Origin of the sequence: Rhodosalinus sp. FB01, assembly GCF_041365715.1 — a bacterium.
Classification (GTDB): domain Bacteria; phylum Pseudomonadota; class Alphaproteobacteria; order Rhodobacterales; family Rhodobacteraceae; genus Rhodosalinus.
In genome coordinates this window covers 1666-57091 of sequence record NZ_JBGFSH010000007.1, presented here as the reverse complement: position 1 = coordinate 57091, position 55426 = coordinate 1666, and the positions used below count along the sequence as shown (strand labels likewise).

Below are 55426 nucleotides of genomic sequence, written 5' to 3'. Positions count from 1 at the left end.
CGACGACATGTCGCGCCTGGCCTCCTGCGCGGTGGCGGCGCTGCACCACGCGCGCATCACCGGCAAGACGGCGGAGGACGCGGAATGACGACCCATGCGCTGACGGTCAACGCGGGGTCGTCCTCGCTCAAGTTCGCGCTTTTCGCGCTGGATGGCCTGTCCTGCCGCGCGACCGGCCTCGTGGACCGGATCGGCGGCGACGCGACGCTGGAGCTGTCTGACGACACGGGCGCCGTCCTCGCCCAGAGGGATCTGGGCGGGCGGGGTGCCGATCACGCCGAGGCGCTTCGCGCGGCCATCGACGCGGTGCGCGAGGCCTTCGCCGATGCGGAGGTCGCCGTGGTGGGCCATCGCATCGTTCACGGCGGCACGGACCACGACCGTCCGGTGCGGCTCGACGACGACGTGATCGCGGGGTTGAAGGCGCTCGAACCCTTCGCGCCCCTGCATCAGCCGCACAACCTGGCCGGGGTGCGCGGCGCGCGCGCGGCCTTTCCCGAGGCGGTGCAGGTGGCGTGCTTCGACACCGCGTTCCACCGCCGCCACCCCTTCGTCAACGACGTGTTCGGCCTGCCGCGCGAGTATTACGAGAAAGGCGTGCGCCGCTACGGCTTTCACGGGCTGAGCTACGAGTTCATCGCGAGCGAACTCGCCCGCACGGCGCCCGACCTGCACGCGGGCCGCGTTGCCGTGGCGCATCTCGGAAACGGCGCGTCCATGTGCGGCATCGTGGGCGGGCGGTCCGTGGCCTCGACGATGGGCTTCACCGCGCTCGACGGGCTGCCGATGGGGACGCGGTGCGGCCAGCTGGACCCGGGCGTCGTGCTTTACCTGATGGAGGAAGAGGGGCTCGACGCCGCCGCGATCTCCGACATGCTCTACCGGCGCTCGGGGCTGCTGGGGCTTTCCGGGATCAGCAACGACATGCGCGCGCTCGAGGCGTCGGAGGATCCGCGCGCCGACGAGGCCATCGCCTATTTCACCTTCCGCATCCGGCGCGAGCTCGGAGGGCTGGCCGCGGCCATGGAAGGTCTCGACGCGGTCGTCTTCACCGGCGGGATCGGAGAGAACTCCGACCGCATCCGCCGCGAGGTCTGCGCGCCGATGGGCTGGCTCGGGATCGATCTCGACGAGGGGGCCAACGCAGCGCATGACCGCGTGGTGAGCGCGGGCGACGCGCGCGTGACGGTCATGGTCATTCCCACGAACGAGGAACGCGTGATCGCCCGCGCGGCGGCGGACGCGATCAAGGGCGGGGGCTGAGCGCCGAGCCGTCCTGCCGGTCGAAACCTGTCGCGCAAATGGGCCACGCGCGCCCCGGACCGAACCGCTCAGTCGTCCTGGAGGGGCGGCATCCCGACGAACTTGCGCAGAAGCCGGATGAACTGGCGACGTTCCCGCGCGGTCAGGTGGTCCAGTTGGCGGTCGTCGTGGGCATAAAGCTCGGGCGTGGCCTTTGCGACGAAGGCGTGCCCCTCGGGCGTGGTGTAGAAAAGGACGGAGCGGCGATCCTCCGGCGGCTGGTGCCGCTCGATCAGGCGCTCCGCTTCCAGCGCGTTGAGAAGCTTCGTCATGTGCGCGAGCTTCACCCGCAGCGCCGCGGCCAGAAGCCCGTGCCGGATACCCGGGTTGCGGTCGATCAGCACAAGCGCCGAGAACATGCCCGGGCGGAGCGACCGCGGCGCGAAATCCCTGAAATAGGCGTCGAAGATCTGGATTTGCGCCAGCCGGAGCAGGAAGCCCGCCTGGCGGTCAAGCCGGTCGTAGTCCAGCATGTCCGGATCACGCGCGGGTTCGCACGTGGTGTCGATACCTCGAGCCGATCCCAACCCTGACACCCCAAGATTTTTAACGTCACACCATAGATTAGTTAACGCTATAACCAGAGGTTGGATGTTACAACCTTGATATCGACCAAAATGAGATTATTGCGCGATATCCGGCGCAAATTGGAACATATGTTCGCACAGTCGCCCCGGCGCCGATGAACCGTTCCAGCTTGCCGGTGCCGTTCGCGCCTGCAAGGCGTCGAAAAAAGCGTGCTCCGCGGCCGCGTTCACGCGTCGGGCGCGGCGTCCTGTCCGGAAGCGGGCTGGCCGGTTTCGGTCTGGCGCGTCATTCGCGCCGTGCCGGCCTCATGGCTTACCCGGTGCCGTCCGCAGCCCGAGCGTGCGGCGCCAATATGCGGTACGGACACCGCGCGGGTCTGGCGCGCCCATCAGGGGCAAGCGGGTCGTTTCAAGACGCTCAAGAATTGGGCGGACGCCGGAAAATTCGCCTCGGGCGAAGCAGGGGCGCGCCGCGAGCCCATCGCGGATCGGCCAAGGCCCGCAGGGCTGCGGAGCGGCCATCGCCTTGTACAGGCCGTGCGCCGGACAAATCGGGCCAGACCGGCCATCGCGGAAAACCGGTTGGCAATCGCGCGCAAGAAGACCTATCTCTCGCGCTCAGCGGAAGCACGCCTCGAAGACGGTGCGGGACAGGCGAGGGTCATTCGATGCCGATCGGTAACCTGGTGAAGGACTGTGGTCCCGGCGCTTTGTCGAGCGCCCTGCGGGCGCGGGCCAAGGTCGCCGGGGCAAAATCCTGATGGCCGGGAACGAGACCTCGGGAAAACCGGCCGGGAACGGCGCGGCGGGCGTGTTGCCGACCCTGCTGGCCGCCGGCCTCTTCGCCGTCTTCATGTCGACCGTGCCGGAGGTGGCGCGGGGCGAGGTCCTTCGCTGGCAACTCGACTGGGTGCCTTCGCTGGGCATCTCCTTGGGCATCCTGCTGGACGGGCTGGCGCTGACCTTCGCGCTGTTGATCTCCGGGATCGGCACGCTGGTGCTGCTCTATTCCAACACCTACCTGGCCGGGCACGCGCAATACGACCGGTTCGCGCTCTACCTGACGTCCTTCATGCTCTCCATGCTGGGGCTCGTGCTGGCGGACGACCTGATCACGCTGTTCGTGTTCTGGGAACTGACCACGCTCACCTCCTACCTGCTGATCGGCTTCTCGCACGAGCAGGAGGGCGCGCGCCGCAACGCGCTGCAGGCGCTGCTGGTCACGGGCGCGGGCGGGCTTGCCTTTCTCGCCGGCCTGATCCTGCTGGGCTTTGCTGCCGGCACCACCTCGCTGGCCCAGATCGTGACGCAGGGCGAGGACCTGAAGGCCCATGCGCTCTACCTGCCGATCCTGGTGCTGATCCTGATCGGCGCCTTCACCAAATCGGCGCAGGTGCCGTTCCACTTCTGGCTGCCCAACGCGATGGCGGCGCCCACGCCGGTCAGCGCCTTCCTGCACTCGGCCACGATGGTCAAGGCGGGCGTATACGTCATGGCGCGGCTGCACCCGCCGCTTTCGGGCACCGATGTCTGGCTCTGGACACTGACGATCTTCGGCGCCGTCACGGCGGTCTATGCCAGCATCCTTGCGCTGCGGCAGACCGACCTCAAGCAGGCGTTGGCCTATACCACGCTGATGGCGCTCGGCACGCTCACGCTCTTCCTGGGGCAGGAGTCGGGCTATGCGATGACGGCGTTCGCCACCTTCCTCGTCGTTCACTCGCTCTACAAGGCCGCGCTCTTCCTGGTGGTGGGCTGCATGGACAAGGCGACCGGCACGCGTGAGGCGGACCTGCTTGGCGGCCTCGGCCGTGCGATGCCGGTGACGGCCGTGGCCGCGGCGGTGGCGGCGATGTCGATGGCAGGCTTCCCGCCGCTTCTGGGCTTCATCTCGAAGGAGCTGAAATACGCGGGCGCGCTCGCCGTGGCCTCCGAGCCGGTGCTCGTGGCGGGGTCCATGCTGCTGTCGAACGCGCTGATGATGGCGGTGGCCGGTGTCGTCGCGCTTCGCCCGTTCTGGAGCCGGTCGGGCGAGATGCCGCGCACCCCCCGCGAGGCGCCCTGGCAGATGCTGGCGGGGCCCGTGATCCTCGCAGCGCTCGGAGCGCTTTTCGGGTTGCAGCCCGATCTGCTGCAACAGGCGCTCGTTCAGCCCACGGTCGTCTCGCTCACCGGGGAGGTCGGCGAAGTGAAGCCGCTACAGCTTTGGGCCGGTATCAACATGCCGCTCATCCTGAGCATCGCCACCTTCGCGCTCGGGATCGCGCTCTATCTCGCGCACCGGCCGCTGCGCCGGGGGCTCGCGGCGGTCTTCGGCAGACTGCCCAGCCTCGACGCGGGCTGGGACCGCCTGCTCGACGGCCTGAAGGCGCTGGCGGGCTGGCAGACCGGCATCATCCAGAACGGGCAACTGGGCACCTATCTGGCCGCCACCTTCGCCACCATTCTGGCGGGGCTCGTGGGCACGATGCTGTGGGCCGGGCTGCCCGAGATCGCGCCCGCCCCGGCCCCCCCCACATGGCAGCAGGCAGCCATCGCCGCGCTGATCCTCGCCGGCGCCGCGCTCGCCATGGTCACCAACTCGCGCATCGCGGCCATAGCAGGGCTGGGCGCCGTCGGCATCGGCGTGGCGCTGGTCTTCATCCTTTACGGGGCGCCCGACGTGGCCATCACGCAGCTTCTGGTCGAAACGCTGGTCGTGGTTCTGCTGGCAGTTGTGATGCTGCGCCTGCCGGCGCTGACACCCGACCGGTTCCGCGCGGGCCACGCGGCGCTTGCGGCGGGGCTGGGCGCGTCGGTCACGTTGATCGTGCTCGCCGTGCTCACCGTGCCCTTCGACCGGCGTCTTACCGAGTACTTCGAGGCGGCGAGCTGGCCCGAGGCGTTCGGACGCAACATCGTCAACGTCATCCTCGTCGATTTCCGCGCGCTCGACACTTTCGGCGAGATCGCGGTGGTGGTGATCGCGGCCCTCTCTGCCTATGCGCTGCTGCGCCAGTCGGGAAAGGGAGCCGAGAAATGAACTCCATCCTGTTGCGGGCGGGCACCCGCTATCTGGCCGCGCTGCTGATGCTCTTTTCGATCTACATGCTGCTCAGGGGGCACAACGAGCCGGGCGGCGGCTTCATCGGCGGGTTGATCGGCGCCACGGGCTTCGTGCTCTACGCCATTGCCGTGGGCACGCAGGACGCGCGCGCCGCGCTGCGGCTGGAGCCGCAGGGCATCGCCATGGCGGGGCTCGGGATCGCGCTTGCCGCGGGGCTTGCCGCGGCGCTTTTCGGCGACGTGTTCTTCACCGGGCAGTGGCTGTTTCTCGGTGCCACTGAGGATGACAAGGGCCTGCCGCTTTCGACGGTTCTGGTCTTCGACATCGGGGTCTATCTGGTCGTCTTCGGCTCGGTCCTGACGCTGGTCTTCGCGATCGAAGAGGAGGTCTGATGGAGCTTCTGCTCGCCATCGTCTGCGGTGCGCTGGTCGCCGCGGCCGTCTACCTGATGCTGGCGGGCGACATGCTGCGCTTCGTCTTCGGCCTGCTTCTGATGTCGAACGCCGCGAACCTGGTGATCTTCACCGGAGGCCGGCTGACCGAAGGCGCGCCCGCGCTGATCGCCGAGGGCGCCGACGCGCCCGCGAGCCTGGTCGCGAACGCCCTGCCGCAAGCGCTGGTGCTGACCGCCATCGTGATCGGTTTCGGGCTTTTCGCCTTCGCGGTCGTGCTTCTTCTGCGCGCATGGACCGAGCTCGGGACGCTCCGGGGCGACGAGATGCGTCTGGCCGAGCCCGAGGAGGACGGGCGGTGAGCTGGCTTCTCGTCCTTCCCATCGCGATCCCCTTCGTCACGGCGGTCGCGGCCTTCCTGTTGCGGGCGGATGCGGCTGGGCGCTGGATATCGGTCGGGGGATCGGCCGCCGCGCTGCTGGCGGCCGTCGCGCTCATGCAGGAGGTGCTGGCAGAGGGCGTGCTCTCGGCCCAGATGGGCAGCTGGCCCGCGCCCTTCGGCATCACGCTGGTCGCGGACCTCCTGGCGGCGGTCATGGTGCTGATCACCGCGATCGTCGGCCTCGCGGTCGCGGTCTATGCGCTGGCCGACATCGAGCCCAGACTCGAGCGGCTGGGCTTTCACGCGCTCTACCAGGTCTTGCTGGCGGGGGTGACGGGCGCCTTCCTGACCGGCGACCTCTTCAACCTCTACGTCTGGTTCGAGGTCATGCTGATTTCGTCCTTCGGCCTTCTGGTGCTGGGCGGGCGGCCCGAGCAGATCGACGGCGGCGTGAAATACGTGGCGCTCAACCTCGTCTCGACACTGTTGTTCCTGACCGCCATCGGCGTGATCTACGGGGTCACGGGCACGCTCAACATGGCCGACCTGTCGCAGGCGACGGATACGCTCGACCCCGAGCTCATGACGCTGATCGCAGTGCTCTTCATGATCGCCTTCGGGATCAAGGCGGCGGTCTTTCCGCTCTTCTTCTGGCTTCCGGCCTCCTACCACACGCCGGCCTTCGCGGTCTCGGCGGTCTTCGCCGGGCTGCTGACCAAGGTCGGGGTCTATGCGCTCATCCGAAGCTTCACGCTGATCTTCGACCACGACACGGGCACCACGCACACAGTGCTGCTGTGGGTCGCCGGGCTGACCATGGTGACGGGCGTTCTGGGGGCGGCCGCGCAGAACGAGATGCGCAAGATCCTGTCGTTCCACATCGTGAGCCAGATCGGCTACATGATCATGGGGCTTGCGCTGCTCACGCCGCTCGCGCTTGTCGGTGCCGTCTTCTACCTCGTGCACCACATCATCGTGAAGGCGAACCTCTTCCTGATCGCGGGGGTCGCGCAGCGGCTGACGGGAAGCGAGGCGCTGGCGCGGATCGGCGGGCTCTACAAGTCCGCGCCGCTCCTGGCGCTGCTGTTTCTCGTGCCGGCCTTCTCGCTGGCAGGCTTCCCGCCGCTTTCGGGCTTCTGGGCCAAGTTCCTGCTTGTGCGGGCGGCGCTCGAGGTGGAGGGCTGGGTGATCGCGGGGGTGGCGCTGGCCGTCGGGCTGCTTACCATCTACTCGATGACCAAGATCTGGGCCGCCGCCTTCTGGGAGCCGCATCCCGACGGAATCTCCCCGACGCTCGACCGTCTGGACGGACCGGCGCGGGCCGCGCTTCTGCTGCCGATCGCGGGGCTCGCCGCGCTGACGGTCGTGATCGGTCTCTTCCCCGAGCCTTTCGTGGTCTTTGCCGAGCGGTCGGCCGAGCAACTGCTCGATCCCTCGGCCTACGTCGCCGCGGTGCTGGGCACGCCTGTGATGCCGGGAGGAGCCGAATGAACGCGTTCGGCATCAACCTGCTGCTGGCTGTCGTCTGGGTGGCGCTGACCGGGTCCACCACGCTGACCGGCCTTCTGACCGGCTTCGTGCTGGGCTTCGGCGTGCTCTGGATGGTCAAGCCGCTGACCGGCGAACGGCTCTATTTCCGACGCGTTTTCGCCTGGGTGCGCCTGGTGGTCATGTTCCTCTACGAACTGGTGGTCTCCAGCCTCGCCGTGGCCTGGGACATCGTCACGCCGAAAGAGCGCGCGCGCCCGCAGATCATCGAGATGCCGCTCGACGTGACCTCGGACGTCGGCATCCTGCTTGTCACCAATCTGATCTCGCTCACCCCCGGCACGCTCAGCCTGGACGTGAGCCGCGACCGCAAGACGCTGGCGGTGCATGCGATGTTCGTGGACGATCCGGACGAACTCTGCGCCCAGCTCAAGCGCGGCATGGAGCGGTGGGTGATCGACGCGGTGGAGGGAGAGTGATGGAATCGTTCTACACGCTCGCACTGGACGCCGGGCTGGGCATGATCGTGCTGTCGGTGGCGCTGATCTTTGCGCGCCTCGTGCTGGGGCCAAGCCTGCCCGACCGGGTCGTGGCACTCGACATGATGACGGTGGCGATCGTCGCGTTCTGCGGCCTCGCCGCGATCCGCTACGACACGCCGGCTTTCCTCGACGTGGCGCTCGTGCTGGCGCTGGTGAGCTTCCTGGCCACCGTGGCGCTGGCCCGTTTCGCGGAGCGGCAGCGCATCCGGCGCGACGAGGGAAGGAGCGGACGATGACGCAAGCTGTCGTGGCCGGACTGGTGCTGCTAGGCACCGCCTTCGGGCTTCTGGGGGCCGTGGGGCTTCTGCGGATGCCCGACGTGCTCGTGCGGATGCACGCCTCGACCAAGCTCGCCACGCTGGCCTGCGGGCTTACGCTCGCCGCCGCTGCGGTGCATTTCGGATCGGCGGACGTGACCATTCGCGCGGTGGCGATCCTGCTTTTCCTGCTGCTCACCGCGCCGCTTGCCGCGCACATGATCGGCCGTGCCGCGGTCACGACCGGCGTGCCGCTATGGCGCGTCACGGCGCCGGACTGGCTTTGCCGCACCCGTGAGGCGGCGGGGGACGACGAACCATCCGACGCCGAAGATCCGCGGGACGATCGGCCGGATACCTAGCGCACGCGCTCCGGCGCGCCGTCGGCCTCGGCCTCCAGGCGCGCGCGCTCCTCGTCGCTCTCGAAACTGGCCCAGGGACGGCCGGTGCCGGTGGACGGCAGCGTGGTCGGCCGCTCCTGCCTGTGAATGTGTGTCTTGGCGATGAATTGTGCCGTGACGGGCGCCGTGAGAAGCAGGAAGATCGTGATCAGCAACTCGTGCAGCGAGGCCTTGCCGTCCACGAAGAGGAAAAACAGCATCGAGGCGATCAGGACGCCGCCCACGCCCAGCGTCGTCGCCTTCGTGGGGGCGTGCAGCTGGCGCATCGAGCCCCGGAGCTTCACCAGCCCGTAGCTGCCCACCAGCCCGAAGATGCCCCCGATCACGAGGAAGGCCGAGATCGCGATTTCCACCCAGACATTCGTCATGCCGCTCTCCTCATTCGATCACGTCGCCGCGCAGGATGTAGCGCGCATAGGACACGGTAGAGACGAAGCCCGTCATCGCGATCAGCATCGACGCCTCGAAATAGACCTGAGTGTCGAGCGCCACGTCGTAGAGCGCGATCAGCGCGATGGCGTTGATCACCAGCGTGTCCAGCGCGAGAATCCGGTCACCGGGATTCGGGCCCATCACGATGCGGTAGAGATTGAACAGTGCGGCCAGCCCGAAGCAGCCGAAGGCGAAGGCAAGGGCGATCTCGATCATTCGAACAGCTCCTTCAACCGGCGTTCGTAGCGGTGCTTGATGGTGTCGCGCACCTCGTCCGGGTCGTCGGTGTCCAGGCAGTGCACCAGCAGCGCCCGCCCGCAGGCCGACAGGTCGCTCGACAGCGTGCCGGGCGTCATCGTGATGGTGCCCGCGAGAAGCGCGATGGCCTCGGGCGATCGGATGTCGAGCGGCACGGTCACCCACTGCGAACTGATCCGCGAATTCGGCTTGAAGAGGATGATCGCCGCGACCACGACGTTGGCGACCACGATGTCCCAGAGCACGATCAGGATGTAGGCCACGGCGACGCGAAGGCTCTTCAGCCGGACCCGGCCGGGCCAGTAAGGCGCGGTGAAGAACGGGATCACGACGCCCAGGATCGTGCCCATGACCAGCGCGTTGAGCGACAGGTCGTTGATGAGCAGCAACCAGACGACGATCAGCGCCAGCGTCAGAAGAGGGTGGGGCAGGAACCGCCGTTGCATGGTCTCAGCCTTCGATATCGCTGCCGAGCACGGCAGAGATGTACGTCTGCGGTGCATAAAGCTGGGCCGCGGTGTTGTCGAGATAGGATGTCACGGGGCCGGCGAAGAGCGTGAGCGCCACGATGGCCCCGAGGAGAACGAAGGTCGACGCGGCGGGCAGCGCGATCGCCGGTGCGGGCCCGGCCGGCGGCGCGCCATCCGCGGGCGCCTCCAGCTTCCAGAAGATGCGGCTGCCGCCTTGTGCGAGGCCCAGGATCGCGATCAGCGTGCCGCCCAGGATGGCCGTCCAGATCAGCCAGGCAAGCGGCGCGTCGCGCACCGCGTCGAGGATCAGAAGCTTGCCCACGAAGCCCGACAGCGGCGGCATGCCCGCCACCGCGATGGCGGCTCCGAAATAGAGCGCCGTGACCAGCCCGCCCTGCGCTATCGCCGGGGCAGGGCGATAGGCGTCGCCGCCGGCGCGCCGCTCTCGAACCATGTCGACGACCAGGAACAGAAGGGCGCCCGCCAGGGTCGAATGCAGCATGTAATAGAGCGTGGCCGCCGCCGTTTCCTGCGTGAAGATCGCCATCGCGCTGAAGAGCGTGCCCATCGAGCCGATCACGGCGAAGGCCGCGAGCCGCCCCAGCCCCGTGGCACCGAGGATCCCGATCATGCCCACCGCCAGCGTCGCGAGCGCCGCGGCGAGCAGGAGCCCCGACAGGAGCGCTGCCATGGCGTCGTTGGCGGAATGAAAGATCAGCGTGTCCACCCGCAGCACCGCATAGGCGCCCACCTTGGTCATCACCGCAAAGAGCGCGGCGACCGGCGCGGGCGCTGAGGCGTAGGTCTCGGGCAGCCAGAAATGCAGCGGCAGAAGCGCGCTCTTGATCGCAAAGACCATCAGCAAGAGCACCGCGCCCACGAGCAGAAGCGCCGTGTCGCCGCCCGTGATCCCGCCCACGCGCCCGGCCATGTCTGCCATGTTCAGCGTGCCGGTCACCGCGTAGAGGATGGCGAGAGCGAAAAGAAAGAGCGTCGAGCCCAGCAGGTTGTAGATCACGTACTGCACGCCCGCGCGCAACCGCCGCCCGCCGCCCCCGTGGATCATCAGCCCGTAGGAGGCGATGAGCAGCACCTCGAAGAAGACGAAGAGGTTGAAGAGATCGCCGGTCAGGAAGGCGCCGGAAATCCCCATGAGCTGGAACTGGAAAAGCGCGTGGAAGTGCTGTCCGCGGGCATCCCAGCCGCTGCCGACGGCATAGAGCACGACCACCAGCGCGATCGCGGCGGTGAGCATGAGCATCATCGCCGAAAGCCGGTCCAGCACCAGCACGATGCCGAAAGGCGCGGACCAGTCGCCCAGCTCGTAGACGCTGACGGTGCCATCATGCGCCATCGCCATGAGCACCACACCCAGGCCCGCCAGCGCCACGGTGCCGGCGATGGAGAAGATGCGCTGAAGGTCGAGGTGGTGGCGCAGCGCCAGCACGAGCACCGAGGCCATGAGCGCCGGAAGCACGACCGGCAGGATGATCCAGTGGCTCATTGTCCGGCCTCTTCCTCGGCGTCCGGGCCGTTGTCCATGTCCATCCGGTCGGACCGCGTGCTGAGATAGGCGCCGAGCGCCAGAAGCACGACGACCGCCGTCATGCCGAAGGAGATCACGATCGCCGTCAGCACCAGCGCCTGCGGCAGGGGGTCCGTGTAGACGCCGGCGCCGGTCTTGTCGATCAGCACCGGCGGCGCGTTCAGCATCAGCCGGCCCGAGACGAAGAGAAAGACGTTGACCGCATAGGACAGCAGCGCGATGCCCAGGATCGCCGGAAAGGTCCGTCGCCGCAGCACCAGGTAGATGCCCGCGGCGGTCAGCGTGCCGATCCCGAGTGCGACCAGTGCCTCCATCTCAGTCCTCCTCGCCGCCGGGCCGGCCGCGTAGCGGGTTCACGTCCATCGCGTGAACGTTGACCTTCTCGCCCGTCCGTCGCGCCACGCTGGACAGGCTGGCCAGCGCCAGCATCACCGCGCCCAGCACGGTCAGGAACACGCCGAGGTCGAAGAGCATCGCGGTGGCGAGTTCGAATTCCTCGAGCGGCGGAATCTCGACGTAGCCGAAGGCACTGGTCAGGAAGGGCATCCCGTTGAACCAGGCGCCGAGGCCCGTCAGGATGGAGATCAGCACGCCGAGGCCGATGACGGTATGGTAGGGCAGGCGCCGGCGTTCTTCGGCCCAGGCGAAGCCAGAGGCCATGTATTGCATCAGAAGCGCGATCGCCACGACGAGGCCGGCGATGAAGCCGCCCCCCGGCTCGTTGTGGCCGCGCAGGAAGACGTAGACGCCCACCATCAGCGCCATCGGCATCATCACCCGCGTCGCGATGACCATGAGAAGCGGGTGCCGGTCGCCGGCCTCCCGCCGCGCGCCCTTCCAGTTTGCCAGCCAGTCGGCGCCGGGACCGCGCAACACCTGCTCGGTGAGCGCGAAGATGACCAGCGCCGCGATGCCGAGCACGATGATCTCGCCGAAGGTATCGAAGCCGCGGAAGTCGACGAGAATCACGTTGACGATGTTGCTGCCGCCCGCGCCCTTGTAGGCGTTGGCGATGTGATACTCCGAGATCGCGGGCAGCGCAAAATCCCGAGTCAGCATGGCGAAGGCCACGACCGCCACGCCGAGACCGCCAAGACCCGCGATCACGCCATCGCGGATCTTGCGCGACAGGCTGTCCTCGGGCGGGTCTTCCTGCGGAAGAAAGGTCAGCGCGAGCAGCAGAAGGATGATCGTGACCACCTCGACGGAAAGCTGCGTCATGGCGAGGTCCGGCGCGGAGAAGTAGATGAATCCGATCGCCACCACCAGGCCCACGACGCCCAGCAGCACCAGCGCGACGAGCCGGCGCCGGTGCAGCACCACGAGCGTGGCGGTCGAGACCACCAACAGCGCCACGGCGATCGCGGGCAACAGGCTCACCGGCAGCAGCGCGCGGGTCGGCGGCCCGGCTTCGCCGTTGCTCCAGGCGATGGCGCCCGCACCCAACGTTGCGAGGGTCAGGATCGCGGCATAGCGTGTCATCGCCCCGTCATGCAGACCGTCGGTCACGCCCCGCGCGCCGCGCGTGGCCGCGCCCACGACGGCGTCGAAGATCGCCTTGGCGTAGGGCGGGCCGGCCCGGCGCCAGCCCGTTGCCAGCGGCCGATGCAGCGCGAGCAGCAGGGCACCGCCGAGAATGGCCGCGACCGAGATGTAAAGCGCGGGCGTGAACCCGTGCCAGAGCGACAGGTGGGCATGCGGATGGCCGCCGGTGATCGCCGCCGCCACAGCGTCGACGAACGGGGTGACGAGCGCCGGGAAGAGCCCCGTGACGACAACGACGAGCGCCAGGAGACCGGGACCTGCCCACATGCCGAACGGCGGGTCATGCGGGGGCTTCGGATAGTGCTCGCGCACGGGGCCGAAAAAGACGTGCACGAGGAAGCGGAACGAGTAGGCCACCGAGAAGAGCGCGCCCAGCCCCGCCAGAGCGGGCAGCAGCCAGGGCGTGCCGGCCCAGACGGTATGTGTCGCCTCCTCCAGCATCATCTCCTTGGAGATGAAGCCGTTGAGCGGCGGTATGCCGGCCATCGACAGCGCGGTGAGCGCTCCGATCGCGAAGGTGGTGGGCATCAGCTGCCGGAGCCCGCCCAGCCGCGGGATGTCGCGCGTGCCCGTCTCGTGATCGATGATCCCGGCCGTCATGAAGAGCGCGGCCTTGAAGCTTGCATGCGCGAGGATGTGCACCGTCGCCGCCAGCGCCGCCGCCTCGGTCCCGAAGCCAAGCAGCATGGTGATGAGGCCGAGGTGGCTGACGGTGGAGAAGGCCAGCAGCGCCTTCAGGTCGTCCTTGAAGAGCGCGATGCCCGCACCGATCACCATGGTGATCAGACCCGTCGTGGCGACGATGTAGAACCATTCCGGCGTGCCCGAGAGCACCGGCCAGAGCCGCGCCATGAGGAAAAGCCCGGCCTTCACCATCGTGGCCGAGTGCAGGTAGGCCGAGACGGGGGTCGGCGCGGCCATCGCGTGCGGCAGCCAGAAGTGGAAGGGGAACTGCGCCGACTTCGTGAAACAGCCGATCAGGATGAGGATCAGCGCCGGAAGATACCATTCCGAGCCTTGGATCGCCTCGCTGTTCTGCAAAATCACAGAGATGTCGTAGCTGCCCGCGATATTGCCGAGGATCAGCATGCCGCCGATCAGGGCAAGCCCGCCGAGGCCGGTGACCGCGAGCGCCATGCGCGCGCCCTGCCGGCCCTCGGGCAGGTGGTTCCAGTAGCCGATCAGCAGGAAGGACGAGAGCGAGGTCAGCTCCCAGAAGATGAGCAGCAGCAGGATGTTGTCGGACAGCACGATCCCCACCATGGCGCACTGGAAGAGCAGCAGGTAGGTGAAGAACTGCCCCATCGGGTCGCTGCGGTAGAGGTAGAAGCGCGCGTAGAGGATGATCAGCAGCCCGATCCCGAGGATCAGCCCTGCGAACATCAACCCCAGACCGTCCAGCATGAGATTGACGTTCATCCCGAGCGACGGCAGCCAGGCGAGCCTGTAGTGGAACACCTCGCCCGCGATCACCGCCGGCGCGTGCAGGACGAGCATCAGCAGCGCGAGCGCGGTAGGCAGCAGGGTGAACCAGGTGCAGGTGTCGCGCCCCGCACGGATCATCAGCCCCGGCAGAAGCGCGCCGAGAAAGGGCGCCGCGACGATGAGAGGCAGCATGCTGCTTGTGGTGTCCATACCGTCCCTGCCTGTTGCCGGCCCGTTCGCCCGGGGGCTCGTTCCGTCATAGTGCGGACCTGCGCAACATGCAAAAACGCTCTTGCCCGGATCGTGGGCCCGGGCGTTCGGCAGGACCAGCCGGGGCTTAGGAAAATGACTTGGCCGGCGAGTTCAAGATGCAATCCGCCGGGGGTCATCGGGTTTCGGGGGCGTGTTGCATGCATCCGGTTACCGGGCGCGGGCGCTATGGCGGCGCCGTCGCCGGCCGGGCCGGGCCGGGCGCCGCGACGGATCCAGGATGGGCGGCCGGCCTAGACGTTGCCCCGCCGCTCGCGCCAGAGGCCGAGCTTCTCCTGAACCGGACGGTCGGAGAAGGAGAAGAGCACCGCCTCCTCGGCCGCCTCGTGCACCACGGGCCACCACGCCGGCACGACAAAGATGTCCTTCGGGCCCCAGGCGATCTCCTCGTCGCCGATGCGGCTCTTGCCCCGCCCCTCGACGCAGGTGAAGACGGTCGCGTCGGTGGCGCGGTAGGGCGCCGTCGCGCCCGCGGGCAGAAGCTGGATGAAGGTGCCGATGGTGGGCATCGCCCAGCCGCCGTCGAGCGGGTTGGTGTAGCGCAGCTTCCAGCCGTGGCAGGGATCGTGCGGGTGGCTGCGCTTCATGGTCTCAAGCGTCGCGCGCGCCTCCTCGTAGGGGTAGTTGAAGATCGGAGAGACGATCCCGCCCCGCGGCGCGTCCACCGGCATCAGGTTGTGGCCGAACTCGGCGTAGCTCTGACCGGTCTCGCGGGTGATCTCCTGGCAGTCCTCGCCCAGCCCCTCGGCGAAGGAGGCGTCGAGGAACTGCACGAGCGGGATGTCGAGGCCGTCGAGCCAGAACATCGGCGCGTCGGTCTCGTTGCCGTGGTCGTGCCAGGCCATCTGCGGGGTGATGACGAAATCGCCCGGGCGCATCACCGTCTTCTCGCCGCTCACCGCCGTGTAGGCGCCCGTGCCTTCCAGCACGAAGCGCAGCGCGGATTGCGAGTGCCGGTGCGCGGGCGCCACCTCGCCCGGCAGGACGAGCTGCACACCCGCGTAGAGCGAGGTGGTCGTCTTGGACTGGCCGCGCAGCCCCGGGTTCTCGAGGATGAGCACCCGCCGCTCGGCCTCCTTGGCGGTGATGAGCCCGCCGGCCTCGATCATCGCGCTCCGGATCTCGTCGAAGCGCCAGCCGACCGGGCGGCAGTCGGATTTCGGCTCGGGGGTGACGAGGCCGCTCATCACCGTCCAGAGCGCGGTCATGTTCTGCTTGTCGATCTTCTCGTAGAAGGCGCGGCGTTCGGGGGTTTCCTCGGGCGACTGGTCCATCAGGCGGCTCCTTTCCGGGCTTGGGTGCGCAGCGCCTGCCGGTCGATCTTGCCGGTGCCCGTCTTGGGCAGCGCCGCGGCGAACTCCACGAGGCGCGGATACTTGTAGGGTTGCAGCCGCGCCTTCACGAAGTCCTGCAGCGCGGCGATGTCGGGGCGCGCGCCCGCCACCGGCGCGACGACGGCGCGAAGCGTGGTGCGCCCGTCGGGCAGGCGCTCGGCCAGCACGGCGCATTCATGCACCTCCGGGTGCTCGGCGAGACAGCGCTCCACCTCGAGCGGCCAGACCCACTGGCCCGACACCTTCACGAGGTCGTCGGCGCGGCCCTGGAAGTAGAAATGGCCGTCGCGCTCGACGAAGCGGTCGCCGGTGTGGATCCAGTCGCCGCGCATGGTCTCGCGGGTCTTGTCGGGCCGCTTCCAGTAGAGCGGCGCGGAGGAGTGCCCGCGCACCTCCATGACGCCTTCCTCGCCCGGCGCGGCCTCGCGGCCCCCGGGCGTCACCAGCCGGACCTCGTAGCCCGGCACCCGCGCGCCCGCGCTGCCGAGGCGGTGGTCGTCGTGGCGGTTCGAGAGGTAGATGTGCAGCATCTCGGTGGAGCCGAGCCCCTCGGTGGGCCCATGCCCGGCCAGCGCGCGCCAGCGGTCATAGACCTCGGCCGAAAGCGTCTCGGCCGCCGAGATGGAAAGGCGGAGCGAGGAGAGGTCGCGCGCCTCCACACCTTCGGCCCGGGCGAGCGCGGTGTAAAGCGTGGGCAGCCCGAAGAGGACGGTGGGCCGATGGCCCTCGATCGTGTCGAGCACCGCCTGCGGCTCGGGCCGCCCCGGCATCAGGACGCTCGTCGCGCCGGCGGCGAAGGGAAAGGTGACGGCGTTCCCGAAACCGTAGGCGAAGAACATCTTCGGCACCGAGAAGCAGACGTCGCCCGGCGCGAGGCCGAGGATGTGGCGGCCGTAGCTTTGCGCCGTGTAGGCCATGTCGTGGTGCAGGTGCACGATCCCCTTGGGCCGTCCGGTGCTGCCCGAGGAATACATCCAGAAGGCCATGTCGTCGGGGCCGGTCCCGGCGGGGGCGAGCGTGTCGGGCTGGCCCGCGAGGAAGGCGTCGGCGCCCTCCGGCCCGTCGCGGCCCACCACCACCAGCCGCTCCAGCGCGCTTCCGGCCCGCGCGGCCTCCGCCATCCCGGCGAGCGCGGCCTCGCAGACGGCGATCCGCGCGCCGGTGTCCTGCAGGAAATAGGACAGCAGGTCCTGCGTGGTCTGGGTGTTCAGCAGCACCGGCACGAATCCCGCGCGCACCGCCCCGAAGAAGGCGGCCACGTAGTCCGGACGGTCGTCGAGCAGCATCGGTATCCGGTCGCCCGGCGCGAGGCCCGCCGCGGTGAAGGCGTTGCCCCAGCGCGCGGCCTCGGCGGCGAGCTCTGCATAGGTGAGGCTGCCTGCCGGGCCCGTCACGGCGAGCTTCTCCGCGTTCGCCGGCAGGTTGTCCCAGAGGATGGTCGCGCAGTTCGGGTGCGCCGCCTTGTCGAACCCGATCTCGGCCGCGCCGGGCGCGTCGTCGGGGACCGGATCGAAAAGACGGCCCGCCTTCTCCGCCTCGTAGCGGGCCATGAAGCGGGGCGCGAGGCGGCGGAGCTTCTCGTCGTCCACGCGGCCCGAGCGCGTGATGTAGCTGCGCGCGAAGTCGAGGGGGCCGAGCGCCATGTGCCTGTCGAACGCCTCGTACCAGTCGGCGGAGGTGTTGGCGGCGTCCACGATCTTCTTCGCCACCGGCATCCGCGTCGCCTGCCAGTCGTCGAGCGCGGCGTCGAGCGTCGCGCCCGCTTCCAGCGCGGCGACGAGGGCGATCGCGTCCTCCATGGCGAGCCGCGTGCCCGAGCCGATGGAGAAATGCGCGGTATGCGCCGCGTCGCCGAGGATCACCCGGTTGCCCCGCGCCCAGCGGCGGCACCAGAGGCGCGGGAAGCGACGCCAGTGCGAGCGGTTGGTGAGAAGCGGCGCGCCCTCCAGCACCTCGGCGAAGATCTCGGCGCAGGCGGCGGCGCTCTCCGCCTCGGTCATCTCGCCGAAGCCGTGGGCGGCGAAGCTCTCGGGCGTCGCCTCGACGATGAAGGTGCTCATCTCGGGCGCGTAGCGGTAGTGATGGGCGTTGAGCGCGCCTTTTTCCGTGCGCAGGAAGCTTTGCGTCAGCGTGTCGAAGGCGCGCGGCGCGCCGAACCAGGCGAAGCGGTTTTCCAGGTGGGAGAGCGTCTCGCCGAAGCCTTGCGGGTCGGACTGCCGCACCAGCGAGTTGAGCCCGTCCGCGCCCACAACGAGGTCGGCGTCGAGTTCGTCGACCGCGCCCAGCTCGTGGCCGAAGCGAAGCGCCACGCCTTCGGCCTCCGCGCGCTGCGTGAGAAGCTCGATGAGCTCGAGCCTCCCGATCGCCGAGAAGCCCACCCCGTCCAGCACCACGCGCCCCTCGGGTTGGTCGAGCGTCATGTCGCGCCAGGTCTCCATGCGCGGGGTGACGAGATCGTGGGTGTCGGGGTCGTCGGCGCGCAGGAACTCCAGCGCACGGTCCGAGAAGACCACGCCGAATCCGAACGTCGCGCCGCGCGGATTGCGTTCGGTCACCCGCACAGCGACGTCGCCGAGGCGGCGGCGTGCGAGGATGGCCGTGTAAAGCCCCGCCGGCCCGCCGCCCAGCACCTCGATGCGGCCGATGCGCATGGATCTCCTCCCGGTCGTCTCGACTTCTCCCGCCGGGCAGGATAGGCTGATTTCCACAGGCCGCAAGGATTTTCGCAGGATGGAAAACACTCCTCCCGACCACTCCCTCTCCGTCGGCGTCAGCTTCGGCGACTGCGACCCGGCGGGGATCGTCTTCTACCCCAATTTCTTTCGCTGGTTCGATCGCTGCTTTCACCATTTCCTCGCCGCGCGGGCGGGCGGGCACGCCGAGCTTTGCGCGCGGCTGGGCGCCCTGGGCGTGGGGCTTATGGACGTGCAGGCGCAGTTCCGCGCGCCGGTGCGCGAGAACTGCACGCTGACGCTCGATTTGCGCGTGCGCGAATGGCGGGGCCGGGCGCTGCGGCTCGGTTACGAGGGGCATGTCGGCGACACGCTTTGCGTGACGGGCGAGGAAGTGCGCGGGCTTTTCGTGATGCGGGAGGGGCGCATGGCGGCCGGCGAGATGGCGCCGCTGCGCGCCGCGCTGGGGCTGTGAGCGGCGCGGCGCGTCCGGGCGGGGTGCAGGCGCTCGACGCCGCGCTCGGGCTTTTGGCGGCGCTCGCCGCGCGGGGCGGGCCCGTGTCGCTGACCGAACTCGCGCGGGCGTGCGGGATGCCGGCCAGCAAGGCGCACCGCTACCTCGCCTCCTTCCAGGCCGCGGGGCTGGTGGCGCAGGCCGGGCGATCGGGGAAGTATGACCTCGGGCCGGGCGCGGCGGCGCTCGGCGTGGCGGCCATGGCGCGCCACGACATGGTGAACCGCGCCGCCGACGGCCTGCCCGAACTCTGCGCCGAGACGGGCATGACGGCGCTTCTGTCGGTCTGGGGCAGCGAGGGCGCGACGGTCGTGCGCTGGGAGCGCGCGGCCGCGCCGCTCGTCACCTCCATGGGGCTGGGCACGGCGCTGCCGCTTCTGACCTCGGCCACGGGGCGCGTTTTCCTCGCATGGGCGCCAGAGGCGGTCACCGCGGCGCAGCTCGATGCAGAGCTGTCGCGGGCGCGCGCCAATCCCGGGATCCTCGGCGAGCTCGACCCGACCCGCGCCGGGACGACGGCGCTCGCGGCCCGGATCCGTGCCCGGGGCCACGCCACGGTGGACGGGCGCTACATCCCCGGCCTCGTGGCCGTGGCGGCGCCGGTGCTCGACTGGCAGGACGAGGTTCAGGCGGCGGTGACGCTTGTCGGCACCGACCCCGCCGCCATCGGGCCCGACGGCGCGCCGGTGGCACGGCTTCAGGCGTTCTGCCACGCGCTTTCCGTGCGCGCGCCGTGCTGCGGCGCAGCGGAGGAAAAGGGCTGACGCGACACGCGAAACTGCGCTACGACTCGCAACGGAAGAAAACGTTCCGCGCCTGCGCGCGAAAGCGTGCGACCAGGGAGAACGCGACGCATGGAAATGACGGGAACCCGGGAGATCCGGGCCGATCGCGCGACGGTGTGGGCGGCGCTGCTGTCGCCCGAGGTCCTCAGGGAATGCGTGCCGGGCTGTCAGGAACTCACCGGCTCGCCGGAAGAGGGCTTTCACGCCACGGTCGTGCAGAAGGTCGGCCCGGTGAAGGCCACCTTCAAGGGCACGGTCACGCTGTCGGAGATGAACGAGCCCGACAGCCTGCATCTCGCGGGCGAGGGCAAGGGCGGCGCGGCGGGGTTCGCCAAGGGCGGGGCCGACGTGTCGCTCGAGGACTGCGAGGAGGGCACGCGGCTGTCCTACAACGTGGAGGCCAAGGTGGGTGGCAAGCTCGCGCAGCTCGGCTCCCGCGTGATCGACGGTTTCGCGAAGAAGATGGCGGACCAGTTCTTCACCCGCTTCCAGGAGGCGGTGGAAGGCCCCGCCGAAGAGGAAGAGGCCCCCGAGGCGCCCGAGACCGGCGCCAAGAAGGGCTGGTTCAAGCGACTCGTGAAGGGTGGCGCCGGCGCGTAGGCGCGCGCGCGAAAGGGAGGACGACATGACGCAAGTGACGATGACGGTGAACGGCGAGGCGGTTTCCGCCGAGGTCGAGGGCCGCACGCTTCTGGTGGAGGCGCTGCGCGACCAGCTCGGGCTCACCGGAACCCATGTGGGCTGCGACACCTCGCAATGCGGGGCCTGCGTGGTGCATGTGAACGGCAAGGACGTGAAGGCCTGCGCCATGTTCGCCTGGGAGGCCGAGGGCGCCGAGATCACGACCATCGAGGGCATGGCGAACCCCGACGGATCGCTTTCGGTCATCCAGCAGGCGTTCCAGGATCATCACGGTCTTCAGTGCGGCTTCTGCACGCCGGGCATGGTGATGACGGCCGCGGCGCTGCTCAAGGAGACCCCGAAGCCCAGCGAGGCGGAGATCCGCGACTACCTCGAGGGCAACATCTGCCGCTGCACGGGCTATCACAACATCGTCAAGGCGATCATGGCGGCCTCGGGCCAGGATGCAGAGGCCATCGCGGCGGAATGAGCGCCGCCAGAACGCAACATCCGGCGGCCCCGTGCGAGAGGAGACGCGCGCCCGCCGCGAAGGAGGAGTGAAAGAGATGCCAAAGGATCACGGGATCGGCGCGCCGATGAAGCGCCGCGAGGATGTCCGCTTTCTCACCGGGGCCGGAAACTACACCGACGACATCAACCTGTCGCGTCAGCTTTACGTGCACTTCCTTCGCTCGGACGTGGCGCATGGCCGGATCAACGGGATCGACACCGAGGAGGCGTCGAAGATGCCCGGCGTGGTGCGGATCTTCACCGGCAAGGATTTCGAGGGCGTGGGCGGGCTGCCCTGCGGCTGGCAGGTGACCGACCGCCACGGCGAGCCCATGCAGGAGCCCGCGCATCCCGTTCTGGCCCAGGGCAAGGTGCGCCATGTGGGCGACCCGATCGCCGCCGTCGTGGCCGAGACGCGGGAGCAGGCGCGCGACGCCGCCGAGGCGATCGCCGTCGACATCGAGGAACTGCCCGCCGTCGTGGACATGAAGGCGGCGCTGCAGGACGGCGCGCCCAGGGTGCACGACGACCTGACGAGCAATCTCTGCTATGACTGGGGCTTCGTCGAGGACAACAAGGCCGCAGTGGACGAGGCGATCCGCAACGCCCACCACGTCACCACGCTGGAACTCGTCAACCAGCGCCTTGCGCCCAACGCGATGGAGCCGCGGGTGGCCGTGGGCGACTATCAGCGCGCGAACGACGAGTCGACGCTCTACACCACCAGCCAGAATCCCCACGTGATCCGGCTGCTGATGGGCGCCTTCGTGCTGGGCATCCCCGAGCACAAGCTGCGCGTCGTGGCCCCCGACGTGGGCGGCGGGTTCGGCTCGAAGATCTTCCACTACGCCGAGGAAGCCTTCGTCACCTTCGCCGCGCGGCAGCTCAACCGCCCGGTGAAATGGACGGCCTCGCGCTCGGAGGCGTTCCTGTCGGACGCGCAGGGCCGCGATCACGTCACCAAGATCGAGCTCGCCCTCGACGCGGACAACAATTTCACCGCGATCCGCACCGAAACCTACGCGAACATGGGGGCCTATCTGTCGACCTGCGCGCCCTCGGTGCCGACATGGCTGCACGGCACGCTGATGGCGGGCAACTACAAGACGCCCAACATCTACGTGAACGTGAAGGCGGTGTTCACCAACACGGTGCCGGTGGACGCCTACCGCGGGGCCGGCCGGCCCGAGGCGACGTTCCAGCTGGAGCGCGTGATCGACAAGGCCGCGCGCGAGCTTGGCGTGGACCCGATGGCGCTTCGCCGGCAGAACTTCGTCACCGAATTCCCCTACGCCACGCCCGTGGCGGTGGAATACGACACCGGCGATTATCCGGCGCTCGTCGACAAGCTGGAGGAAATCGCCGATTTCGGCGGGTTCGAGGCACGGCGCAAGGAATCGGAGGCGCGCGGCAAGCTGCGGGGCCTCGGCGTCAATTGCTACATCGAGGCCTGCGGCATCGCGCCCTCGAACCTGGTGGGCCAGCTCGGCGCGCGCGCGGGGCTTTACGACGCGGCCACCGTGCGCGTGAACGCGACCGGCTCGATCAGCGTGATGGTGGGCGCGCACTCCCACGGCCAGGGCCACGAGACGGCGTTCCCGCAGGTCGTGGCCGACATGCTTGGCATCGACGAGTCGATGGTCGATATCGTGCATGGCGACACCTCCAAGATCCCCTTCGGCATGGGCACCTACGGCTCGCGCAGCCTCGCGGTCTGCGGCTCGGCCATGGTGCGGGCGACCGAGAAGATCATCGCCAAGGCCAAGAAGATCGCCGCGCACCTGATGGAGGCGTCGGACGCCGACATCGAGCTCAAGGACGGCAAGTTCACCGTGGCGGGCACCGACAAGTCGGTCGCCTGGGGCGACGTGACGCTTGCCGCCTACGTGCCCCACAACTATCCGCTCACCGAGATCGAGCCGGGGCTCGAGGAGACGTCGTTCTACGATCCCTCGAACTTCACCTATCCGGCGGGGGCCTATGCCTGCGAGGTCGAGGTGGACCCGGACACCGGCAAGGTGACGATCGAACGCTTCTCCGCGGCGGACGATTTCGGCAATGTCATCAATCCGATGATCGTGGACGGCCAGGTGCATGGCGGCATCGGGCAGGGCATCGGGCAGGCGCTTCTCGAAAGCTGCGCCTACGACGAGAACGGGCAACTCGTGTCGGCCTCCTACATGGACTACGCGATGCCGCGCGCCGACGACGTGCCGTTCTACAGCGTGGACCACTCGGTCCAGACGCCCTGCACCCACAACCCGCTCGGCGTGAAGGGCTGCGGCGAGGCGGGCGCGATCGGCTCGCCGCCCACCATCGTGAACGCGGTGATCGATGCGCTGCACTCGGGCGGCCACAAGGTGGATCACATCGACATGCCGCTGACGCCCTCGCGCGTCTGGACGGCGATGCAAGGCTGAAGAGGGAGGGACCCCACATGTACAGTTTCGATTTCGTGAAGCCCTCCAGCGTGGCGGAGGCCGTGGCCGCCCTCGCCGAGGAAGAGGCCCAGCCGCTCGGCGGCGGGCAGACGCTGATCCCGACGCTGAAGCAGCGCCTCGCCATGCCCTCGAAGCTCGTGAGCCTTGCGGGCATCGACGAGATGCGCGGCATCTGCCGCGACGACGACGGGCGCATCTGCATCGGCGCGTCCACGACCCACGCCGAGATCGCCGAAGGGGCGGGCGACTATCCCGCGCTGGCCAGGCTCGCCGCGAACATCGGCGATCCCGCGGTGCGCAACCGCGGCACCATAGGCGGCAGTCTTGCCAACAACGACCCCTCCGCCTGCTACCCGGCGGCGGCGCTCGGGTCCGGCGCGACGATCATCACCGACAGGCGCGAGATCGCGGCGGACGACTACTTCCAGGGCATGTTCGCCACCGCGCTCGAGGAGGGTGAGATCATCACCGAGGCCCGCTTCCCGGTGCCGGAGAAGGCCGATTACCAGAAATTCGAGCAGCCGGCCTCGCGCTTCGCGCTGGTCGGCGTCTTCGTGGCGAAATACGCCGATGGCGTGCGCGTCGCGGTGACCGGTGCCAGCGAAGAGGGCGTCTTCCGCTGGACCGAGGCCGAGGCGGCGCTCTCGTCGGATTTCACGGCGGAGGCGGTGGCGGGGCTCTCGGTTCCGGCCGACGGGATGATCGGCGACCTTCACGGCTCTCCCGAGTATCGCGCGCACCTGGTGAGCGTGATGACGAAGCGCGCCGTGGCCGCCGCCGGCTGAGGCGTCAGGCGCGGCCCGCCATCAGGGCCGCGCATCCCGCCAGCGCCGCGGTATCCGCCGCCACGAGGTGCACCGGCGTGTCGGCCAGAAGCGGCGCGGTCGCGAAGGCCGCGCGCAGCCCTTCGCCCAGTTCCGGCGCGAGGGCGCGGGCGACGCTGCCGGCGAGCGCGACGCCCCCGGTTGCGAGGAAGGCGAGCCCCCATCCCTGCGCCACTCGGCCCGCGATGCGGGCGTAAAGGTCCACCGCCGCGCGTGCCGCCGGATCGCCCGCGCGCAGGCGCTCGGGCACGTCCCGGGGCGCGACCGGCTGGCCGCCGTGGAACGCGAAGAGCCGCGCAAGCCCGGCGCCCGACAGGGCATCCTCGATCCGCCCCGCCGTGCCCTCGCGGTGCAGGTAATGCCTCAGCGCCAGCGTCTCGTCGTCGAAGGCGGGCAGGGCGGCCTGGCCGGCCTCGGCCGGCGGCACCGTGCCGCAGGGCAGCCGCGCGGCGAGGTTGACGCCCGTGCCGAGCCCGATCACGAGCCGCGCCTCCCCCGGCCTTTCCCGCCCGGAACGCAGCCGGGGCATCTCCTGCGCGGTGAGGTGGTCGAGCGCGTGGGCCTGCGCCTGCAGGTCGTTGAGCAGCGTCACCGCCTCCAGCCCGAGCCCGCGCGCAAGGCGCGCCGCCTCGACCCGCCAGCCGCGGTTCGTCATGTCGCAGGCGCCGTCGCGGACCGGCCCCGCAAGGGCAAGGCAGGCAGCCCGCGGCCGGGGCCGCCCCGCGAGATAGGCGCCAAGCAGCGCCTCGGCGTCGGGATGCTCCGCGCAGGGCCAGGTGGCGATCGTGTCGGCCAGCACCGCTCCGGCCCGCGCCAGCGCCATGCGCGCGGTGGTGCCACCGATATCGGCCACGAGCGTGGGCGCGTCCATCCTGGTCTCCGGCTAGGGTGACGCCGAGGGATAAGCGCAGGCGACGCCGCCGGCAAGCCTGCGGCGCCGTGGCGGCCCGCGACAGGGCGCGCGCGTGGATCGACGCCGCGGGGATACGGCGCGCCTGCTCGCCTGCGTGGCTCTCGGGGGCGTGAATGAGCGCGATATCGCCGCGTCTGGCGCCACGCGGCGCAGCCCGAGCCATGCGAACCGCCGTGGTTCACATTTTGTTCGCACTTTTCGGTTGGCCCTGCCTGCGCGCTCGACTATCTCTTCGCTATTCGAGCCAAAGGGGGGCGGACATGGCCGAACAGAAGTTCATCGAGGTCCGCGGCGCGCGCGAACACAATCTGAAGGGCATCGACGTCGAGATCCCGCGCGACAGGCTGGTGGTCATCACCGGCCTGAGCGGGTCAGGCAAGTCGAGCCTCGCCTTCGACACGATCTATGCCGAGGGGCAGCGACGCTATGTCGAATCGCTGTCGGCCTACGCGCGGCAGTTCCTCGACATGATGGAAAAGCCCGACGTGGACCATATCGCGGGCCTCAGCCCCGCGATCTCCATCGAGCAGAAGACGACGAGCAAGAACCCGCGCTCCACCGTCGGCACCGTCACCGAGATCTACGACTATCTCCGCCTGCTTTTCGCGCGTGCCGGCACGCCCTACAGCCCCGCCACGGGCCTGCCGATCGAGGCGCAGCAGGTGCAGGACATGGTGGACCGCGTGATGGCGATGGAGGAGGGCACCCGCGCCTACCTGCTCGCCCCCATCGTGCGCGACCGGAAGGGCGAATACCGCAAGGAGATGCTGGAGCTCCGCAAGCAGGGCTTCCAGCGGGTGAAGGTGGACGGGCAGTTCCACGAGCTCGACGACCCGCCCGCGCTCGACAAGAAGTTCCGCCACGACATCGACGTCGTCGTGGACCGCATCGTCGTGCGCGAGGGGATGGAGACGCGGCTCGCCGACAGTTTCCGCACCGCGCTCGACCTGGCCAATGGCATCGCCATCCTCGAGACCGCGCCAAGCGAGGACGAGGGCGAGCCCGAGCGCATCACCTTCTCGGAGAATTTCGCCTGTCCCGTTTCGGGCTTCACCATCCCCGAGATCGAGCCGCGGCTCTTCTCGTTCAACGCGCCCTTCGGGGCCTGCCCGGATTGCGGCGGCCTGGGCGCGGAGCTCTTCTTCGATCCCAACCTCGTGGTGCCGGACACCACATTGCGCATCTCCGACGGGGCGCTCGCGCCGTGGCGCAAGGGCAAGTCGCCCTATTTCCTGCAGACCATCGAGGCGATCGCGCGCCATTACGAGTTCGACCGGAACGCCCGCTGGAAGGATCTGCCGGCGCATGTGCAGCAGGTCTTCCTTTACGGCTCGGGCGACGAGGAGATCCTCTTTCGCTACGACGAGGGCGGGCGCGTCTACCAGGTGAGCCGCAGCTTCGAAGGGGTGATCCCCAACATGGAGCGGCGCTACCGCGAGACGGATTCGGCCTGGGTGCGGGAGGAGTTCGAACGCTACCAGAACAACCGGCCCTGCGGCACCTGCCACGGGCACCGGCTGCGCCCCGAGGCGCTCGCCGTGAAGATCGGCGGGCTGCACATCGGCCACGTGGTCGAGAAGTCGATCCGGGACGCGCTGGCCTGGGTGGACACCGCGCCCGAGCAACTGAGCCGGCAGAAGAACGAAATCGCCCGCGCGATCCTGAAGGAGATCCGCGAGCGGCTCGGGTTTCTCAACAATGTGGGGCTGGAATACCTGACGCTCAGCCGGAACGCCGGAACGCTTTCGGGCGGAGAGAGCCAGCGCATCCGCCTTGCCTCCCAGATCGGGTCGGGTCTGACGGGCGTGCTCTACGTGCTCGACGAGCCCTCGATCGGCTTGCACCAGCGCGACAACGACCGGCTGCTCGGCACGCTCAAGAACCTGCGCGACCAGGGCAACACCGTGATCGTGGTCGAGCACGACGAGGAGGCGATCCGCGAGGCCGACTACGTCTTCGACATCGGCCCCGGTGCGGGCGTCCATGGCGGGCAGGTCGTGGCCCGCGGCACACCCGAGGAGATTGCCGCCGATCCGGCATCGCTCACCGGGCAGTATCTGTCCGGCAAGCGCGAGATCGCGGTGCCCGCGATCCGCCGGGAGGGCAACGGCAAGCAGCTGACCGTGGTGAAGGCATCGGGCAACAACCTCAAGGACGTGACGGTCGATCTTCCGCTGGGCAAGTTCGTCTGCGTCACCGGCGTGTCGGGCGGGGGCAAGTCCACCCTCACCGTCGAGACGTTGTTCAAGACAGCCTCGATGCGCCTGAACGGCGCGCGGCAGACCCCGGCCCCCTGCGAGACGATTCGCGGGCTCGAGCATCTCGACAAGGTGATCGACATCGACCAGCGCCCCATCGGGCGCACGCCGCGCTCGAACCCGGCGACTTATACGGGGGCCTTCACGCCGATCCGCGACTGGTTCGCGGGCCTGCCGGAGGCCAAGGCGCGCGGCTACAAGCCGGGGCGGTTCAGCTTCAACGTCAAGGGCGGGCGGTGCGAGGCCTGCCAGGGCGACGGCGTCATCAAGATCGAGATGCACTTCCTGCCCGATGTCTACGTCACCTGCGAGACCTGCAAGGGCGCGCGCTACAATCGGGAGACGCTGGAAATCCGCTTCAAAGGCAAGAGTATAGCGGACGTTCTTGATATGACGGTGGAAGACGCGCAGGAGTTCTTCAAGGCGGTGCCCGCGATCCGCGAGAAGATGGACGCGCTGGTGCGCGTGGGGCTGGGCTACATCCGGGTCGGCCAGCAGGCGACGACGCTGTCGGGCGGCGAGGCGCAGCGGGTGAAGCTGTCGCGGGAACTGGCCAAGCGCGCCACCGGGCGCACGCTCTACATCCTGGACGAACCGACCACCGGGCTTCATTTCGAGGACGTGAAAAAACTGCTGGAAGTGCTTCACCAGCTCGTGGAAAGTGGCAACACCGTCGTGGTGATCGAGCACAATCTCGACGTCATCAAGACCGCCGACCACATCATCGACATCGGCCCCGAGGGCGGCGACGGCGGTGGCGAGATCGTGGCCGAGGGCACGCCCGAGGACGTCGCGCGTGTCGAGCGCAGCCACACCGGTCAATACCTGCGTCCGATGCTGGACGCGAAGAAGGTCGCGGCGGAGTAGAGCTCAGTCGTGCAGGGCGGCCACCGCGCCGATCACGTCCAGCACCTCGCGCGTGTCCCGGTCCACAAGGAAGATGTGGCCGCCGACGCGAAAGTATGTCCTGGCGGCGTCCAGCCCGTAGGCGAGTTGCCGCCCGATCACGGAATAGTCGCGCAGGATCCGGTCGCCGCCGCCGTAGGGCGCGTTCTTCGCCAGCCCGGGCGGAGGGCGCAGGGCGGACTCTTCCTCGCGAGCCCGGGCGGGTCATTCTTGAGTTGGCCGGCCGCGGGCGCGGCCGGCAGAGCCGCCGCCAGGGCGAGTGACGTCGGGAAGGCAAGACGGTCCCTCATGCCCGACGCCTCGCATGTCGGACAGATGTCCGGAAGGGGCCTCCGCCCCATTGGCGAAAGGCCGCCGCCGCGTTCCCCGGAAACGCCGGGGCCCGAGTCGCGCGGCGGTTTTCACGGCCCCGCGCCTCGACAGCCCGGGGCCGGCGGGGCACAAGGGCGCCTGCTGACGAAAGAGGTTGGGGCGGTTCGCATGAGTGATGGCAAGAAGCGCAAGTTGGGCCTGGCGCTCGGCTCCGGCGGGGCGCGGGGCTGGTGCCATATCGGCGTCATCCGCGCGCTCGAGGAGATCGGCGTGCGCCCCGACGTGGTGGCGGGCTGTTCGATGGGGGCGGTCGTCGGCGCGGCCTGGGCATCGGGAAAGCTCGACGCGCTGGAGGAGTTCGCGCGGCAGATGAGCCGGACGCGTTTCCTGTCCTACTTCGACCTCGGGCTTGCGCGTGGCGGGCTGGTGCAGGGGCGCTCGGTGATGGAGGCGCTGGAACGCATGGGCGTGCCCGACGATTTCGCGGCGCTCGACCGGCGCCTCATCGCGGTGGCCACGGACATGAGCACCGGGCGCGAGATCTGGTTGCAGGAGGGCCCGCTTCTGGAGGCGCTGCGCGCATCCTTCGCGATCCCCGGGCTCTTCGCGCCCTATCACCTGGACGGCCGGTGGCTGATCGACGGGGGGATCGTCAACCCGGTGCCGTCCTCCGCCTGCCGCGCGCTCGGGGCGGACGTGACCATCGCGGTCAACCCGAACGGGCGCGACGACGGGCGCTTCTGGTCGCCCGAGGGGGACGCGGCGGATCTGGTGGAGGGGGCCGGCGGGACGGGTCTGCTCGCGCATCTTCCGCCCGCGATCCGCGACCTCTGGGACCGGAGTGACGGCGAACCGAAGCCGCCCAACTATTTCGAGGTGGTCGCGGCGGCGATCGACATCTTGTCGGAACACGTGCACATGTCGCGCCGGGCCAGCGATCCGCCGCATCTTGCGCTGGCGGTAGATCTGCAGCACCTCACCTTCATCGAACTCTACCGCGCGCAAGAAGCCATCGACGCGGGCCACGAGGCCGTGATGCGCTCGCGGGACGACCTCGAAAAGCTTCTCGAGAAGGTTTGACGCGCGTCGGGCCGGGTCAAGCCCGGCCCGGCCCGGGTCTTGTCAGTCGGTCTTGCAGGTCTTGATGCCGAAGATCGAGTAGGCGGGGCAGCTGCCCATCAGCGCGGTCGCGAGCGGTACGATCCCGATGAGATAGAGCCAGCGATACCCGGCATCCGGGTTCAGGAAGAACGCCGCAATGAGTGCGGCCCCGATGACGAGCCGCAGCACGCGGTCGATGGTGCCCATGTTCTTGGCGAGCATGTTGTCCGGTCCTTTCATCTCTTGCGCCCCGGCCGGGGCGCCTGTGAAAAGCATGCGGGATTCGGCATCCGTCGCGCCTTGATATGGCTCAAATGCGCCTTTCGTCGCGATCAGGTTCGGCCGCGCCGTTCGAAGCGGGGCAGCATCGCCGAGAAGTCGCGCCCCGCGCCATCCTCGTCTTCCACGAAACGGGCATAGAGCGTGCAGGCGGCCTGCCCGATGGGCGTGTCGGCATCCGCGGTCTCTGCCGCCTGCATGGCCAGCCGCAGGTCCTTCAGCATGAGATCGGCGGCGAAGCCGGGCTGGTAGGCGTTGTCCGCCGGGCTCGTCGGGCCCACGCCCGGGGCGGGGCAATAGGTGTTCATGGACCAGCTCTGCCCCGAGGAGGTGGAGACGACGTCGAACATGGCCTGCCGGTCGAGGCCGAGCTTGTCGGCCAGCGCGAAGGCCTCGCAGGTGACGATCATCGTCGCGCCGAGAATCATGTTGTTGCAGATCTTCGCCGCCTGGCCGTTTCCGGCGGGGCCGCAATGCACGGCCTTGCGCCCCATCGTTTCGAAAAGCGGCTTCGCCGTCTCGAAGCCGGCCGCGTCGCCGCCGACCATGAAGGTGAGCGTGCCGGCCTCCGCGCCACCCACGCCGCCCGAGACGGGCGCGTCGAGGGCGGGTAGCCCCGCCGCCTGCGCCTCCGCCGCCACGGCGCGGGCGCTGTCCACGTCGACCGTGGAGCAGTCGAGAAACACGGCGCCCGGCGCCATGGCTGGAATGATCTCCACCGCGACCTTCCGCAGGATCTCGCCGTTGGGCAGCATGGTGATCACGACCTCCGCGCCCGTTGCGGCCTCGGCCGCGCTCGCGGCCATGCTCACGCCGGGGATGTCCACCTGCGCCGTGTCGAAGCCCGTGACCTCGTGGCCCGCCTTCGCGAGATTGGCCGCCATCGGCGCGCCCATGTTGCCGAGACCGATGAATCCGATCTTCATGCCCTGTCCTCCTCCCCGAATGTCAGCCTGTCCTCCCCGAGCGGCATGAGCATCTGCGTCACCGCGAGCTGCGGCAGCGCGTCCCTCTCGTGGCTCCAGCGCGGAGACTTGTCCTTGTCGATGATGGCCGCGCGGATGCCTTCCAGGAAGTCGCCCTTCTCCATGGCGCGGAAGGTGAAGCGATACTCCTGCTCGAGCGCGCGGCGGATCTCCGCGGCCGGCCCGCGCAGGCGGTGGATCATCTCCACCGTGCAGCCCATGGAAAGCGGGCACTGCCGTGCGAGGGTGGAAAGCGTCTCCTCGGCGAAGGCGCCCGGCTCCGCGCGGAGCGAGCGCAGGATGTCCCCCAGCGTCTCGCCCGCGAAATGCCGGTCGATCGCGGGGGCGAGGGCGGCGAGGCGCCCCTCGGGCGGCGCGGTCGCGGCTTCGTCCACCGCAGATGGATCGCCCGTCTCTTCCAGTCGCACAGTGAGCGCGGGCCAGGCGGCCTCGGGCACGAAATGGTCGGCGAAGCCTGCGAGGATCGCGTCGGCGGGCCCCATGCGCGCGCCGGTGGTGCCCAGATACTCGCCGAGCCGGCCGGGCGCACGGGCGAGGATGAGCGAGCCGCCCACGTCCGGCACGAGACCGATGCCGCATTCCGGCATGGCCATCTGCGAGCTTTCGCCGACGACGCGGTGCGAGCCGTGGCAGCCGACGCCCACGCCGCCGCCCATGGTGTAGCCCTGCATCAGGCTCACCACCGGTTTCGGGAACTCGAAGAGCCGCGCGTTCATGCGGTATTCGTCGCGCCAGAAGCGCCGGCCGTAGCCGTAATCGCCGTTCTGTCCGGTCTCGTACATCTCGGCGATGTCGCCGCCCGCGCAGAACGCCTTGTCGCCTTCGGCGTCGATCACGAGGAGCGCGACCTCGGGGTCGTCCGCCCAGTCCTTGAGGGCCGCGTCGATCTCGAGGCACATCGCGTAAGAGAGCGCGTTGAGCGCCTTGGGTCGCGCGAGGGTGATCCGCCCCGCGCGGCCCGTCTTGCGGATCGAGATCCCGCTCACGCCCGCGCCTCCAGCATCTTGCGGGCGACGATCAGGCGCATGATCTCGTTCGTGCCCTCGAGGATCTGGTGGACGCGCAGGTCGCGCACGATCTTCTCGATCCCGTAATCGGCGAGGTATCCGTAGCCGCCATGCAGTTGCAGGCACTGGTTGGCGACGTCGAAGGCCGCATCGGTGACCTGGAGCTTCGCCATGGCGCAGAACTTCGTGGCGTCCGGATCCTTGCGGTCGAGCTTCCACGCCGCCTGCCGCAGGAAGGTGCGCGCCGATTGCAGTTTCACTTCCATCTCGGCAAGACGGAACTGGAGCGCCTGGAAGCGGTCCAGCGTCTGCCCGAACGCCTTGCGCTCGCCCATGTAGGCAAGCGTCGCGTCGAGCGCGGCCTGCGCGCCGCCGAGCGCCGAGGCCGCGATGTTGAGCCGCCCGCCGTCGAGCCCGGCCATGGCGTAGGAAAACCCGCGCCCCTCTTCGCCCAGCAGGTTCTCGTGGGGCACGCGGCAGTCGTCGAACTGGACCTGCGCGGTGGGCTGGGCGCGCCAGCCCATCTTGTCCTCGAGCCCGCCGAAGGAAAGCCCGGGCGTGCCGTCCTCGACGATGACGGCCGAGATGCCCTTCGGGCCCTCCTCTCCGGTGCGGCACATGACGATGTAGGCGTCCGAGTAGGAGCCGCCCGAGATGAAGGCCTTCGTGCCGGTGAGCGCGTAACCCTCGTTCGTGCGCGCGGCCTTCGTCCGCAGCGCCGCCGCGTCCGAGCCAGAGCCGGGTTCCGTGAGGCAATAGGAGAACACCGTTCGCATGGCGCAGGCGTCCGGCAGCCAACGGTCGCGCGCCGCGTCGGACCCGTAGGCGTCGATCATGCCGCCACACATGTTGTGGATCGACAGGAAGGCCGAGACCGAGGGGCAGGCCATGGCGAGCGCCTCGAAGACCAGCGAGGCGTCGAGGCGCGACAGGCCCGAGCCGCCGTGGTCCTCGCCCACGTAGATCCCCGCGAGCCCGAGTTCGGCCACCTGCGGCCAGATCTCGCGCGGGATGGTGCCCGCCTTCTCCCAGTCGAGCGCGTGGGGGGCGATCGCGTCCTGCCCGAAGGCATGCGCCACGTCGAAGATCGCCTGCTGCTCCTCGCTCAGCGCGAAATCCATGCGGTTCCTCCCTCTGCCCGCCGGAATTGAACGGGCGTTTAGTGGCCGATCCTTGCAGGAGTTTTGCAACCCCTCAGAGGTCGGCGTGATATTCCTCGATCAGGTGCGCGACCACCGCGCGCATCTGCGCCTCGCCGTCGCCGCCCGCCGCCTGCGCCGCGGCCGCCGCGGCGCGCTGGCGCGAGGCGGACACGCCGCCCGCCACGATCTCGCGGGCGCGTTCGACCTCCGTCAGGCAGCCCAGCGCCGCCGCGTCCTCCTCCACCAGCTCGATCATCTCGTCGAGAAGGGTCCGGAACGGCTTTATCTCGCCCGCGCCGAAATCGATCAGCCCCTCGGTGATGCCGTAGCGCTGTGCGCGCCAGCGGTTCTCCTCGATGAGGAAGCGATCGTAGACACGCCAGCGCTGGTTGCGGGTGCGCAGCCGCCAGAGCATCCGTGCGAGCGACTGGAAAAGCGCAGCGATCGAGAGCGCGTGCTCCATCCGGGGCTGCACGTCGCAGATGCGGGCCTCGAGCGTGGGGAAGCGCGCCGAGGGGCGCAGGTCCCACCAGATCTTCGAGGCGTCCTCGATGATCCCGAGATCGACCAGCGCATCCACCGAGCGCCGGTAATCCTCCCACGCATCGAGCTGGGGTGGCAGGCCGGTCCGCGGCAGGTTGTCGAAGACGGTGAGCCGGTAGGAGGCAAGCCCGGTGTCCTCGCCCTGCCAGAAGGGCGAGGAGGCCGACAGCGCGAGCAGATGGGGCAGGAAGTAGGACAGCTGCCGCATCAGGTCGGCGCGCAGCGCGTCGCAGCCCAGTCCGACATGAACGTGCATCCCGCTGATCAGGAGGCGGCGAACGACGCCGGCCAGGTCGCGGTGCAGGTCGTTGTAGCGCTGCTTGTCGGTGTGGTTCTGCGCGCGCCAGTGCGCGAGCGGATGGCAGGACACCGCGATCGGCGCGAGCCCGTAACGGTCCGCCACCCGCGCCACCGTTGCGCGCAGCCGCCTGAGATCCTCGCGCGCCTCTCCGACATCGGCGCAGACCCGGGTACCGATCTCGATCTGGCACTGCAGGAATTCCGGGCTCACCTGGTTGGCGAGCTCGGCCGCGCAGTCGTCCATCAGAGCTGCGGGCGTCTCCGACAGGGCGAGCGTGTCCTGCCGGACGAGGAGGTATTCCTCCTCGATGCCGAGCGTGAAGGCGGGATCGGACATGGACGCTCCTCCGGACGGCCGCGAATTTCCATCCGAAAATTCGCGGCCGGGCCACGCGCGGCAAGCAAAAACTTTCCGGACGAAAAGTTTTCGCTCAGTCCATCGCCTTGAAGTGGAACTCGCCGCCCTCCTTCAGGCCGCTCGGCCAGCGCGCCGTCACGGTCTTCGTGCGGGTGTAGAACTTGAACGCATCCGGGCCGTGCTGGTTCAGATCGCCGAAGCCCGATTTCTTCCAGCCGCCGAAGGTGTGGTAGGCCAGCGGCACCGGGATCGGGACGTTCACGCCGACCATGCCGATGTTGATGCGGTTGGCGAAGTCGCGGGCGGTGTCGCCGTCGCGGGTGAAGATCGCCGTGCCGTTGCCGTATTCGTGGTCCATGGCGAGCTTCAGCGCCTCCTCGTAGGAGCCCGCCCGCACCGTGGAGAGCACGGGGCCGAAGATCTCCTGGCGGTAGATGTCCATCTCGGGCGTCACCCTGTCGAAGAGGTGCGGGCCGACGAAGAAGCCGTCCTCGTAGCCCTGGAGCTGGAAATCCCGCCCGTCCACGACGAGCTCGGCGCCCTGTTCGACGCCCGACTCCACGAGGCCGAGGATGCGTTGCTTCGCCTCGGCGGTGACGACGGGGCCGTAATCGACGTCGGCGCCGGCGGTATAGGGACCGACCTTGAGCTTCTCGATCCGGGGCACCAGCTTCTCGACCAGCCGGTCGGCGGTCTCCTCGCCCACGGGCACGGCGACCGAGATCGCCATGCAGCGCTCGCCCGCCGCGCCGTAGCCCGCGCCCACCAGCGCGTCGGCGGCCTGGTCCATGTCGGCGTCGGGCATCACGATCATGTGGTTCTTGGCGCCGCCGAAGCACTGCACGCGCTTGCCGTTCGCGCAGCCGCGCCCGTAGATGTATTCGGCGATCGGGGTCGAGCCGACGAAACCCACCGACTGGATCGACGGGTGGTCGAGGATGGCGTCCACCGCCTCCTTGTCACCGTTCACGACCTGCAGGATGCCCTTGGGCGCGCCGGCCTCTTCCATCAGCTCGGCCAGCATGAGCGGCACCGAGGGGTCGCGTTCGGACGGCTTCAGGATGAAGGCGTTGCCGCAGGCGAGCGCGGGCGCGAACATCCACATCGGGATCATGGCCGGGAAGTTGAACGGCGTGATCCCCGCGGTGACGCCGAGGGGCTGGCGCATCGAATACATGTCGATGCCCGGTCCCGCGCTGTCGGTGAACTCGCCCTTCAGAAGCTCGGGCGCGCCGATGCAGTATTCCACCACCTCGAGGCCGCGCTGCACGTCGCCCTTGGCGTCGGGCAGCGTCTTGCCGTGCTCGCGGGAGAGCGCCTCGGCGAGCTTGTCCATGTCGCGGTTGAGCAGGTGAACGAACTTCATCAGCACCCGCGCGCGGCGCTGCGGGTTGGTGGCGGCCCATCCGGGCTGCGCCTGCTCCGCGATCTCCACGGCCTTCGCCAGCACGTCGGGCGAGGCCAGCGGGCAGCGCGCCTGCACCTCTCCGGTGGCGGGATTGTAGATGTCTGAGAAGCGGCCGGACGCGCCGGGAACATGCGCGCCGCCGATGTAGTGAGTCAAGTCCTGGGTCATTGGGTCCTCCATCCTTCGCCGACATGTTAGCCTTGCAGGAATGCCCGCAAAAGAGGCAAGATGACAAAAGCGTGTTGCGGGAATGCAGGTGCGATGGACCTCAACTGGGACGATATCCGCGTCTTTCTGGCCGTGGCGCGTGCCGAAAGCCTGAGCGGCGCGGCGCAGCGCCTGCGGCTCGACCCCGCGACCGCCGGCCGCCGCATCGCGCGGCTCGAGCAGGCGATGGGTGCGCCGCTCTTCGCCAAGTCGCCGCAAGGCTATGCGATGACCGAGGCCGGGCAGCGTCTTCTCTCGCACGCCGAGCGGGCGGAATCGGCGATGGTCGAGGGGGCGGAGGCGCTTTCGGGGCGGGCCGGGGGGCTCTCGGGCCAGATCCGGGTCGGGGCGCCGGACGGCTGCGCGAACTACCTTCTTCCGCAGGTGTGCCGCGACATCGCCGCGGCGAACCCGGATCTCGACATCCAGATCGTGGCGCTGCCGCGGGTGGTGAACCTGTCCCGCCGCGAGGCCGACATCGCCGTGGCGGTGAGCGCGCCCGTCGCCGGGCGGCTCGTGGTGCAGAAGATCACCGACTACCGTCTCTCGCTCGCGGGCGCGCGGGATTATCTGCGGGGCCATGCGCCGATCCGGGGCGTCGCGGATCTCGGAGGGCACCGGATCGTGGGCTACATCCCCGACATGATCTTCGACCGGGAACTCGACTACCTTTCAGAGATCGGGGTCGAGCGGGTCCAGCTCGCCTCGAATTCCGTGGCGGTGCAGGTGCAGTGCGTGCGCCAGGGCGGGGGGCTCGGCATCCTGCACGACTTCGCGCTGCCCTTCGCGCCGGGGGTGAGGCGGGTGCTGCCGGACGAGGTCCGCCTGACGCGGAGCTTCTACCTGCTGCGCCACGCCGACGACCGCCGGCTGGAGCGTCTGAACCGCTTCGCCTCGGCGCTCGCCGACGGGCTGCGGGCCGAGGTCGCGCGGCTCGAGGCGATCGCGGCCGCTTGACAGGGCGGGGCGTTTGCGCGGACGCTTGACGCTAGGTTATCCATTGCGGAGGGGTCGTCATGCAGGTTCGCAACATTCTGAAACTGAAGGGCGATGCGGGGGTGGTCACCGTGCAGCCCGACGCGACGCTCATGGCGGCGGCGGGCATCCTTGCCGAGCGCGGCATCGGCTCGGTTGTCGTTTCCCACGACGGGGCGCGGGCCGAAGGCATCCTGTCGGAGCGCGACATCGTCCGCCAGATCGCCGTGCGCGGGCCGGACTGCCTGTCGGAGCGGGTCGGGACCTGCATGACCGCGCGCGTCGTCACCTGCGCGCTCGACGACAGCGCCGACGATGTGCTGGGCAAGATGACGGAGGGGCGCTTCCGGCACATGCCCGTGCTGCAGGAGGGCCGGATGGTCGGGATCGTCACCATCGGCGACGTCGTCAAGGCGCGCCTGACCGAGCTTTCGATGGAGAAGGACGCGCTTCAGGGCATGATCATGGGTTACTGAGCGCGACGCGCCGCCCCTTGCATTTCGTCTCCGCGTGGGTTTGCTTCGGGCGCGGGCAGCACGCGGACGGGGACAGGGACATGCGCATCGGGCTTTATCCGGGGACCTTCGACCCGATCACCTTCGGTCACATGGACATCATTCGCCGCGCCTGCGCGCTGGTCGACCGCCTTGTGATCGGGGTGGCCATCAACCGGGACAAGGGGCCTCTTTTCGATCTCGAGACCCGGGTGGACATGATCGAGCGGGAATGCGCGGGGCTTGTCGAGGAAACCGGGACGGAAATCGTCGCCCATCCGTTCGAGAACCTGCTGATCGACTGCGCGAACGATGTCGGCGCCACGCTGATCGTGCGCGGACTGCGCGCGGTCAGCGACTTCGAATACGAGTTCCAGATGGTGGGCATGAACCGTGCCCTCGACGACCGCGTCGAGACCGTGTTCCTGATGGCCGAGGCGCGCCACCAGGCCATCGCGTCCAAGCTCGTCAAGGAGATCGCCCGGCTGGGCGGAGACACCACGCGGTTCGTGTCCCCCGCCGTGAGCGAGGCGCTCCGGGAACGCTTCGCCTGACGCTCAGCGCCAGAAGGCGAGCCAGTCCAGCAGGTCCAGGAACCTCTGCATCAGAAAGACGAGCGCCGCGCCGCCGTTCCAGACCTGGTCCGCTGCAACGGCGCCCAGGACGAGCACGGCGAGAACGAGCGCGGCCCCGTTGCTCATCGCCGCCGTCCCGTCAGACCGAGAGCCGGCCCATCACCGCGGCCACGTCCGCCATGCGCGCGGAAAAGCCCCATTCGTTGTCGTACCAGGCCAGCACGCGCACCAGGCGCCGGCCCACGACCTTCGTCTGGTCGGGCGCGAAGATCGACGACGCGGTGGTGTGGTTGAAGTCGACCGACACCTTGGGTTCGGGATCGTAGGCGAGCACCGCGCCCATGTGGCCCGCGGCGGCCCGGGCGGCGATCTCGTTCACCTCCTCTTCCGTCACGTCGCGCGCCGCCTCGAAGGTGAGATCCACCGCCGAGACATTCGGCGTGGGCACCCGCATCGCGGTCCCGTCGAGCCGCCCGGCGAGATCGGGCAGCACCTCGCCCAGCGCCTTCGCCGCGCCGGTGGAGGTCGGGATCATGGCGAGCGCCGCGGCGCGGGCGCGGTAGAGATCCTTGTGGCGCCGGTCGAGCGTCGGCTGGTCGCCGGTGTAGGAATGGATCGTCGTCATCACGCCCCGCTCGATCCCGATCGCCTCATGCAGCACCTTGGCCAGCGGCGCCAGGCAGTTGGTGGTGCAGGACCCGTTCGAGATCATCCGCTCCTCCGCCCGGAGATCGCGGTGGTTGACGCCGAAGACCACCGTCCGGTCCACGTTCTTCGCCGGCGCGGAGATCAGCACCTTCTTCGCGCCGCGCTCCAGGTGGACGCGCGACGTCTCGCCGTCGTTGAACTGCCCGGTGCACTCCAGCACCACGTCCACGCCCTCCCAGTCGAGATCGGAGGGATCGTAGGTGGAGAACACCTTCATCGGGCCGCGCCCCACATCCATCGTGTCGCCCTCGACCCGGACCTCCTGGCCGAAGCGGCCGTGCACGCTGTCGTAGCGCAGCAGATGGGCGTTCGTCTCGATCGGGCCGGTCGCGTTGATCTTCACCACCTCGACGTCGTTGCGCGCGGCTTCGACGATATGCGCGAGCGTGCAGCGTCCGATGCGGCCGAATCCGTTGATCCCGAGCGTGACGGTCATGGTCCCCTCCTGCGTGGCGATTGCGCGCCTCATAGCCCCGCGGCGGCGGCACGGCAAAGGAAACCGGCCTTTCATGTCGCGGTGTTAGCGATAAAAGTTGCCGCGCCCGGTGTGATTGCGCTAACGGACCGGGTGGCGCGCCGGCGTGCCGTCGGGTATCCCTCGGTCTGTCACGCGCAAGGCGTGGCGACCGGGTGGAAGGAACAGGGGCATGGCTGGCGGTCTTCTCGCATTGCTCGACGATGTCGCGGCGCTCACCAAGGTGGCGGCAGCCTCGCTCGACGATGTCGCGGGGCAGGCGGTCAAGGCCGGCTCCAAGGCGATGGGCGCGGTGATCGACGACGCCGCGGTGACGCCGAAATACATGCGCGGCTTTCACCCCTCGCGCGAGCTTCCGATCGTCTGGCGCATCACCAAGGGCTCTCTGCGCAACAAGCTCCTCATCCTGCTGCCGGCGGGGCTGCTGCTGTCGGCCTTCGCGCCCTGGCTCATAGCGCCACTTCTGATGCTGGGCGGCTTCTACCTGTGCTTCGAAGGCGCGGAGAAGGTTGCGCACGCCGTCGCGCCCCACGCGGTGGAGCATGCCGCGAGGGCCCACGAGACGGTGGATCCCGCCCATCTCGAGGAAAAGAAGGCGAAGGGCGCGATCAAGACGGATTTCATCCTGTCGGCCGAGATCATGACCATCGCGCTCGCCGCGATCCCCGAGAGCGCCTTCTGGATGGAGGCGGCCACCCTCGCGCTCATCGCCGTGGGCATCACCGCGCTCGTCTACGGGGCGGTGGCGCTCATCGTGAAGGCCGACGACATGGGCCTCGCCATGGCCAAGCATGGCCGGCTCGGCCTGACCCGCGCGGCGGGGCGGGGGATCGTGAAGGGGATGCCGGGCTTTCTCAAGGCGCTGATGGTGGTGGGCACGGCCGCGATGCTCTGGGTGGGCGGCTCCATCGTGGTGCACAGCCTGGAGGAGATGGGCGTGGCCGGGCCCGCGCATCTCATCCATGCCGTCGCCGCGGCCGTGGCGCATCCGCTGCCCGACGGGCTGCACGCCGCCGGCGAGTGGGGTGTGACCGCGCTCATCGACGGCGTGCTGGGTCTTGGCATCGGCCTTGCGCTCATCCCCGTCGTGGCGCGCGTCGTCGAGCCGCTCTTCGGGCTCTTCGGCGGCGCCGGGGCCGGGGAGTGACGCTCAGAGCAGCGCCCTGGCCCGTTCCGCCACCGCCTCGGCGGTGATGCCGAACTCCTCGAACAGCACCTTCGCCGGCGCCGAGGCGCCGAAACTGTCCATGCCCACGAAACCGGCCTTCTTCTCGCGCCCGCGCTCGCCCAGCAGCCAGCGGTCCCAGCCCTGCCGGACACCCGCCTCGACCGCGACGCGGACCGGGCCGGCGGGCAGGACGCGCTTGCGGTAGGCTTCGTCCTGCGCGGCGAAAAGCTCCATGCAGGGCATCGACACGACCCGCGTGCCGATCCCCTCGTCCTGAAGCATGTCGCGGGCGGCGAGCGCCACATGCACCTCCGAGCCGGTGGCGATCAGGATCGCCTGGCGCTTGCCCTCGGCCTCGGCGAGGACGTAGGCGCCCTGCGCCGACAGGTTCCGGGTCTTGTGCTCGAGCCGCACGGCGGGAAGCCCCTGCCGCGAGAGCGCGAGCACCGAGGGCGTCGCGGTGGCGGTCAGCGCGAGCTCCCACGCCTCGGCCGTCTCCACCACGTCGGCGGGGCGGAAGAGGCGGGTGTTGGGCGTGGCGCGGTGGATCGCCAGGTGCTCGACGGGCTGGTGCGTCGGCCCGTCCTCGCCGAGCCCGATGGAGTCATGCGTCATCACGTAGACGACCGGCTGGCGCATCAGCGCCGAAAGCCGGATCGCGGGGCGCGCGTAGTCGGTGAACACCATGAAGGTGCCGCCATAGGGGCGGACGCCCCCGTGCAGCGCCATCCCGTTCATCGCCGCCGCCATGGCGTGCTCGCGGATGCCGTAATGGAGGTAGCGGCCCTTGCGGTTGTCGGTGTCGAACACGCCCAGATCGTGGGTCATCGTGTTGTTGGAGCCGGTGAGGTCCGCCGAGCCGCCGATCGTCTCGGGCATGATCGGGTTCACCACCTCGAGCACCATCTCGGACGCCTTGCGGGTGGCGACCTTGTGATGCGCCTCCGCGGCCTGTTTCTTGAGCGCGCGGATCGTGGCGGCGAGCCGCTTCGGCGCGTCTCCCGCCTGCATCCGGTCGAATTCGGCGCGCTTGCCGGCGCCGAGCGCGTCGAGCCGCTCCTGCCACGCGGTGCGATGGGCGGCGCCGCGGCGGCCGACCTCTTCCCACCATCCCTTGATCTCGGCCGGCACCCCGAAGGCGTCCTCCGTCCATCCATAGGCGGCCTTGGTGTCGGCGACGAGCTGCGGGTCGGTGAGCGCGCCGTGCCCCTTGGCGGTGTCCTGCGCGGAGGAGCCGAGCGCGATGTGCGTCTTGCAGGCGATGAGCGAGGGGGGCGGCGCGGCCTTGGCGGTGTCGATCGCGCGGTCGATCGCCTCGGGGTCGTGGCCGTCCACCTCCTGCACGTGCCAGCCCGAGGCCGCGAAGCGGGCGAGCTGGTCGGTGCGGTCGGCAAGGCTCACCTTGCCGTCGATGGTGATCTCGTTGTCGTCGAAGAGGACGATCAGGCGCGAGAGTTCCTGCCGGCCGGCAAGCGTGAGCGCCTCCTGGCTGACGCCTTCCATCAGGCAGCCGTCGCCGGCGATGCAGTAGGTGTGGTGATCGACGATCTTCTTGCCGAAGCGCGCGCGCAGCGCCTCCTCCGCGATGGCGAAGCCCACCGACTTCGCGAGGCCCTGGCCGAGCGGGCCGGTCGTCGTCTCGATGCCCTGCGCGAGGAAGTTCTCGGGGTGCCCCGCGGTCCGCGCGCCCCATTGCCGGAAGTTCCGGATCTCTCCGAGGGTGATCTCGGGCGAGCCGGTGAGGTAGAGCAGCGCGTAAAGCAGCATCGATCCGTGGCCCGCCGACAGGATGAAGCGGTCGCGGTCGGCCCAGTCGGGATGCGCGGCGTCGAATTTGAGGTGCCTGGAAAAGAGCACCGTGGCCACGTCGGCCATGCCCATGGGCATGCCGGAATGGCCCGAGTTCGCGGTGGCCACGGCGTCGAGCGTGAGCGCGCGGATGGCGCAGGCGCGCCTCCAGTGGTCGGGGTGGGCGGTGCGAAGCGCGTCTATGTCCACGGGGGCTCTCGTCCTTTTCGGGCTGGCTTTCGGGCGGGGGCGCGACCCTCTGGGCGCCTCAATAGCAAGGCATGGGGGAAGTTCAAGCGCGGCCTATAAGCCCTTGACAAGGCAGGGGGCGCAATTTCCGCTGCGGGACGTTAGACTTGGGCGGGCGGCCGGATCCGCCGATTCGCGGACAACGCGGACGGGCCGGCGCGGTAACGGAGGACGAGGGGCATGGCCGAGCTCGAAGACCTGGAGCGGCGCATCGCGCGCGCGATGGACCGGATCGCCGGAGGCGTCGAGGCGCTGTCCGCCCGCGCCGCCGCGCCCGTGCCGGAACCGGAGCCCGCCGCCGACACCGAGGCGCCCGAGCGCCTGCGCGCCGCTCTCGAGGAGGAGCGCGCGGTCACGGCCCAGCTCGAGGAGCGGGTGCGCGCCATCAAGGAGCGCCAGGAGACCCGCGTGGCCCGGCTCGAGGCGCAGGTGGCCGAGCAGGCCACGGCCATGGCCGCGCTCGACGAGGAGTTGCAGCGCCTGCGCCGCGCGAACCAGCAGTTGCGCGACAACAACGCCGCGCTGCGGCAGGCGAACGAGGCCGGGCTGGCCGAGCCGCAACTCGTCAACGGCGCGATGGTCGCCGAACTCGAGGCGCTGCGCGCGCTGCGCGCCTCGGAGACGGCGGAGATGCAGGCCGTGCTCGCGCGGCTCGACCCGTTGATCGCCGAGGCCGAGCGCCCCGCGCTCGGGGCCGGCGGGGATGACGGGGCAGGGGCGCCGCGCCCCGACGCGGACAGCGCACGGGAGGGGATGTGATGCCCGAAGTGACGATCCAGATCGGCGGCCGCAGTTTCCAGGTCGCCTGCCAGCAAGGCGAGGAAGCCTATCTTCACGCCGCCGCGAAGCTTCTGGACGACGAGGCGACCGTCCTCGTGAACCAGATCGGGCGCATCCCGGAGTCGCGGCTTCTGCTCATGGCGGGGTTGATGCTGGCCGACAAGACCGCGGGGCTCGAGGACCGGCTGCGCGCGGCCGAGGACCGGCTTGCCGGGCAGGAGGCGCGGTCCGGGGCCGCCGCCGCGCCCCCGGACGATCGCCTGCGCGACGCGGAGGCGCGGATCGCCGCGCAGGAGGCGGAGCTGGAAGAGCTGCGCGCCCGGCCCGAGCCCGCGGACGCGGCGGCCGCCGCCGAGCGTCTGCAGGCGGCCGAAGCCCGCCTCGCGGCGCAGGAGGCCGAACTGGAAGAACTGCGCGCCGCCTCGGCGTCGGCGCCCGCAACGGCCGGGGCCACGCCCGATCAGGTGACGGAGATGCTGGCGGCGCTCGCCACGCGCGCCGAGGCGCTGGCCGACACGGTCGATGCCGAGGCGACGGGTGCGGCGGAAGAGGCGGCGGCGGACGGCGCCGCGCGGACCGGACCGCCGGGGGGCGCCTGACCCGCCGGCGCCCGGTGCCGCGGGATCAGCCGTTGGCTTCGCGGATCTTCTCGGCGGCGTCCTTGTCGTAGGCCACGCCGTTGGCTTCGAGCAGCTGGTCGAGCTCGCCCGAGAGCGTCATCTCGGTGATGATGTCGCAGCCGCCCACGAATTCCCCCTTGACGTAGAGCTGGGGGATGGTGGGCCAGTCCGAGTAATCCTTGATGCCCTGCCGGATATCCTCGTCGGCGAGCACGTTCACGTCCGCGAAATCCACGTTCATGTAGGTCAGCACCCCGGCCACGCGGCTGGAGAAGCCGCATTGCGGCATCTCCCTGGTGCCCTTCATGTAAAGCACCACGTCGTTGGCTTTCACCGTGTCCTCGATGCGGGTCTTGGCGTCGGTCATCGCTTGTCCTCTCGGTCAGGGTCACGCGCCGGGGGGTCCGTCGCGTCGTCCTCGGTCGGGGCGTCGGCCCCCTCCTCGTCCGTCCCGGGGCCGTCGGCGTCCTCCTCGGGCTCGGGCGGTTCCTCGTAGCTCGGCGCCTCCTCGTCGCACTCGAAGGCGTCGCGCGCGTTCTCGGGCGGGCCGTGCTCCTTGCGGTGGCGGATCTCGTGGACCGCCGCGTAGCCGAAGAAGGCGCCGAACACGCTCACGCCCACCCAGGGCAGGTACTCGAGCATCGGCGGCTCAGTCCGGCGCCTTGGTGGTCAGCGCCAGCGCGTGCAACTCGCCGGCCGAGCCGTCCATCTTGCCCTTGAGCGCGGCGTAGACGGCGCGCTGCTGCTGAACGCGGTTCATCCCGCGAAAGCTCTCGTCGATCACCTCGGCGGCGTAGTGGTTTCCGTCTCCGGCGAGATCGCGGATCGTGATCCGCGCCTCGGGGAAGGTGGCACGGATCAGTTCCTCGATCTCCTGGGCCTGCATCGCCATTCGGTCGGGCTCCCGTTCCTGTTTCGGGTCAGACTTAGTCTGCCCGTCCATGGCGTGCAAGAGACCGCGCGGCCTGCCCGGCGTGCCCCGCGCACACGGTCGGGCAAGGGGGGATGCGGGCGCGGCGCGCCGGTCGCGAACGGGGTGGGGCATGCGGGGGGCGGAGCCGCCCCCGCCACCCCGGCCGGGCGGCTCACGCGCCGCGCGCGCGGCGCGCGGCGGCCAGCCACAAAGCCGCGAGGGCGAGGGCGGCGAGCGCGTTCCAGCTCGCCATGCTGAGGCCCAGGACCTGCCAGGCCACCTCGTCGCAGCGCACCAGCGGCGCGGCCATGATCTGCGCGGTCAGCTCATCCACCGAGACGCGCGCGAGATCGCCGCCGCCCGCGCAGGCGGCGGGGCCCTCCCACCAGCCGCGCTCCACCCCGGTGTGGTAAAGCCCGATCCCGCCGGTGGCGAGCGCCGCGCCCCCACCCAGCAGCGGCAGGAGCGCGCCGGGACGGGCGAGCGCGGCGGCGCCGATCGCCACCGCCGCCGCGTGCGGCCAGCGCTGCCAGAGGCAGAGTTCGCAGGGCGCGAGCCCGCCCAGGTACTGGAAGGCGAAGGCCGCGGCCAGGAGCGCGGCGGAGCCGCCGGCGGCGGCCAGGACCAGAGAAGTGCGGCTCACATCACCCTCACCACCAGGAAGCCCCCGATCAGGAGCACGACGAAGAGGGTGAAGACAAGCCCGAGCCGGCGCTCGATGAAGTCGCGGATCGGCGCGCCGTAGACGCGCAGGAGGGCGGCCAGCACGAAGAACCGCAGCCCCCGGGCCAGCACCGAGGTCGCGATGAAGGTCGCGAGCGGCAGCGCCGTCCACCCCGACATGATGGTGATGACCTTGTAGGGGAAGGGCGTGACGCCCGCCACGAGCACCGCCCAGACCCCCACGCCGTTGAAGGTGTCGTTGAAGGCGGCCATCGCCGCCTCCTTGCCGAGCGCCTCGAGGATCGGCCGGCCGAGCGTGTCGTAGGCGAAGGCGCCGATGGCGTAGCCCGCGAGCCCGCCCGCCACCGAGGCCAGCAGCGCCACCGCCGCGATCAGCCAGGCCCGCGACGGGCGGGCGAGGATCATCGGGATCATCAGGATGTCGGGCGGGATCGGAAAGACCGAGCTTTCCGCGAAGGCGACCAGCGCCAGCGCCCAGAGCGCGCGCGGATGCTCGGCGAGCCGCAGCGTCCAGTCGTAAAGCCCGCGGAGCATGGCGGCCGGCGTCCCCCGTTTCGGTCACGGGGCGCCAGAGACCACGCGCCGCGCGCCCGGTCAAGCGCAAGCGCGGGCTCTGCACTGGACGCGCGCGCCCGGCGCGGCTAGACCGGAGACCGGGCCCAAGTGGCGGAATGGTAGACGCAGGGGATTCAAAATCCCCCGGCTTCGGCCGTGCGAGTTCGAGTCTCGCCTTGGGCACCAGTCTCCTTCCCGGCAGGACGACCGGCGCGGCGCGGCAGGGGCGCCGGGCCGTCGCGGGGATCCGTGTCCGCAGGGGTCCGGGGCGCGCCGTGATTCGACGCCGCGCGCCGCCGGGAGCGTTGCGCTTGACGATCCAATCCGCGCGCGAAGCGCCCTTTGTCGCCCCGATGCGCCCGTGCGCCGCCCGAAATCCGGCAAGAAGCACAGCTCAGGGCTGTATTGTCCCTCATTCGTAAACGCGGCAGTCGCACGACTTGCGCCACGCGGCCATTCGGCGGTAACGTGTCGGAAATGCGGCACGAGTGTGGCGCGTATGGCCAAGTGGAGAAACTGGTATGGGTATGAGAACGTCCCTGATGGCGCTGGCAGCCGGCGCGACGCTCGTCGCGGGTGCGGCGCAGGCGGACACGATCACGCAGCAAGAGATCAACGTGTTCGGGCCGAACGGATCGGCCAATGTGACGGTGAACGACGGCGGGATTGACGGCGCCGGATCCTCCAACGTGATCGCCGGGGCCTTCGCTCTGAACAGCACCAACACGAGCTACACCGATGCGGCGGGGGATTTCGTGGCGTTCTGCCTCGACATCTTCAACAACCTCAATCTCGGCACGAAGGGAGATTACGAGGTCACGACGACGCCTTACACCGGTGCAACGCCGCCCGGAGACATCAGCGACCGGATCGGCGACGTTCAGAGGCTCTTCAATACCGCCTACGCGGGCGTGGACCTTTCGGACGACAACCAGTCCGCCGGCTTCCAACTCGCGCTCTGGGAGGTCGTGTTCGAGGACAGCACGTCCACCGGGTTCGATCTGACTTCCGGCGATTTCACCGTGACGAATGCGAGCTCAAGCCTGCGTGACACGGCGCAAGACTATCTCGACGGGATAGTCGGCGCGAACACGGGCAACTACCAGCTGACCTACCTGGAGTCGACGCAAGGCGGCCAGAACCTCGTGACCATGGCGCCGATCCCGCTGCCGGCGGGCGGCGTGCTGCTCTTGGGCGCGCTCGGCGGCCTCGCCGTCGCACGGCGCCGCCGCAAGGCCTGAGCCGCACGTCAGACCTTCATGATTTTACGGAAAGGCGGCCGCTTCGGGGCCGCCTTTCTCGTTTGCGCCAGGCGCACGGGCAGGGGGCGTTCCGCTTGCCGGGCGGCGTCCTGACGGACCGGCGGCGCCCGTCGGCACGACTCCCGTCGGCGTGGCCCCGGCAAGCCCACCTCGCGTCGCGAATCGCCTCCGCCCGCGAAGGCCCATGAGACCCCGGAACGCGCCGTCCGCCCGGCCTCGCCCCCGACGCGGCGTGGACAATCGCAACCTTGCGCGAGGGACCGTTCCGAATTTCGCGCCAGTTCCGCAATCCGTGGTTGCTTTTCGGGGCGGAACGTTCGGCGCGCTTCCGGATCGGGCGCAATTGTGGCATGATCATGGCGTTACGATGATGGTATCTTGGTGACCGGTGCGCCCGGACCGAGATGGTACAGCCCGAGGAGGGCAAGACATGAAACTCTACGATTGGAAATCCCTGGCCGCCGCGGCGGTCGCCGCGCTGTCTTTCGCCGGCCCTGCCGCGGCGCTGACATGTCCCGAGCCTGTCGCGGGGGACGACGTCACTCGGTACCTTGAGGCGACGACGAACCCGATGAGTGTGGGCCTCTCGTGCCTTGCCTCTGGAACCGAAGCGACCGCGAACAACGCGTTCGAGGCTGCCGTGCCGAGCTTCACCTTCCTTGCGAAGGAAGAGCAAGGATCCGACGATGCACTCAACGGCGTTCTCGATCCAGTAGGTGTTTCTACACTGTGGGGTGGCACCACAGGAACATTCGAATTCACCGATCCGGGCACCTACCAAACTTACGCCGTTCTCTTCAAATTCGGCAACCCGAACGTCGAAGACTCCTGGTTTGCAATTGAAATCCCCGGAGGTGAGAGTGTTTTCAACATTGACTGGGCGACGGTCGACAGCGACGGCGACAGAATAACGCAGTGGGAACTCTCGAACGTCTCGGTCTACGGCGGCGTTCCGATCCCGGTTCCGGCGGGCGGGCTGCTCCTGATCTCCGGCCTTGTCGGCATCGGCCTGCTGCGCCGCCGCAAACCCGCCTGACGGAACGCGGTGCGACCGCACCCGATCGAAAATCGCATCGAGGGGCGGCTGGAAAGCCGCCCTTTCGCGTTGCGCGCGCTGCCATGGGCACGATCACGCATGACGACGGCGTGTATCTGACAGGCGTGAACTCCACCGGTGGCATCAGCTCGCCCCCGATGGAGGAAGAGAATACCGATTTCACCGCCGATGCGGACGACTTCACGCTGATCTACGCCGCGGCCAACGGCAACCCGTCGATCCTCGAGATCGACGCCACGGTCGTGCCGGTTCCGGCGAGTGCGCTTCTGCTCCTCGCCGGGCTCGGCGGCCTCGCCGCGGTGGGCCGTCGCCGCACCGCCTGAGCACCAGAAACCCATCGGAAACACGGAAAGGCGCCCCCCGGGGCGCCTTTTTCTTGTGAGCGGCTCCGCGCTCGCCGAGGCCGGCACCCGCGCCACATGACGCACGACCCCCGGCCGCCCCGGGACACGCCATGGGCAGGGGCGCAACCCGCGTCAGCATCCGCGATCCGCAGGTCCCGGGGGACTGTCGCCGCGGCCTCGATGGTGCAGCGCGCGAGGCGCAACCGCCTTTTCCGCCAAACGACACCGGATCGGCAGCGGGCTGCCGACGCGGCTCGAGCGCCTTGCGGATTGCCGCTCGTGATCGCACGGGCCCCTCGCGCCCGCGGGTGCGTCTGTTACCAGTGCGCCACGACGACCGGTGAAGATCCCCGAAGACGCCAACGCCAGACCCGCAGGCGCATCCGCCCCGCCACGCGAGCGCCGGATGCCGGCTCGGTTTGCGTCGGAGACGCGTCCGGGTTTTGCCGCAAACGAGCCCAACTGTTGCCGCCCTTGTCCTGTGTTTGTCTCTCAAGGGTGCATTGTGCACGGAATGACCGCCAGTGGGCGGCTGAGGGGTAAGCCATGTCTGCGACGACTTTCACGGTGTCTTCGACCGAGGACCTTTACGACGCCCTGTCCCGCGCCACCGGCGGCGACCGGATCGAACTCGCGGCGGGGGAGTATTCGCTCGACCTGAGCGCAAAGTCCGGCTTCGACATCACGTACGATGCGCCGGTGACGATTACCTCGGTCGATCCCGGGAATGTTGCCACGGTTTCGGAGATGAAGCTGAACGGTGTGTCGAACCTCATCCTCGACAACCTCCTATTCGACTATACGGCCCCGGAGGGTGTTGCAGACTGGGCACGCCCTTTTAGGATCGAAAGCTCTGAAAGCGTCACCATCAAGAATTCGGTCTTCGACGGAGACCTCGCTTCCGGTGTCAGCGAAGCCGTCGATGGATACGGCACTGGCTATGCTTTGGGTATTGGTGCAAGCAGTGAGGTTTTAATATCTGACAATGAGTTTACGACTTGGACGCGTGGAATCATTGTTGATAATAGCCAAAAAGTAGCGGTTTTGAATAATGATATCCACTCCATACGCTCGGACGGAATAAATCTAATTGAAGTTTCTGAAATTCAGATCGAGAATAACTATATTCACGACTTTATTACTGCCCCCGACAGTGGGGACCACGCAGATATGATCCAAATGTGGAACTATGCAACAACTGTCGTCAGCCGTGATGTCGTCATCCGCGGTAACACCCTCGATATTGGAGATGGCTCGACGACCCAATCGATCTTCCTGGGAAATGAATTGGTTGCGCAAGGCGTATCAGGCAGCGAGGCGTTTTATCAAGATATACTTATTGAGGATAACATTATTTTTAATGGCCATTCCCATGGAATCTCGGTGGGTGCTACAAATGGGCTGATCATTCGGAACAACTCCGTATTATCTGTCGAGGATCCCGACCTCATTCCGCAGATCAATGTTGCCAGCGATGCCACAAACGTTACGATCGTGCAGAATGCGACCGCCGCAATTAGCGGCTTAACGGATCAGTCAGACTGGACGGTCGCCAACAACGCGATCGTCCAGAACCGCGACCCGAATGCTGCAGGTTACTACGAGGCCGAGTTCCTGACGTCGTCTCTGGATGGCAGGGCCGAAGACTTCATCGTCGATCCCGGGGGGGCGATCTCCCAGCTGGGGGCCGGCGCCTCGCGTCTGCAACTGGACACGACCCCCGAGGCGCTCGCGCCGGCCTTCGACGTGACGACCGATCCCGACGATCCGGCAAGCCTCGTCTTCGACGCGACGCACACCTACGGGCCTGCGGGCCAGATCAACGACGAGGAAGCGACCTTCACGTGGGACTTCGGCGACGGCACGGGAGCCACGGGGCAGCGTGTAAAGCACGAGTTCGATACCCCCGGCACGCATTCGGTAGCGCTGACAGTCCAATTGTCTGACGGGACCTCGGTGTCGACGCAGGGAATGATCCCCGTGCCCGGTCAGGATGTGCTGTCCTTCAACCCTGAGACGGGCGACTTCGAAGCCCAGGGATATGGCGAGACGCTCGCGCTCGATGGAACCGATGCGGCCTCGGTGACCTTCAACGGACAGCAGGCCATTGATCTCGGTGCATCTGACACGAGCCTATCCATTCCGAAAGAACATCTTGACCGCTTCTTCGGCACGGAGGATTTCACGCTCTCCATGACAATCGCGGCGAACACGCCTGGAAGCGCTGGAGAAATTATCGGGCTGCACAGCATCTTCATTCTCTCGGTCACGGAGGATGGCGCAATAAGTCTTCAGCTTAACAGCGACGTTGAGTCGATCAATCTGACCAATCTGACGACGAACTCCGGCCCTCAGGTGAACGACGGAAAAGCTCACGACATCATCATCGGGTTTGATGATGCCACGGACACGGTGCAGATCATCATCGATGGGCAATTCGCGGCAGCGGCCCAGATCGAAGGGGCGATGCCGTCCATGGGACACTGGGGTCTTGTTTTCGGCGGGTCATGGGGCGCACCGTCTTTCGACGGAAAACTGCTCGCCTTCGATCTCGATGCCACAGCGCCGCTCTACCCGGAATTCGACGGCGACACCTCGGTGATTGCCGACACCACCTACGAGATCGTAGCGGAGAAACCCGCGTCCGAGCCGGTATTGTCGAGCGACGAAGAAACGCTGGAGACAGAGACGCAAACAAACGACACCACGACGACGGACGACACCACCACGACGGACGACACGACACCGGCGGACGACACCTCTACGCCGGACGAAACCACGACGACCGAGGAGGAGGAGGAGGAGGACGCGGGCCTAATTCTGCCTGAACTCGACGGCTGGGAGCTGGATTTCGCGGCGCTGGGAACGTCCAAATCGTCGCTCCGCGGGGACGCCTTCGTTACGACCGATGGGACCGGCACCAGTGCGGTCGTGTTCGACGGGCAGGGCGACTACGCGAGGCTTGGACGTCTCGTGGAGTTCGAAACCGCCCAGTCCCTGACGGCATCGGTCAGCTTCCAGCGCACCAATCCGGACGAAGATTATGAACGGATCGTCTGGAACCACGAGAAGTTCGGCATCGGTGTCTTCGGCGACTCCCTCTTCGTGCATGTCGCTTCGCCCGACCGCGAATTCTCCGATCCCTTCCGGATCCATGACCTCGGCCTCGCTGACACGCAGGAGCACAATGTGCGGGTCGCCATTGACGAGATGACAGACCGCGTGCAGGTCATTCTCGACGGCGAGCTCGTTTTCGACGATCAGGCGGCCGATATCGAGATTTCGGGTGCTGGCGCGCCCCAGTGGTTTGTCGGCACGAAGATCGATCCGGGGTTCGAAGGCAGCGTGAGTGAGCTCCAGTTGCAGGCAGAGGCGTTGTTTGTCGATGACGGGTTCTTGATCGCTTGAGGAACCTTGCGCGCGTCATCGATGAAGTGCCGCGAAGCAGCATCATGTAGCGCATCTGATCAGGGGAGAGTGGCGGGCCGCCCCCGTGCCGCGGTGCGCTCCGCCAGCCCGGCCACCCGAACGGGTTGCAGAGGCCTGTACCAGGCTGTTTCGAAGAGGGGCATTTATCCTGCCGTCTGACCGGGCTACTCTCCCGAAGGTTCCGGCTCCAAGGGAATACGTCCGGGAAGATGGAAGGATGACAACGTGGCGGCGGAATTGACCGAAGGCAAGGCGGTATCTCTGCCTAGGAGCATGCCGAATGCCGGGGCTGCAAGCCGGCACAGCCTCTCGATCTGGGTCTGGCTCTTCATCATCGGGCTGATCATTCCGCTTTTCATCTATGTCGGCCCTCTGCGCCTTACCGTCTACCGCATCGCGCTGCTCGTCGCGTTCTTCCCGGCCCTCTTCTTCTGGCTGAGCGGGCGTGCAGGACGCATCCGCCTGCCTGACATCTGCGTCATCGTCATTTGCCTATGGTCGTCGCTTTCGATGGTGATCATCGAGGGAGGGCTCGGCGGGACCCTGGAAACCATCGGCATATTGTGGGTGGAGACCCTTGGTGCCTACCTTTTGGGACGGTGCTATATCCGAACACCAGAGGCTTTTTTCGCCATCACGCGGTTGTTGTTCCGGATCGGTCTGCTGCTGCTGCCCTTTGCACTTTACGAGCTTGTTTCCGGAACAAACCTGTATCTCAGGTTGTTTGGCTTTTTGGGACCGGTTTACTGGGAGAATTTTCAGGAAAGCAGGCTTGGTCTCGAACGCGTCCAGGGGCCCTTCGCGCATCCCATTCACTTCGGGGTGTTCTTCGGGGGGCTGACCGGTCTGTTCTATTATGTGCTGGGACATGAAACACCCTGGATCGGCCGGGTAAGGAATGCCGTGTTTGCTGTTTTTTTGTGTTTCTCTTCGCTTTCGTCAGGCCCGCTTCTGGCTGCAATGTCCCAGATAATTTTTCTGACCTGGGACGGAATACTGAAATCCGTTCGCTCGCGCTGGTACATCTTCGTTGGCCTCGCGCTCCTCGCCTTCATCGTCGTCGATCTGATTTCGAACCGCACTCCGTTTCACGTCGCGATATCTTACCTCGCATTGAACGAGGGCACGGCCTATAATCGCATCCTTATCTGGCACTTCGGGACCCGAAGCATCTTTGCCAACCCGCTTTTCGGGATCGGCCTCACCGACAACTGGGCACGCCCCTCCTGGATGGTGGACAGCGTCGACATGTTCTGGATCGTACCCGCGATGCGCCATGGTATTCTGTTATGGATCGCTTACCTTACACTGTTCTTTTCCGTCTTCTTGAGTGTTACTTTTCGACGGGCCCCAAATGAACGCGTTCTCTGGTACAAAACGGGGTATCTCTGTACCATGACCGGCGTGTTCATGGTGGGCTGGACCGTGCATTTCTGGGATGCAATTTTCGCGTTTTTAATGTTCCTGATTGCAAGCGGTATGTGGATGCTGGACTGGGAAGGTAGCGAGGACGAAGACGAAAAGACTGGCGACGAAGGCAGGACAACTGACATCACGTATACAAGGTTTCCTGCCCAATCGTAACCGCAAGCTTGAACGCATTGCGCTTACCGCCAATGCTGAAAAAGGATCCAAAATGGACTGGTGCTGTATTGCTGCCGTAAATGACACGACAGTGCTGGAGTCGAACCTTGCGGCATCTCCAACTTTTAGGTCTGAGCCGGATCGCTTGTGCATATTGCGCAACCGGCACTCGGCCTCAATCGCCTACAATGAGGGGCTCGATCAGACCAAAGAACGGATCTGTGTCTTTGCGCATCAGGATGTTTATTTGCCCCTCGGCTGGGAGGAAACATTGATGCAGAAAGTGTCTGATCTTGAAACGCTAGATCCAAACTGGGCGGTAATTGGCCTTTTCGGGGTTGATTTGAATGGCGGGAACGTGGGGCGAGTCTGGGACTCTGGTATTGGTCGTGAAATCGGGTTCGGCTGTAGCGCTCCAATACCCGTTCAGTCATTCGATGAACTTTTATTGGTTTTGAACAGAGATTGCGGATTAAGATTTGATCCGGATCTCCCCAGCTTCCACCTTTACGGTACAGATATCGTGCAAACCGCGATATCTTCAGGTAAGCGGGCCTATGTCATTGATGCGCCGGTTGTTCATAATAGTCTGCCGGTTCCAACCCTTAGAGGAGGTTTCACACTGGCCTACAATTATATGCGTAAGAAGTGGTGGGAACGGTTACCAATCGTGACGCCGGTGACCCGCCTTACACGGCGTGGTTGGTATCTGGAGTGGCAGGATATTCGGAGGTTTCGATTCAATTCCTGGCGAAAGAACCAAGTACGACTTGCATCGAGACAGCCGCGTCCGAACCCGGAAACTATTTCGAAAAGACTGGGATATGAATAATACGTTCATGATCGCGAAAAGCCGTTGCGCTGGCGCGTGATTAAACCATAGCCGGCTCGACCAAATAAGAGCGGTGGGAGCGCCTTAAGCCACCCCTTGAGCGCGGAGGGATGTTGCCGTGCTGACGCGATCGCCGTGCGGCGATGGGAACCGCTTTTTTCTGCCGCTTCGGCAGCTGCTAAAATCAATAGTGCGCCACTGGTCTGCTTCATCATAATCTTTCGTTGCTTTAATGAAAGATCTTTTGTAAGCAATGCGGAGGTCAATTGCACCCGTCCGCTAGCGGCTTCGATCGGGTATTTCTTTTCGATCGCTGTAAGTGGATCAGTGTCGTTTTCCAGGCGCCGTGCTTCGGCCAAAACATCTCCTGTGAACAGCCATGAACCGCGTAGTGCGAGGGCATAAAAAAGGGCTACATCTTCATATATTCGCAAGTTCTCCCGATATCCTCCCTCCTCGAGAACGATGCTCCGGCGCAATGCAGTTGCAATTGAAAAAAGGCCAGTCATCTCTTCTAAGAGTATGTCCGTGATGCGCACCGCTTTGCCGCGCGGAAACTCCCAGCCGCGAAGATCAAAAAGTCCCATCTCCTGGTGCGGTCCAGTGAAGCGAATGTCGCCGGAATGTCCAACTATGCTTTCGTCCGCATTGGCTAGATCCCGGTGCAGCACTGCCATGCGCCCAGGCCACCACAAATCATCAGAATCTAAAAACGCCACCCAAGTAGAGTTCGCGTGTCGGATTCCAGTATTGCGTGCCGCCGCCGCTCCCGCATTATTCTGGTAGATTATGGTGACCTGCTTGCTATAACAGGTCAAAACCTCGGGCGTAGTATCCGTCGAGCCATCATCGACGACTATTACCTCGTCGGCAGGTGGATCTTGAGACAGTACGCTTTCTATCGCGTCGCCTACGCAATGCCCGCGGTTGTATGTAGGGATTATGACACTGATGGTTGGTTTCATCTCCGGTCCTTATTTTATTTGCCAACCGATTAGTTTGTAGAACCCAGCTACACGTGAAATAATCCTGCCATGTGTTCCGGTATTCTGTAGTATGTCCCTCCCACCTATTAAGGCTGTGACGAAGAATAAGGTTATTGCTAAGACGACGCCCCATGAAGGCATATATAATGAAACTGCAAGGATGGTTGATATCAAGATTACGTGTACGGAGAAATAACCCAAAGGTCGAGCGCGAACTTGAAACCCGCCAAGTTTGCAAGCCAGG

55 protein-coding genes and 1 tRNA gene (1 of these 56 cut by a window edge) are annotated in these 55426 nt (G+C 67.8%); 30 read left to right on the top strand and 26 right to left on the bottom strand.

Annotated features, from left to right (window positions below):
* Both AB6A65_RS11565 and AB6A65_RS11560 read left to right on the top strand, forming a co-directional pair.
* Positions 1-88, top strand: the final stretch of a protein-coding gene (locus AB6A65_RS11565; protein WP_371038542.1) for a bifunctional enoyl-CoA hydratase/phosphate acetyltransferase. It extends 1310 nt beyond the left edge of the window; 88 of the gene's 1398 nt are visible here — the last part of the coding sequence; the start codon falls outside the window, past its left edge; the stop codon is at positions 86-88.
* Positions 85-1263: an acetate/propionate family kinase gene (locus AB6A65_RS11560; protein ID WP_371038541.1), complete on the top strand. Its 1179-nt coding sequence runs from the start codon at positions 85-87 to the stop codon at positions 1261-1263. The genes AB6A65_RS11565 and AB6A65_RS11560 overlap by 4 nt, the downstream gene beginning before the upstream one ends.
* Positions 1264-1331: 68 nt before the next feature.
* Here AB6A65_RS11560 and AB6A65_RS11555 read toward each other — a convergent pair whose 3' ends face one another.
* Positions 1332-1775, bottom strand: coding sequence for a MarR family winged helix-turn-helix transcriptional regulator (locus AB6A65_RS11555; protein WP_371038540.1), 444 nt, complete (start codon positions 1773-1775; stop codon positions 1332-1334).
* Between the two features lie 814 nt (positions 1776-2589).
* Between AB6A65_RS11555 and AB6A65_RS11550 the strand changes: the two genes are divergently transcribed.
* Genes AB6A65_RS11550 through mnhG form a run of 7 tightly spaced genes read left to right on the top strand, consistent with a single transcriptional unit; the run spans position 2590 to position 8298 of the window.
* Positions 2590-4851: a putative monovalent cation/H+ antiporter subunit A gene (locus tag AB6A65_RS11550; RefSeq protein ID WP_371038539.1), complete on the top strand. Its 2262-nt coding sequence runs from the start codon at positions 2590-2592 to the stop codon at positions 4849-4851.
* The gene (locus AB6A65_RS11545; RefSeq protein ID WP_371038538.1) at positions 4848-5267 is read left to right on the top strand and encodes a Na+/H+ antiporter subunit B; all 420 of its coding nucleotides are present in this window, start codon (positions 4848-4850) and stop codon (positions 5265-5267) included. The genes AB6A65_RS11550 and AB6A65_RS11545 overlap by 4 nt, the downstream gene beginning before the upstream one ends.
* A complete protein-coding gene (locus AB6A65_RS11540) occupies positions 5267-5629 on the top strand; it encodes a Na+/H+ antiporter subunit C (protein ID WP_371038537.1) in 363 nt (120 codons plus the stop codon). Before AB6A65_RS11545 ends, AB6A65_RS11540 begins: the two co-directional genes overlap by 1 nt.
* Positions 5626-7140 (top strand): Na+/H+ antiporter subunit D, encoded by a 1515-nt coding sequence (locus AB6A65_RS11535; RefSeq protein WP_371038536.1) that lies wholly within the window; start codon positions 5626-5628, stop codon positions 7138-7140. Before AB6A65_RS11540 ends, AB6A65_RS11535 begins: the two co-directional genes overlap by 4 nt.
* Positions 7137-7616, top strand: coding sequence for a Na+/H+ antiporter subunit E (locus AB6A65_RS11530; protein WP_371038535.1), 480 nt, complete (start codon positions 7137-7139; stop codon positions 7614-7616). The genes AB6A65_RS11535 and AB6A65_RS11530 overlap by 4 nt, the downstream gene beginning before the upstream one ends.
* The gene (locus AB6A65_RS11525; RefSeq protein ID WP_371038534.1) at positions 7616-7915 is read left to right on the top strand and encodes a monovalent cation/H+ antiporter complex subunit F; all 300 of its coding nucleotides are present in this window, start codon (positions 7616-7618) and stop codon (positions 7913-7915) included. The genes AB6A65_RS11530 and AB6A65_RS11525 overlap by 1 nt, the downstream gene beginning before the upstream one ends.
* Entirely contained in the window at positions 7912-8298 is a 387-nt protein-coding gene (gene mnhG / locus AB6A65_RS11520) for a monovalent cation/H(+) antiporter subunit G (RefSeq protein ID WP_371038533.1), read from the top strand. Before AB6A65_RS11525 ends, mnhG begins: the two co-directional genes overlap by 4 nt.
* Here mnhG and AB6A65_RS11515 read toward each other — a convergent pair.
* From AB6A65_RS11515 to AB6A65_RS11480, 8 genes are all read right to left on the bottom strand, one after another.
* Positions 8295-8705, bottom strand: coding sequence for a Na+/H+ antiporter subunit G (locus AB6A65_RS11515; protein WP_371038532.1), 411 nt, complete (start codon positions 8703-8705; stop codon positions 8295-8297). The two genes, mnhG and AB6A65_RS11515, sit on opposite strands and share 4 nt — an antisense overlap.
* A 10-nt stretch (positions 8706-8715) precedes the next feature.
* The gene (locus tag AB6A65_RS11510) at positions 8716-8985 is read right to left on the bottom strand and encodes a K+/H+ antiporter subunit F (protein WP_371038531.1); all 270 of its coding nucleotides are present in this window, start codon (positions 8983-8985) and stop codon (positions 8716-8718) included.
* Positions 8982-9473, bottom strand: a complete 492-nt coding sequence (locus AB6A65_RS11505; protein ID WP_371038530.1) for a Na+/H+ antiporter subunit E — start codon at positions 9471-9473, stop codon at positions 8982-8984. The genes AB6A65_RS11510 and AB6A65_RS11505 overlap by 4 nt, the downstream gene beginning before the upstream one ends.
* Before the next feature lie 4 nt (positions 9474-9477).
* On the bottom strand, positions 9478-11001 hold the full coding sequence (locus AB6A65_RS11500; RefSeq protein WP_371038529.1) for a monovalent cation/H+ antiporter subunit D: 1524 nt from the start codon (positions 10999-11001) through the stop codon (positions 9478-9480).
* Positions 10998-11357 (bottom strand): Na+/H+ antiporter subunit C, encoded by a 360-nt coding sequence (locus AB6A65_RS11495; RefSeq protein ID WP_371038528.1) that lies wholly within the window; start codon positions 11355-11357, stop codon positions 10998-11000. Before AB6A65_RS11495 ends, AB6A65_RS11500 begins: the two co-directional genes overlap by 4 nt.
* A gap of 1 nt (position 11358) precedes the next feature.
* Positions 11359-14223: a monovalent cation/H+ antiporter subunit A gene (locus tag AB6A65_RS11490; protein ID WP_371038527.1), complete on the bottom strand. Its 2865-nt coding sequence runs from the start codon at positions 14221-14223 to the stop codon at positions 11359-11361.
* Between the two features lie 293 nt (positions 14224-14516).
* Positions 14517-15557 (bottom strand): gentisate 1,2-dioxygenase, encoded by a 1041-nt coding sequence (gene gtdA, locus AB6A65_RS11485; protein WP_371038526.1) that lies wholly within the window; start codon positions 15555-15557, stop codon positions 14517-14519.
* Positions 15557-18268: a benzoate-CoA ligase family protein gene (locus AB6A65_RS11480; protein WP_371038525.1), complete on the bottom strand. Its 2712-nt coding sequence runs from the start codon at positions 18266-18268 to the stop codon at positions 15557-15559. The genes gtdA and AB6A65_RS11480 overlap by 1 nt, the downstream gene beginning before the upstream one ends.
* 79 nt (positions 18269-18347) lie before the next feature.
* Between AB6A65_RS11480 and AB6A65_RS11475 the strand changes: the two genes are divergently transcribed.
* The 6 genes from AB6A65_RS11475 to AB6A65_RS11450 all read left to right on the top strand — a co-directional run bounded on the left by AB6A65_RS11475 (position 18348) and on the right by AB6A65_RS11450 (position 23945).
* Positions 18348-18764: an acyl-CoA thioesterase gene (locus AB6A65_RS11475; protein WP_371038524.1), complete on the top strand. Its 417-nt coding sequence runs from the start codon at positions 18348-18350 to the stop codon at positions 18762-18764.
* On the top strand, positions 18761-19567 hold the full coding sequence (locus tag AB6A65_RS11470) for an IclR family transcriptional regulator (RefSeq protein ID WP_371038523.1): 807 nt from the start codon (positions 18761-18763) through the stop codon (positions 19565-19567). Before AB6A65_RS11475 ends, AB6A65_RS11470 begins: the two co-directional genes overlap by 4 nt.
* A 90-nt stretch (positions 19568-19657) precedes the next feature.
* Positions 19658-20188, top strand: coding sequence for a CoxG family protein (locus AB6A65_RS11465; RefSeq protein WP_371038522.1), 531 nt, complete (start codon positions 19658-19660; stop codon positions 20186-20188).
* 25 nt (positions 20189-20213) lie between these two features.
* Entirely contained in the window at positions 20214-20699 is a 486-nt protein-coding gene (locus AB6A65_RS11460; protein ID WP_371038521.1) for a (2Fe-2S)-binding protein, read from the top strand.
* 76 nt (positions 20700-20775) lie between these two features.
* Entirely contained in the window at positions 20776-23139 is a 2364-nt protein-coding gene (locus AB6A65_RS11455; protein ID WP_371038520.1) for a xanthine dehydrogenase family protein molybdopterin-binding subunit, read from the top strand.
* A 17-nt stretch (positions 23140-23156) separates the two neighbouring features.
* Complete coding sequence (locus AB6A65_RS11450; RefSeq protein WP_371038519.1) at positions 23157-23945, top strand: xanthine dehydrogenase family protein subunit M; 789 nt, start codon at positions 23157-23159, stop codon at positions 23943-23945.
* Between the two features lie 4 nt (positions 23946-23949).
* On the opposite strand, the gene AB6A65_RS11445 is transcribed toward AB6A65_RS11450, so the two are convergent.
* The gene (locus AB6A65_RS11445; RefSeq protein ID WP_371038518.1) at positions 23950-24855 is read right to left on the bottom strand and encodes a glucokinase; all 906 of its coding nucleotides are present in this window, start codon (positions 24853-24855) and stop codon (positions 23950-23952) included.
* 302 nt (positions 24856-25157) lie between these two features.
* On the opposite strand from AB6A65_RS11445, the gene uvrA reads away from it, so the two are divergent.
* Entirely contained in the window at positions 25158-28022 is a 2865-nt protein-coding gene (gene uvrA / locus AB6A65_RS11440; RefSeq protein WP_371038517.1) for an excinuclease ABC subunit UvrA, read from the top strand.
* Positions 28023-28025: 3 nt separating this feature from the next.
* On the opposite strand, the gene AB6A65_RS11435 is transcribed toward uvrA, so the two are convergent.
* A complete protein-coding gene (locus AB6A65_RS11435) occupies positions 28026-28163 on the bottom strand; it encodes a hypothetical protein (protein ID WP_371038516.1) in 138 nt (45 codons plus the stop codon).
* A gap of 378 nt (positions 28164-28541) precedes the next feature.
* On the opposite strand from AB6A65_RS11435, the gene AB6A65_RS11430 reads away from it, so the two are divergent.
* Positions 28542-29453 carry a patatin-like phospholipase family protein gene (locus AB6A65_RS11430; RefSeq protein ID WP_371038515.1) on the top strand — a complete coding sequence of 304 codons (912 nt, stop codon included), beginning with the start codon at positions 28542-28544 and terminating at the stop codon, positions 29451-29453.
* Positions 29454-29495: 42 nt separating this feature from the next.
* Here AB6A65_RS11430 and AB6A65_RS11425 read toward each other — a convergent pair whose 3' ends face one another.
* The 6 genes from AB6A65_RS11425 to AB6A65_RS11400 all read right to left on the bottom strand — a co-directional run bounded on the left by AB6A65_RS11425 (position 29496) and on the right by AB6A65_RS11400 (position 35665).
* Complete coding sequence (locus AB6A65_RS11425) at positions 29496-29714, bottom strand: DUF2892 domain-containing protein (protein ID WP_371038514.1); 219 nt, start codon at positions 29712-29714, stop codon at positions 29496-29498.
* A gap of 92 nt (positions 29715-29806) precedes the next feature.
* Positions 29807-30679: a 3-hydroxyisobutyrate dehydrogenase gene (gene mmsB, locus AB6A65_RS11420; RefSeq protein ID WP_371038512.1), complete on the bottom strand. Its 873-nt coding sequence runs from the start codon at positions 30677-30679 to the stop codon at positions 29807-29809.
* Positions 30676-31725, bottom strand: coding sequence for an enoyl-CoA hydratase/isomerase family protein (locus AB6A65_RS11415; protein ID WP_371038511.1), 1050 nt, complete (start codon positions 31723-31725; stop codon positions 30676-30678). Before AB6A65_RS11415 ends, mmsB begins: the two co-directional genes overlap by 4 nt.
* Positions 31722-32867 carry an acyl-CoA dehydrogenase family protein gene (locus tag AB6A65_RS11410; RefSeq protein WP_371038510.1) on the bottom strand — a complete coding sequence of 382 codons (1146 nt, stop codon included), beginning with the start codon at positions 32865-32867 and terminating at the stop codon, positions 31722-31724. Before AB6A65_RS11410 ends, AB6A65_RS11415 begins: the two co-directional genes overlap by 4 nt.
* A 73-nt stretch (positions 32868-32940) precedes the next feature.
* Complete coding sequence (locus AB6A65_RS11405; protein WP_371038509.1) at positions 32941-34068, bottom strand: carboxylate-amine ligase; 1128 nt, start codon at positions 34066-34068, stop codon at positions 32941-32943.
* A 94-nt stretch (positions 34069-34162) separates the two neighbouring features.
* The gene (locus AB6A65_RS11400) at positions 34163-35665 is read right to left on the bottom strand and encodes a CoA-acylating methylmalonate-semialdehyde dehydrogenase (protein ID WP_371038508.1); all 1503 of its coding nucleotides are present in this window, start codon (positions 35663-35665) and stop codon (positions 34163-34165) included.
* A gap of 93 nt (positions 35666-35758) precedes the next feature.
* On the opposite strand from AB6A65_RS11400, the gene AB6A65_RS11395 reads away from it, so the two are divergent.
* The 3 genes from AB6A65_RS11395 to coaD all read left to right on the top strand — a co-directional run bounded on the left by AB6A65_RS11395 (position 35759) and on the right by coaD (position 37727).
* Entirely contained in the window at positions 35759-36661 is a 903-nt protein-coding gene (locus AB6A65_RS11395) for a LysR family transcriptional regulator (protein ID WP_371038507.1), read from the top strand.
* A 59-nt stretch (positions 36662-36720) separates the two neighbouring features.
* The gene (locus AB6A65_RS11390; protein ID WP_371038506.1) at positions 36721-37155 is read left to right on the top strand and encodes a CBS domain-containing protein; all 435 of its coding nucleotides are present in this window, start codon (positions 36721-36723) and stop codon (positions 37153-37155) included.
* Between the two features lie 80 nt (positions 37156-37235).
* The gene (coaD, locus tag AB6A65_RS11385) at positions 37236-37727 is read left to right on the top strand and encodes a pantetheine-phosphate adenylyltransferase (RefSeq protein ID WP_371038505.1); all 492 of its coding nucleotides are present in this window, start codon (positions 37236-37238) and stop codon (positions 37725-37727) included.
* A 3-nt stretch (positions 37728-37730) separates the two neighbouring features.
* On the opposite strand, the gene AB6A65_RS11380 is transcribed toward coaD, so the two are convergent.
* Together AB6A65_RS11380 and gap are read right to left on the bottom strand one after the other, a co-directional pair.
* The gene (locus AB6A65_RS11380) at positions 37731-37874 is read right to left on the bottom strand and encodes a hypothetical protein (RefSeq protein ID WP_371038504.1); all 144 of its coding nucleotides are present in this window, start codon (positions 37872-37874) and stop codon (positions 37731-37733) included.
* Positions 37875-37887: 13 nt separating this feature from the next.
* Entirely contained in the window at positions 37888-38892 is a 1005-nt protein-coding gene (gap, locus tag AB6A65_RS11375; RefSeq protein ID WP_371038503.1) for a type I glyceraldehyde-3-phosphate dehydrogenase, read from the bottom strand.
* Between the two features lie 211 nt (positions 38893-39103).
* Between gap and AB6A65_RS11370 the strand changes: the two genes are divergently transcribed.
* A complete protein-coding gene (locus AB6A65_RS11370) occupies positions 39104-40078 on the top strand; it encodes a DUF808 domain-containing protein (RefSeq protein WP_371038502.1) in 975 nt (324 codons plus the stop codon).
* Between the two features lie 3 nt (positions 40079-40081).
* Here the strand turns inward: AB6A65_RS11370 and tkt are convergent, their stop codons facing one another.
* Positions 40082-42097: a transketolase gene (gene tkt / locus AB6A65_RS11365; RefSeq protein WP_371038501.1), complete on the bottom strand. Its 2016-nt coding sequence runs from the start codon at positions 42095-42097 to the stop codon at positions 40082-40084.
* A 219-nt stretch (positions 42098-42316) separates the two neighbouring features.
* On the opposite strand from tkt, the gene AB6A65_RS11360 reads away from it, so the two are divergent.
* Together AB6A65_RS11360 and AB6A65_RS11355 are read left to right on the top strand one after the other, a co-directional pair.
* A complete protein-coding gene (locus tag AB6A65_RS11360) occupies positions 42317-42895 on the top strand; it encodes a hypothetical protein (RefSeq protein WP_371038500.1) in 579 nt (192 codons plus the stop codon).
* Positions 42895-43515, top strand: coding sequence for a cell division protein ZapA (locus AB6A65_RS11355; protein ID WP_371038499.1), 621 nt, complete (start codon positions 42895-42897; stop codon positions 43513-43515). The genes AB6A65_RS11360 and AB6A65_RS11355 overlap by 1 nt, the downstream gene beginning before the upstream one ends.
* Before the next feature lie 25 nt (positions 43516-43540).
* Here the strand turns inward: AB6A65_RS11355 and grxD are convergent, their stop codons facing one another.
* The 5 genes from grxD to AB6A65_RS11330 all read right to left on the bottom strand — a co-directional run bounded on the left by grxD (position 43541) and on the right by AB6A65_RS11330 (position 45667).
* The gene (gene grxD / locus AB6A65_RS11350) at positions 43541-43903 is read right to left on the bottom strand and encodes a Grx4 family monothiol glutaredoxin (RefSeq protein WP_371038498.1); all 363 of its coding nucleotides are present in this window, start codon (positions 43901-43903) and stop codon (positions 43541-43543) included.
* Positions 43900-44178, bottom strand: coding sequence for a hypothetical protein (locus AB6A65_RS11345; protein WP_371038497.1), 279 nt, complete (start codon positions 44176-44178; stop codon positions 43900-43902). The genes grxD and AB6A65_RS11345 overlap by 4 nt, the downstream gene beginning before the upstream one ends.
* A 7-nt stretch (positions 44179-44185) precedes the next feature.
* Positions 44186-44428: a BolA/IbaG family iron-sulfur metabolism protein gene (locus tag AB6A65_RS11340; RefSeq protein WP_371038496.1), complete on the bottom strand. Its 243-nt coding sequence runs from the start codon at positions 44426-44428 to the stop codon at positions 44186-44188.
* Between the two features lie 193 nt (positions 44429-44621).
* A complete protein-coding gene (locus AB6A65_RS11335; protein ID WP_371038495.1) occupies positions 44622-45092 on the bottom strand; it encodes a disulfide bond formation protein B in 471 nt (156 codons plus the stop codon).
* On the bottom strand, positions 45089-45667 hold the full coding sequence (locus tag AB6A65_RS11330; protein ID WP_371038494.1) for a YqaA family protein: 579 nt from the start codon (positions 45665-45667) through the stop codon (positions 45089-45091). The genes AB6A65_RS11335 and AB6A65_RS11330 overlap by 4 nt, the downstream gene beginning before the upstream one ends.
* A 123-nt stretch (positions 45668-45790) precedes the next feature.
* Between AB6A65_RS11330 and AB6A65_RS11325 the strand changes: the two genes are divergently transcribed.
* From AB6A65_RS11325 to AB6A65_RS11295, 7 genes are all read left to right on the top strand, one after another.
* A tRNA-Leu gene (locus AB6A65_RS11325) sits at positions 45791-45874 on the top strand.
* Between the two features lie 335 nt (positions 45875-46209).
* Entirely contained in the window at positions 46210-46929 is a 720-nt protein-coding gene (locus tag AB6A65_RS11320; RefSeq protein WP_371038493.1) for a VPLPA-CTERM sorting domain-containing protein, read from the top strand.
* A gap of 451 nt (positions 46930-47380) precedes the next feature.
* Positions 47381-47986 (top strand): VPLPA-CTERM sorting domain-containing protein, encoded by a 606-nt coding sequence (locus AB6A65_RS11315; RefSeq protein ID WP_371038492.1) that lies wholly within the window; start codon positions 47381-47383, stop codon positions 47984-47986.
* A gap of 83 nt (positions 47987-48069) precedes the next feature.
* On the top strand, positions 48070-48330 hold the full coding sequence (locus AB6A65_RS11310) for a VPLPA-CTERM sorting domain-containing protein (protein ID WP_371038491.1): 261 nt from the start codon (positions 48070-48072) through the stop codon (positions 48328-48330).
* 567 nt (positions 48331-48897) lie between these two features.
* Positions 48898-51759, top strand: a complete 2862-nt coding sequence (locus AB6A65_RS11305; protein ID WP_371038490.1) for a PKD domain-containing protein — start codon at positions 48898-48900, stop codon at positions 51757-51759.
* 246 nt (positions 51760-52005) lie between these two features.
* Positions 52006-53364 carry an O-antigen ligase family protein gene (locus AB6A65_RS11300; protein WP_371038489.1) on the top strand — a complete coding sequence of 453 codons (1359 nt, stop codon included), beginning with the start codon at positions 52006-52008 and terminating at the stop codon, positions 53362-53364.
* 52 nt (positions 53365-53416) lie between these two features.
* Positions 53417-54196, top strand: coding sequence for a hypothetical protein (locus tag AB6A65_RS11295; protein ID WP_371038488.1), 780 nt, complete (start codon positions 53417-53419; stop codon positions 54194-54196).
* A 5-nt stretch (positions 54197-54201) separates the two neighbouring features.
* Here AB6A65_RS11295 and AB6A65_RS11290 read toward each other — a convergent pair whose 3' ends face one another.
* The gene (locus tag AB6A65_RS11290) at positions 54202-55161 is read right to left on the bottom strand and encodes a glycosyltransferase family 2 protein (protein ID WP_371038487.1); all 960 of its coding nucleotides are present in this window, start codon (positions 55159-55161) and stop codon (positions 54202-54204) included.
* Positions 55162-55426 lie beyond the last annotated feature (265 nt).

Bases quoted from the DNA above. Each gene is read 5' to 3' on its own strand.
- AB6A65_RS11355 (WP_371038499.1), top strand. From the start codon at position 42,895: ATGCCCGAAGTGACGATCCAGATCGGCGGCCGCAGTTTCCAGGTCGCC.
- AB6A65_RS11430 (WP_371038515.1), top strand. From the start codon at position 28,542: ATGAGTGATGGCAAGAAGCGCAAGTTGGGCCTGGCGCTCGGCTCCGGC.
- AB6A65_RS11340 (WP_371038496.1), bottom strand. From the start codon at position 44,428: ATGGCGATGCAGGCCCAGGAGATCGAGGAACTGATCCGTGCCACCTTC.
- AB6A65_RS11465 (WP_371038522.1), top strand. From the start codon at position 19,658: ATGGAAATGACGGGAACCCGGGAGATCCGGGCCGATCGCGCGACGGTG.
- AB6A65_RS11360 (WP_371038500.1), top strand. From the start codon at position 42,317: ATGGCCGAGCTCGAAGACCTGGAGCGGCGCATCGCGCGCGCGATGGAC.
- AB6A65_RS11455 (WP_371038520.1), top strand. From the start codon at position 20,776: ATGCCAAAGGATCACGGGATCGGCGCGCCGATGAAGCGCCGCGAGGAT.
- grxD (WP_371038498.1), bottom strand. From the start codon at position 43,903: ATGACCGACGCCAAGACCCGCATCGAGGACACGGTGAAAGCCAACGAC.
- AB6A65_RS11310 (WP_371038491.1), top strand. From the start codon at position 48,070: ATGGGCACGATCACGCATGACGACGGCGTGTATCTGACAGGCGTGAAC.
- AB6A65_RS11405 (WP_371038509.1), bottom strand. From the start codon at position 34,068: ATGTCCGATCCCGCCTTCACGCTCGGCATCGAGGAGGAATACCTCCTC.
- AB6A65_RS11315 (WP_371038492.1), top strand. From the start codon at position 47,381: ATGAAACTCTACGATTGGAAATCCCTGGCCGCCGCGGCGGTCGCCGCG.
- AB6A65_RS11490 (WP_371038527.1), bottom strand. From the start codon at position 14,223: ATGGACACCACAAGCAGCATGCTGCCTCTCATCGTCGCGGCGCCCTTT.
- AB6A65_RS11330 (WP_371038494.1), bottom strand. From the start codon at position 45,667: ATGCTCCGCGGGCTTTACGACTGGACGCTGCGGCTCGCCGAGCATCCG.
- AB6A65_RS11290 (WP_371038487.1), bottom strand. From the start codon at position 55,161: ATGAAACCAACCATCAGTGTCATAATCCCTACATACAACCGCGGGCAT.
- AB6A65_RS11320 (WP_371038493.1), top strand. From the start codon at position 46,210: ATGGGTATGAGAACGTCCCTGATGGCGCTGGCAGCCGGCGCGACGCTC.
- AB6A65_RS11550 (WP_371038539.1), top strand. From the start codon at position 2,590: ATGGCCGGGAACGAGACCTCGGGAAAACCGGCCGGGAACGGCGCGGCG.
- AB6A65_RS11540 (WP_371038537.1), top strand. From the start codon at position 5,267: ATGGAGCTTCTGCTCGCCATCGTCTGCGGTGCGCTGGTCGCCGCGGCC.
- AB6A65_RS11475 (WP_371038524.1), top strand. From the start codon at position 18,348: ATGGAAAACACTCCTCCCGACCACTCCCTCTCCGTCGGCGTCAGCTTC.
- AB6A65_RS11510 (WP_371038531.1), bottom strand. From the start codon at position 8,985: ATGATCGAGATCGCCCTTGCCTTCGCCTTCGGCTGCTTCGGGCTGGCC.
- AB6A65_RS11380 (WP_371038504.1), bottom strand. From the start codon at position 37,874: ATGAGCAACGGGGCCGCGCTCGTTCTCGCCGTGCTCGTCCTGGGCGCC.
- AB6A65_RS11515 (WP_371038532.1), bottom strand. From the start codon at position 8,705: ATGACGAATGTCTGGGTGGAAATCGCGATCTCGGCCTTCCTCGTGATC.
- AB6A65_RS11545 (WP_371038538.1), top strand. From the start codon at position 4,848: ATGAACTCCATCCTGTTGCGGGCGGGCACCCGCTATCTGGCCGCGCTG.
- AB6A65_RS11425 (WP_371038514.1), bottom strand. From the start codon at position 29,714: ATGAAAGGACCGGACAACATGCTCGCCAAGAACATGGGCACCATCGAC.
- coaD (WP_371038505.1), top strand. From the start codon at position 37,236: ATGCGCATCGGGCTTTATCCGGGGACCTTCGACCCGATCACCTTCGGT.
- AB6A65_RS11460 (WP_371038521.1), top strand. From the start codon at position 20,214: ATGACGCAAGTGACGATGACGGTGAACGGCGAGGCGGTTTCCGCCGAG.
- AB6A65_RS11505 (WP_371038530.1), bottom strand. From the start codon at position 9,473: ATGCAACGGCGGTTCCTGCCCCACCCTCTTCTGACGCTGGCGCTGATC.
- AB6A65_RS11410 (WP_371038510.1), bottom strand. From the start codon at position 32,867: ATGGATTTCGCGCTGAGCGAGGAGCAGCAGGCGATCTTCGACGTGGCG.
- AB6A65_RS11450 (WP_371038519.1), top strand. From the start codon at position 23,157: ATGTACAGTTTCGATTTCGTGAAGCCCTCCAGCGTGGCGGAGGCCGTG.
- mmsB (WP_371038512.1), bottom strand. From the start codon at position 30,679: ATGAAGATCGGATTCATCGGTCTCGGCAACATGGGCGCGCCGATGGCG.
- AB6A65_RS11480 (WP_371038525.1), bottom strand. From the start codon at position 18,268: ATGCGCATCGGCCGCATCGAGGTGCTGGGCGGCGGGCCGGCGGGGCTT.
- AB6A65_RS11530 (WP_371038535.1), top strand. From the start codon at position 7,137: ATGAACGCGTTCGGCATCAACCTGCTGCTGGCTGTCGTCTGGGTGGCG.
- AB6A65_RS11345 (WP_371038497.1), bottom strand. From the start codon at position 44,178: ATGCTCGAGTACCTGCCCTGGGTGGGCGTGAGCGTGTTCGGCGCCTTC.
- mnhG (WP_371038533.1), top strand. From the start codon at position 7,912: ATGACGCAAGCTGTCGTGGCCGGACTGGTGCTGCTAGGCACCGCCTTC.
- AB6A65_RS11525 (WP_371038534.1), top strand. From the start codon at position 7,616: ATGGAATCGTTCTACACGCTCGCACTGGACGCCGGGCTGGGCATGATC.
- AB6A65_RS11370 (WP_371038502.1), top strand. From the start codon at position 39,104: ATGGCTGGCGGTCTTCTCGCATTGCTCGACGATGTCGCGGCGCTCACC.
- AB6A65_RS11555 (WP_371038540.1), bottom strand. From the start codon at position 1,775: ATGCTGGACTACGACCGGCTTGACCGCCAGGCGGGCTTCCTGCTCCGG.
- AB6A65_RS11445 (WP_371038518.1), bottom strand. From the start codon at position 24,855: ATGGACGCGCCCACGCTCGTGGCCGATATCGGTGGCACCACCGCGCGC.
- uvrA (WP_371038517.1), top strand. From the start codon at position 25,158: ATGGCCGAACAGAAGTTCATCGAGGTCCGCGGCGCGCGCGAACACAAT.
- AB6A65_RS11305 (WP_371038490.1), top strand. From the start codon at position 48,898: ATGTCTGCGACGACTTTCACGGTGTCTTCGACCGAGGACCTTTACGAC.
- gap (WP_371038503.1), bottom strand. From the start codon at position 38,892: ATGACCGTCACGCTCGGGATCAACGGATTCGGCCGCATCGGACGCTGC.
- AB6A65_RS11560 (WP_371038541.1), top strand. From the start codon at position 85: ATGACGACCCATGCGCTGACGGTCAACGCGGGGTCGTCCTCGCTCAAG.
- AB6A65_RS11395 (WP_371038507.1), top strand. From the start codon at position 35,759: ATGGACCTCAACTGGGACGATATCCGCGTCTTTCTGGCCGTGGCGCGT.
- AB6A65_RS11295 (WP_371038488.1), top strand. From the start codon at position 53,417: ATGGACTGGTGCTGTATTGCTGCCGTAAATGACACGACAGTGCTGGAG.
- AB6A65_RS11500 (WP_371038529.1), bottom strand. From the start codon at position 11,001: ATGAGCCACTGGATCATCCTGCCGGTCGTGCTTCCGGCGCTCATGGCC.
- AB6A65_RS11495 (WP_371038528.1), bottom strand. From the start codon at position 11,357: ATGGAGGCACTGGTCGCACTCGGGATCGGCACGCTGACCGCCGCGGGC.
- gtdA (WP_371038526.1), bottom strand. From the start codon at position 15,557: ATGGACCAGTCGCCCGAGGAAACCCCCGAACGCCGCGCCTTCTACGAG.
- AB6A65_RS11390 (WP_371038506.1), top strand. From the start codon at position 36,721: ATGCAGGTTCGCAACATTCTGAAACTGAAGGGCGATGCGGGGGTGGTC.
- AB6A65_RS11400 (WP_371038508.1), bottom strand. From the start codon at position 35,665: ATGACCCAGGACTTGACTCACTACATCGGCGGCGCGCATGTTCCCGGC.